The organism is Comamonas sp. FG99 (assembly GCF_057808605.1).
Genome location: NZ_JBMDII010000034.1, coordinates 1 through 56,965, shown reverse-complemented (window position 1 = coordinate 56,965; position 56,965 = coordinate 1). Strand labels below are relative to the sequence as shown.

At 67.5% G+C, this 56,965-nt stretch carries 52 protein-coding genes (1 of these 52 cut by a window edge); 37 read left to right on the top strand and 15 right to left on the bottom strand.

Going from position 1 to position 56,965, the window contains the following annotated elements; all coding sequences use genetic code 11:
- Both rnr and ACODRX_RS20070 read left to right on the top strand, forming a co-directional pair.
- Positions 1–2,226: the 3' portion of a ribonuclease R gene (gene rnr, locus ACODRX_RS20075; RefSeq protein WP_488873304.1), read on the top strand. The gene continues 87 nt to the left of window position 1, outside the view; 2,226 of the gene's 2,313 nt are visible here — the last part of the coding sequence; its start codon lies beyond the left edge, outside the window; the stop codon is at positions 2,224–2,226.
- A 23-nt stretch (positions 2,227–2,249) separates the two neighbouring features.
- A complete protein-coding gene (locus ACODRX_RS20070; protein WP_488873303.1) occupies positions 2,250–3,002 on the top strand; it encodes an SDR family oxidoreductase in 753 nt (250 codons plus the stop codon).
- Positions 3,003–3,021: 19 nt separating this feature from the next.
- Here the strand turns inward: ACODRX_RS20070 and ACODRX_RS20065 are convergent, their stop codons facing one another.
- The 8 genes from ACODRX_RS20065 to ACODRX_RS20030 form a co-directional block, all read right to left on the bottom strand.
- Positions 3,022–4,083: a porin gene (locus tag ACODRX_RS20065; protein WP_488873302.1), complete on the bottom strand. Its 1,062-nt coding sequence runs from the start codon at positions 4,081–4,083 to the stop codon at positions 3,022–3,024.
- 35 nt (positions 4,084–4,118) lie between these two features.
- Positions 4,119–5,090 (bottom strand): Bug family tripartite tricarboxylate transporter substrate binding protein, encoded by a 972-nt coding sequence (locus ACODRX_RS20060; protein ID WP_488873301.1) that lies wholly within the window; start codon positions 5,088–5,090, stop codon positions 4,119–4,121.
- Between the two features lie 38 nt (positions 5,091–5,128).
- On the bottom strand, positions 5,129–6,187 hold the full coding sequence (locus ACODRX_RS20055; RefSeq protein WP_488873300.1) for a CobW family GTP-binding protein: 1,059 nt from the start codon (positions 6,185–6,187) through the stop codon (positions 5,129–5,131).
- Complete coding sequence (locus ACODRX_RS20050) at positions 6,184–7,599, bottom strand: MFS transporter (RefSeq protein WP_488873299.1); 1,416 nt, start codon at positions 7,597–7,599, stop codon at positions 6,184–6,186. The genes ACODRX_RS20055 and ACODRX_RS20050 overlap by 4 nt, the downstream gene beginning before the upstream one ends.
- Positions 7,600–7,709: 110 nt before the next feature.
- A complete protein-coding gene (locus ACODRX_RS20045; RefSeq protein ID WP_488873298.1) occupies positions 7,710–8,087 on the bottom strand; it encodes a hypothetical protein in 378 nt (125 codons plus the stop codon).
- Entirely contained in the window at positions 8,084–9,868 is a 1,785-nt protein-coding gene (locus ACODRX_RS20040; RefSeq protein ID WP_488873297.1) for a hydantoinase B/oxoprolinase family protein, read from the bottom strand. Before ACODRX_RS20040 ends, ACODRX_RS20045 begins: the two co-directional genes overlap by 4 nt.
- A 27-nt stretch (positions 9,869–9,895) precedes the next feature.
- Positions 9,896–11,974 carry a hydantoinase/oxoprolinase family protein gene (locus tag ACODRX_RS20035; RefSeq protein WP_488873296.1) on the bottom strand — a complete coding sequence of 693 codons (2,079 nt, stop codon included), beginning with the start codon at positions 11,972–11,974 and terminating at the stop codon, positions 9,896–9,898.
- 21 nt (positions 11,975–11,995) lie between these two features.
- A complete protein-coding gene (locus ACODRX_RS20030; RefSeq protein WP_488873295.1) occupies positions 11,996–12,859 on the bottom strand; it encodes a fumarylacetoacetate hydrolase family protein in 864 nt (287 codons plus the stop codon).
- Between the two features lie 152 nt (positions 12,860–13,011).
- On the opposite strand from ACODRX_RS20030, the gene ACODRX_RS20025 reads away from it, so the two are divergent.
- The gene (locus ACODRX_RS20025; protein WP_488873294.1) at positions 13,012–13,956 is read left to right on the top strand and encodes a LysR family transcriptional regulator; all 945 of its coding nucleotides are present in this window, start codon (positions 13,012–13,014) and stop codon (positions 13,954–13,956) included.
- A gap of 90 nt (positions 13,957–14,046) precedes the next feature.
- Here ACODRX_RS20025 and ACODRX_RS20020 read toward each other — a convergent pair whose 3' ends face one another.
- Together ACODRX_RS20020 and ACODRX_RS20015 are read right to left on the bottom strand one after the other, a co-directional pair.
- Positions 14,047–15,588 (bottom strand): NAD(P)H-hydrate dehydratase, encoded by a 1,542-nt coding sequence (locus tag ACODRX_RS20020; RefSeq protein ID WP_488873293.1) that lies wholly within the window; start codon positions 15,586–15,588, stop codon positions 14,047–14,049.
- Positions 15,589–15,611: 23 nt separating this feature from the next.
- Positions 15,612–16,868 carry an FAD-dependent oxidoreductase gene (locus ACODRX_RS20015; RefSeq protein ID WP_488873292.1) on the bottom strand — a complete coding sequence of 419 codons (1,257 nt, stop codon included), beginning with the start codon at positions 16,866–16,868 and terminating at the stop codon, positions 15,612–15,614.
- 388 nt (positions 16,869–17,256) lie between these two features.
- On the opposite strand from ACODRX_RS20015, the gene rpsB reads away from it, so the two are divergent.
- The 20 genes from rpsB to ACODRX_RS19915 all read left to right on the top strand — a co-directional run bounded on the left by rpsB (position 17,257) and on the right by ACODRX_RS19915 (position 38,169).
- Positions 17,257–18,006: a 30S ribosomal protein S2 gene (gene rpsB, locus ACODRX_RS20010; protein ID WP_488873291.1), complete on the top strand. Its 750-nt coding sequence runs from the start codon at positions 17,257–17,259 to the stop codon at positions 18,004–18,006.
- Between the two features lie 134 nt (positions 18,007–18,140).
- Positions 18,141–19,034: a translation elongation factor Ts gene (tsf, locus tag ACODRX_RS20005; protein WP_488873290.1), complete on the top strand. Its 894-nt coding sequence runs from the start codon at positions 18,141–18,143 to the stop codon at positions 19,032–19,034.
- Between the two features lie 71 nt (positions 19,035–19,105).
- Positions 19,106–19,825: a UMP kinase gene (gene pyrH / locus ACODRX_RS20000; RefSeq protein WP_488873289.1), complete on the top strand. Its 720-nt coding sequence runs from the start codon at positions 19,106–19,108 to the stop codon at positions 19,823–19,825.
- Positions 19,826–19,852: 27 nt separating this feature from the next.
- The gene (frr, locus tag ACODRX_RS19995; RefSeq protein WP_488873288.1) at positions 19,853–20,413 is read left to right on the top strand and encodes a ribosome recycling factor; all 561 of its coding nucleotides are present in this window, start codon (positions 19,853–19,855) and stop codon (positions 20,411–20,413) included.
- Positions 20,414–20,426: 13 nt separating this feature from the next.
- A complete protein-coding gene (gene uppS, locus ACODRX_RS19990) occupies positions 20,427–21,146 on the top strand; it encodes a polyprenyl diphosphate synthase (RefSeq protein ID WP_488873287.1) in 720 nt (239 codons plus the stop codon).
- Between the two features lie 135 nt (positions 21,147–21,281).
- On the top strand, positions 21,282–22,136 hold the full coding sequence (locus ACODRX_RS19985) for a phosphatidate cytidylyltransferase (RefSeq protein WP_488873286.1): 855 nt from the start codon (positions 21,282–21,284) through the stop codon (positions 22,134–22,136).
- A gap of 22 nt (positions 22,137–22,158) precedes the next feature.
- Positions 22,159–23,337, top strand: a complete 1,179-nt coding sequence (gene dxr, locus ACODRX_RS19980) for a 1-deoxy-D-xylulose-5-phosphate reductoisomerase (RefSeq protein WP_488873285.1) — start codon at positions 22,159–22,161, stop codon at positions 23,335–23,337.
- Positions 23,338–23,365: 28 nt separating this feature from the next.
- Positions 23,366–24,736: an RIP metalloprotease RseP gene (gene rseP, locus ACODRX_RS19975; protein ID WP_488873284.1), complete on the top strand. Its 1,371-nt coding sequence runs from the start codon at positions 23,366–23,368 to the stop codon at positions 24,734–24,736.
- Between the two features lie 47 nt (positions 24,737–24,783).
- Positions 24,784–27,081 carry an outer membrane protein assembly factor BamA gene (bamA, locus tag ACODRX_RS19970; RefSeq protein WP_488873283.1) on the top strand — a complete coding sequence of 766 codons (2,298 nt, stop codon included), beginning with the start codon at positions 24,784–24,786 and terminating at the stop codon, positions 27,079–27,081.
- Positions 27,081–27,617: an OmpH/Skp family outer membrane protein gene (locus ACODRX_RS19965; RefSeq protein WP_488873282.1), complete on the top strand. Its 537-nt coding sequence runs from the start codon at positions 27,081–27,083 to the stop codon at positions 27,615–27,617. The genes bamA and ACODRX_RS19965 overlap by 1 nt, the downstream gene beginning before the upstream one ends.
- Before the next feature lie 18 nt (positions 27,618–27,635).
- Positions 27,636–28,637, top strand: a complete 1,002-nt coding sequence (gene lpxD / locus ACODRX_RS19960; RefSeq protein ID WP_488873281.1) for a UDP-3-O-(3-hydroxymyristoyl)glucosamine N-acyltransferase — start codon at positions 27,636–27,638, stop codon at positions 28,635–28,637.
- The gene (gene fabZ / locus ACODRX_RS19955) at positions 28,634–29,074 is read left to right on the top strand and encodes a 3-hydroxyacyl-ACP dehydratase FabZ (RefSeq protein WP_488873280.1); all 441 of its coding nucleotides are present in this window, start codon (positions 28,634–28,636) and stop codon (positions 29,072–29,074) included. Before lpxD ends, fabZ begins: the two co-directional genes overlap by 4 nt.
- 34 nt (positions 29,075–29,108) lie before the next feature.
- Complete coding sequence (gene lpxA, locus ACODRX_RS19950) at positions 29,109–29,900, top strand: acyl-ACP--UDP-N-acetylglucosamine O-acyltransferase (protein WP_488873279.1); 792 nt, start codon at positions 29,109–29,111, stop codon at positions 29,898–29,900.
- A complete protein-coding gene (gene lpxB / locus ACODRX_RS19945; protein WP_488873278.1) occupies positions 29,884–31,068 on the top strand; it encodes a lipid-A-disaccharide synthase in 1,185 nt (394 codons plus the stop codon). The genes lpxA and lpxB overlap by 17 nt, the downstream gene beginning before the upstream one ends.
- A complete protein-coding gene (rnhB, locus tag ACODRX_RS19940) occupies positions 31,040–31,666 on the top strand; it encodes a ribonuclease HII (RefSeq protein ID WP_488873277.1) in 627 nt (208 codons plus the stop codon). Before lpxB ends, rnhB begins: the two co-directional genes overlap by 29 nt.
- Before the next feature lie 3 nt (positions 31,667–31,669).
- A complete protein-coding gene (locus ACODRX_RS19935) occupies positions 31,670–32,440 on the top strand; it encodes a TrmH family RNA methyltransferase (RefSeq protein WP_488873276.1) in 771 nt (256 codons plus the stop codon).
- Between the two features lie 207 nt (positions 32,441–32,647).
- The gene (gene carA, locus ACODRX_RS19930; RefSeq protein WP_488873275.1) at positions 32,648–33,847 is read left to right on the top strand and encodes a glutamine-hydrolyzing carbamoyl-phosphate synthase small subunit; all 1,200 of its coding nucleotides are present in this window, start codon (positions 32,648–32,650) and stop codon (positions 33,845–33,847) included.
- A 71-nt stretch (positions 33,848–33,918) separates the two neighbouring features.
- Positions 33,919–37,179 (top strand): carbamoyl-phosphate synthase large subunit, encoded by a 3,261-nt coding sequence (carB, locus tag ACODRX_RS19925; protein ID WP_488873274.1) that lies wholly within the window; start codon positions 33,919–33,921, stop codon positions 37,177–37,179.
- Positions 37,180–37,279: 100 nt separating this feature from the next.
- Positions 37,280–37,756: a transcription elongation factor GreA gene (gene greA, locus ACODRX_RS19920; RefSeq protein ID WP_488873273.1), complete on the top strand. Its 477-nt coding sequence runs from the start codon at positions 37,280–37,282 to the stop codon at positions 37,754–37,756.
- 2 nt (positions 37,757–37,758) lie between these two features.
- Positions 37,759–38,169 carry a DUF4149 domain-containing protein gene (locus ACODRX_RS19915; RefSeq protein WP_488873307.1) on the top strand — a complete coding sequence of 137 codons (411 nt, stop codon included), beginning with the start codon at positions 37,759–37,761 and terminating at the stop codon, positions 38,167–38,169.
- Positions 38,170–38,190: 21 nt separating this feature from the next.
- Here ACODRX_RS19915 and ACODRX_RS19910 read toward each other — a convergent pair whose 3' ends face one another.
- Positions 38,191–38,907 carry a glycosyltransferase gene (locus ACODRX_RS19910; protein ID WP_488873306.1) on the bottom strand — a complete coding sequence of 239 codons (717 nt, stop codon included), beginning with the start codon at positions 38,905–38,907 and terminating at the stop codon, positions 38,191–38,193.
- A 29-nt stretch (positions 38,908–38,936) separates the two neighbouring features.
- Entirely contained in the window at positions 38,937–39,404 is a 468-nt protein-coding gene (locus ACODRX_RS19905; RefSeq protein ID WP_488873272.1) for a YhbY family RNA-binding protein, read from the bottom strand.
- A gap of 67 nt (positions 39,405–39,471) precedes the next feature.
- On the opposite strand from ACODRX_RS19905, the gene ACODRX_RS19900 reads away from it, so the two are divergent.
- The 4 genes from ACODRX_RS19900 to glmM all read left to right on the top strand — a co-directional run bounded on the left by ACODRX_RS19900 (position 39,472) and on the right by glmM (position 44,508).
- Positions 39,472–40,128, top strand: coding sequence for an RlmE family RNA methyltransferase (locus tag ACODRX_RS19900; protein ID WP_488873271.1), 657 nt, complete (start codon positions 39,472–39,474; stop codon positions 40,126–40,128).
- Positions 40,129–40,276: 148 nt separating this feature from the next.
- Complete coding sequence (ftsH, locus tag ACODRX_RS19895) at positions 40,277–42,196, top strand: ATP-dependent zinc metalloprotease FtsH (protein WP_488873270.1); 1,920 nt, start codon at positions 40,277–40,279, stop codon at positions 42,194–42,196.
- A 58-nt stretch (positions 42,197–42,254) separates the two neighbouring features.
- Positions 42,255–43,106, top strand: a complete 852-nt coding sequence (folP, locus tag ACODRX_RS19890; RefSeq protein ID WP_488873269.1) for a dihydropteroate synthase — start codon at positions 42,255–42,257, stop codon at positions 43,104–43,106.
- A gap of 64 nt (positions 43,107–43,170) precedes the next feature.
- The gene (gene glmM / locus ACODRX_RS19885; protein ID WP_488873268.1) at positions 43,171–44,508 is read left to right on the top strand and encodes a phosphoglucosamine mutase; all 1,338 of its coding nucleotides are present in this window, start codon (positions 43,171–43,173) and stop codon (positions 44,506–44,508) included.
- A 21-nt stretch (positions 44,509–44,529) separates the two neighbouring features.
- On the opposite strand, the gene ACODRX_RS19880 is transcribed toward glmM, so the two are convergent.
- A complete protein-coding gene (locus tag ACODRX_RS19880) occupies positions 44,530–45,000 on the bottom strand; it encodes a TA system VapC family ribonuclease toxin (protein WP_488873267.1) in 471 nt (156 codons plus the stop codon).
- Positions 44,960–45,211 carry a CopG family transcriptional regulator gene (locus ACODRX_RS19875; protein ID WP_488873266.1) on the bottom strand — a complete coding sequence of 84 codons (252 nt, stop codon included), beginning with the start codon at positions 45,209–45,211 and terminating at the stop codon, positions 44,960–44,962. Before ACODRX_RS19875 ends, ACODRX_RS19880 begins: the two co-directional genes overlap by 41 nt.
- A 191-nt stretch (positions 45,212–45,402) precedes the next feature.
- On the opposite strand from ACODRX_RS19875, the gene ACODRX_RS19870 reads away from it, so the two are divergent.
- Both ACODRX_RS19870 and ACODRX_RS19865 read left to right on the top strand, forming a co-directional pair.
- On the top strand, positions 45,403–46,236 hold the full coding sequence (locus ACODRX_RS19870) for a GNAT family N-acetyltransferase (protein WP_488873265.1): 834 nt from the start codon (positions 45,403–45,405) through the stop codon (positions 46,234–46,236).
- Between the two features lie 116 nt (positions 46,237–46,352).
- Complete coding sequence (locus tag ACODRX_RS19865; protein ID WP_488873264.1) at positions 46,353–47,306, top strand: 2-hydroxyacid dehydrogenase; 954 nt, start codon at positions 46,353–46,355, stop codon at positions 47,304–47,306.
- An 87-nt stretch (positions 47,307–47,393) separates the two neighbouring features.
- Here the strand turns inward: ACODRX_RS19865 and ACODRX_RS19860 are convergent, their stop codons facing one another.
- A complete protein-coding gene (locus tag ACODRX_RS19860) occupies positions 47,394–48,914 on the bottom strand; it encodes a Ppx/GppA phosphatase family protein (protein WP_488873263.1) in 1,521 nt (506 codons plus the stop codon).
- A 248-nt stretch (positions 48,915–49,162) separates the two neighbouring features.
- On the opposite strand from ACODRX_RS19860, the gene pstS reads away from it, so the two are divergent.
- The 8 genes from pstS to ACODRX_RS19820 form a co-directional block, all read left to right on the top strand.
- Entirely contained in the window at positions 49,163–50,200 is a 1,038-nt protein-coding gene (gene pstS, locus ACODRX_RS19855) for a phosphate ABC transporter substrate-binding protein PstS (protein ID WP_488873262.1), read from the top strand.
- Between the two features lie 156 nt (positions 50,201–50,356).
- Entirely contained in the window at positions 50,357–51,295 is a 939-nt protein-coding gene (gene pstC / locus ACODRX_RS19850) for a phosphate ABC transporter permease subunit PstC (RefSeq protein ID WP_488873305.1), read from the top strand.
- A complete protein-coding gene (gene pstA / locus ACODRX_RS19845; RefSeq protein ID WP_488873261.1) occupies positions 51,292–52,179 on the top strand; it encodes a phosphate ABC transporter permease PstA in 888 nt (295 codons plus the stop codon). Before pstC ends, pstA begins: the two co-directional genes overlap by 4 nt.
- 35 nt (positions 52,180–52,214) lie before the next feature.
- Positions 52,215–52,988 (top strand): phosphate ABC transporter ATP-binding protein PstB, encoded by a 774-nt coding sequence (gene pstB, locus ACODRX_RS19840; protein ID WP_488873260.1) that lies wholly within the window; start codon positions 52,215–52,217, stop codon positions 52,986–52,988.
- 33 nt (positions 52,989–53,021) lie between these two features.
- The gene (phoU, locus tag ACODRX_RS19835) at positions 53,022–53,723 is read left to right on the top strand and encodes a phosphate signaling complex protein PhoU (RefSeq protein WP_488873259.1); all 702 of its coding nucleotides are present in this window, start codon (positions 53,022–53,024) and stop codon (positions 53,721–53,723) included.
- 54 nt (positions 53,724–53,777) lie between these two features.
- Positions 53,778–54,485: a phosphate regulon transcriptional regulator PhoB gene (gene phoB, locus ACODRX_RS19830; RefSeq protein ID WP_488873258.1), complete on the top strand. Its 708-nt coding sequence runs from the start codon at positions 53,778–53,780 to the stop codon at positions 54,483–54,485.
- Positions 54,486–54,551: 66 nt separating this feature from the next.
- Positions 54,552–55,886: a phosphate regulon sensor histidine kinase PhoR gene (gene phoR / locus ACODRX_RS19825; protein WP_488873257.1), complete on the top strand. Its 1,335-nt coding sequence runs from the start codon at positions 54,552–54,554 to the stop codon at positions 55,884–55,886.
- A 26-nt stretch (positions 55,887–55,912) separates the two neighbouring features.
- Positions 55,913–56,965 (top strand): glutamate carboxypeptidase (locus ACODRX_RS19820; RefSeq protein ID WP_488873256.1); only part of this gene is annotated, 1,053 nt, incomplete at its 3' end.

Below are 56,965 nucleotides of genomic sequence, written 5' to 3'. Positions count from 1 at the left end.
CATGGCTTTGTAGTGCGGGACGACAACGAAAGCGACATCTACATACCGGCCAACGAGATGAGGGCTGTTCTGCACCGCGACCGGGTGCGCGTGCGCATCGTGCGCACCGACCGCCGCGGGCGGCCCGAGGGCCGCATCGTCGAGATCATCGAGCGGCCCGCGCAGCCGATCATCGGCCGGCTGCTGCAGGAAAGCGGCGTCTGGCTGGTGGCGCCCGAGGACAAGCGCTACGGCCAGGACATCCTGATCCCCAGCAACGCCACCAGCAACGCGCAGACCGGCCAGGTGGTCGTGGTCGAGCTGACCGAGCCGCCGGCGCTGTTCGGCCAGCCGGTGGGCCGCGTGGTCGAGGTGTTGGGCGAGATCGACGACCCGGGCATGGAGATCGAGATCGCGGTGCGCAAATACGGCGTGCCGCACCAGTTCTCCGAGGAATGCCTGGCGCAGTCCAGGAAGCTGCCCGACAAGGTGCGGCAGATGGACCGCAAGGGCCGGGTCGACCTGACCGACGTGGCGCTGGTCACCATCGACGGCGAGGACGCGCGCGACTTCGACGACGCGGTGTACTGCGAGCCCATGAAGATCGGCCGCGCCAAGGGCTGGCGCCTGCTGGTGGCGATTGCCGACGTGAGCCACTATGTGCAGACCGCCAGCGCCATCGATGTCGACGCCTACGACCGCGCCACCAGCGTGTACTTCCCGCGCCGGGTGATACCGATGCTGCCGGAAAAGCTGTCCAACGGCCTGTGCTCGCTCAACCCCGATGTGGACCGGCTGTGCATGGTCTGCGACATGGTGATCGATGCGGCCGGCTCCATCCAGGCCTACCAGTTCTACCCGGCGGTGATGCACAGCCATGCGCGCTTCACCTATACCGAGGTGGCGGCGATCCTGGCGAACACCCGCGGCCTGGAGGCCAGCAAGCGCCAGGAGCGGGTGCAGGACCTGCTGAACCTGCACGACGTGTACAAGGCCCTGCTGTCGCAGCGCGCCAAGCGCGGCGCGGTCGACTTCGAGACCACCGAGACGCAGATCGTCTGCGACGACAGCGGCCGCATCGAGAAGATCGTGCCGCGCACCCGCAACGAGGCCCATCGCCTGATCGAAGAGGCCATGCTGGCGGCCAACGTGTGCAGCGCCGATTTCATCGAGCAGGGCGGCCAGCCCGGCCTGTACCGGGTGCACGAAGGGCCGACGCCCGAGAAGCAGGACATCCTGCGCAGCTACCTCAAGGCCATGGGCGTGGGCATGTCGATCAGCGACGACCCCAAGCCCGGCGAATTCCAGGCCATCGCCCAGGCGACCAAGGACCGGCCCGACGCGCAGCAGATCCACACCATGCTGCTGCGCTCCATGCAGCAGGCCATCTACACGCCGATCAACAGCGGCCACTTCGGCCTGGCCTATGAGGCCTATACGCACTTCACCAGCCCCATCCGGCGCTATCCGGACCTGCTGGTGCACCGGGTGATCAAGTCCATCCTGCTGGGCAAGCGCTACGAGCTGCCGGCGCTGCCCACGCCCGGCGAGGCCGAGGCCAAGCTGGCCAAGCGTCTGGCGGCGCGCGGCAATGGCAAGGGCGGCGCGGCGCCTGGGCGCCAGCTGCCGCAGGCCGGGCGCCTGAGCCGCGACGTGCAGGCCTGGGAGGCCGCCGGCTTGCACTGCAGCGCCAACGAGCGGCGCGCCGACGAGGCCAGCCGCGACGTGGAGGCCTGGCTCAAGTGCAAGTACATGCGCGAGCACCTGGGCGAGGAATACAGCGGCGTGGTCACTGCGGTCACCACCTTCGGCCTGTTCGTCACGCTCGACGAGCTGTATGTCGAGGGCCTGGTGCACATCACCGAGCTGGGCGGCGAGTACTTCCGTTTCGACGAGGTGCGCCAGGAGCTGCGCGGCGAGCGCACTGGCATCCGCTACTCCATCGCCACGCGGGTGCGGGTGCAGGTCAGCCGCGTCGACCTCGACGGGCGCAAGATCGACTTCCGTCTGGTGACCGGCGCCGGCGACGCGCTGCCCGTGCCGGCAAAAACGGCCAAGGCCGCGAAAGCCACCAAGGCCCGCAAGCAGCATGCCAGCGGGCGCGACGAGGCCTACGCCGAGCAGCGTGCCAGCGCCAAGAAATCGGCCCGCGGCGGGCGCGATCAGGCGCCGGCCGCGGGCAAGCGCGCGCACGGCGGGCAGCAAAAGCAGGCAGCGAAAAAGGCGGCGCGCAAAGAGCGGCGCTGACCCATCCGGAGAGCGGGATAGTTATGAGCAAAAGCAAGATTGCAGTGGTGACCGGCGCGGGCACCGGTATCGGCCGCGCGGCCGCGTTGGCGTTGATGAAGGACGGCTGGTCGGTGGTGCTGGCCGGGCGCAGGGAGCAGCCCCTGCAGGAGGTGGCCGCGCACGCCGCCGCGCCCGCCCAGGCGCTGGTGGTGCCCACCGATGTGGCCGATCCGGCGGCGGTGCGCGCGCTGTTCGATGCGGCGCTGCAGCGGTACGGCCGCGTGGACCTGCTGTTCAACAACGCCGGCACCGGCGCGCCGGCCGTGCCCATCGACGAACTGCCGATCGAGACCTGGCGCCAGGTGGTCGACGTGAACCTGAGCGGCATGTTCTACTGCCTGCAGCAGGCCTTCCGCGTGATGCGGGCGCAGTCGCCGCAAGGCGGGCGCATCATCAACAACGGCTCGATCTCGGCGCACACGCCGCGGCCGATGTCGATCGCCTACACCTCGACCAAGCATGCGGTGATGGGCATGACCAAGACCGCCGCGCTCGACGGCCGCAAGTACGACATCGCGGTGGGCCAGATCGATGTGGGCAATGCCGGCACCGAGCTCGCGCAGCGCATGACCCAGGGCGTGATGCAGGCGCATGGCGCGGTGGCCGCCGAGCCGCTGATGGACGTGGACATCGTCGGCCAGTCGGTGCTCTACATGGCCAATCTGCCGCCCGAGGCCAATGTGCTGTTCCACACGGTGATGGCCACCAAGATGCCATTCGTGGGGCGCGGCTGAGCATCGGGCGGTACTCGCCTCAGAAGCTGTGCCTCACGCCGACATCCAGGCCGCTCCAGGCAGCATTCGCAACCCCGGGAACGCCGCCGCCTGTCAATGCGGCGCCGTTGCGGTTCTGCAGGCGCGAATAGGTGGTGTAGACCGCCGTGCGCTTGGAGAGGTTGTGCACATAGCCGAGCGCGATCTGGTTGGCGTTGCGGCCACTGGCGCTGTTGTCCTTCACGCGGGTGTATGAGACGGGAATGTAGCCGGAGCCGAGCGTGATCTGCGCTCCCAGCATCCAGCCGTTGGAGCGGTTGGGGGTGGTGGCCGTGTCTTTCCTGTCGTTGAAGAACTGCGCCATCAGCTTCGCCTGGTTCCACTGGTAGCTGGCGCCGATATTGCTCGTGGTCACGTCGCCGCTGGCCAGCGTGGTGCTGCCATAGGATACGGCGGCATTGAACGGGCCTTGCGCATAGCCCATGCGCACACCGTAGTAGCGGCCGTCGTGGGGCACTCCGCCTGCCTTCTCGTCCAGGGCCAGCATGGCCTGGCCGTAGAAGCCGCCCATCGATGGCAGGAAGTAGCCCATGCTGTTGGAGGCGCGCAAGCCGGTCTGGGTCTTGGACAGCTGGGTCAGCGCGCTCTGCGCCAGATTGGTGACCGCGCCAGCGCCGGCGGTGCCAAAGGGGTCGAAGGTCGTCAAATTCCAATAGGTCGGGACAAAGTCGCGCCCGAGGCGCACCTCGCCCCAGGTGCGCGATATCAGGCTGACGGTGGCTCGGCGATTGAAGTTCAGGCCACCGCTGTTGACCGAGGTTACGTTGTCGGTGCTGGTTGCGGCGCCCGCACCGGTGTCGATGTTCAAGCCCGCATCCAGCACGAAGCCGGCGGACAGGCCATCACCCAGGTCTTCCGTTCCACGCAGGCCGATGCGGCTGAATTGGTTGCCGCCATTGCCGTTGAAGCGGGAGACGGATACGCCGCCCTGGCTGGCATGCTGCCAGGTGGTGTCGACTACGCCGAAGACTGTGACGGAGGATTGCGCGCAGGCCAGGCCGGCGGCGGTATGCAGCGCGGCTGCGATGGCTATCTTTTTCATGGTGTTCTCCTGTTGCTGTTTTTCGAGTGAAACTGTCATTCGGGCTTGAAGCCTGCGGCTTTGAGCACGCTGGCGCTCTGCGCCACATACTGGGCGACGTAGCGCTTGAATTCATCCGGCCCGTTGGCGGGCGCGGCCTCCAGGCCCTGCATGGCCCAGGCTCCTTGCCGTGCCTGCTCTGCCACCGCGGCATTGATGGCGGCGTTGAGCTGCTTGAGCCGATCCGCCGGCAGGCCCTTGGGGGCCCAGATGCCATACCAGGAGGCATAGGTCAGTCCCGGATAGCCGCTTTCCTGCGCGGTGGGTACATCCGGCGCCAGCGGCGTGCGCTTGGCGGACGTCACCATCACAGGCTTGACGCGGTTGGCCTTGGCCAAGGGCAGCAGCGACACCATGGAGTCCAGCAGCATTTGCACATGGCCGCCCGCCACATCGACTGCCGCCGGCTGCGTGCCCTTGTAGGTGACGTAGGTGAAGTGCGTGCCGGCCTGCTGGGCGAGCATCAGCGTGGCCAGGTGGCTGGGAGCGCCTGCCGCCGGGATGGCCGCCGTCCAGCGCTCGCCCTGGCCCTTGGCGTAGGCCAGCACGTCGGAGAGCTTGCTTGGCGGCGTCTGCGGTGCCAGCACCAGCATCAACGGCGCTTCGGCCACCCGCGCCACCGCGGTGAAGTCGGCCTGGGGGGCGTAGGGCGGATGCTTCAGCACCTGCTGTGCCAGCACATGCGTGGCGGCGGAAAACAGCAGGGTGTAGCCGTCGGCCTGCGCCGTCTCTACCGCCTTGCCGCCCAGAACCCCGTTGGCGCCGGCCCGGTTGTCGATGATGACGGCAACGCCCAGCTGCGCCTGCAGCTGGTGGGCCAGCAGGCGCGCCGCGCTGTCCACGCCGCCGCCTGCGGCGAACGGCACCACGATGCGGATGGTGCGCTCCGGGAACTTGGTCTGGGCGCCAGCCGGCGCGGCCAGCGATGCGGCGCTCAGAAGTGCCGCGAGTAGCTGGTTTATTTTCATGTTGTCTCCGATGTCAAGGGATGGGATGCGGGGGGGCTTCAGGGCCGGCGGCGGCGGCGCGCGAGCACGTGCAGCGACTCGTCGAGCGATTCGACGTCAAGGCCGCGCGTGATGAAGACGATGCGGGTGCGCCGGTCCGGGCCGGGCCATGCCGGCAACTGGCCAACCGGCGCAAACAGGTGCTGCACGCCATGGATCACCAGTGGCTGCTCCGGTTGCTCCGCGATGTTCACGATGCCTTTGACGCGCAGCAAGTCCTCGCCGCGCATGGCGATGAGCATGTCCATCCAGGCGGCGAAGCCCTCGCGCGGCAGCGGCTCGTCGCGCACGATGACGAACGAGCGGATGCCGCTGTCGTGCAGCGCGGCGGGGGCGGGCGCATCGGCCTGCGCCGCCAGGCGGTAGGCCGGCGCGGCCTCGGATTGCCGTGCCATCAGCGCTGCCGGGGCCAGGCGCAGCAGCGCGCGCATGGCCTGGGGCTGTTCGGCAGCGTGCCCATGCAGGGCCGCGGCGGGGTTCAGCGCTCTCAGGTGCTGTAGCAGGGCTGGCGGCGGCGGCCCATCCAGCAGATCGGTCTTGGTCAGAAAGATCGCGTCGGCCACCGCCAGCTGGCGCGCGGCCTCGCCATGCCGCTGCAGCGTGGCCAGGCCTTGCACCGCATCCACGGTGCAGGCGATCCCCGACAGCACGAAATGGGGGCGGACCGAGGGCTCCGCCATCAGTGTGCGCACGATGGGGCCGGGGTCGGCCAGGCCGCTGGTCTCGACCAGTACCTGCGCCACCGGCTGGGGGCGCTGCGCCAGCTGTACCAGCGCGGCCACCAGGTCGCCCCGCACCGCGCAGCACAGGCAGCCGTTGGCCAGCAAGATGGTGTCCGGATGCGTGGCGGTCACCAGGTCGTGGTCGATGCCGATCTCGCCGAACTCGTTGACCAGAACGGCCGTGCCGTGCATGCCGGGGTCGCGCAGCAGCCGGTTCAGCAGGCTCGTCTTGCCGCTGCCCAGAAAGCCGGTGAGCACCATGACCGGGATGCGCGCGGCAGGCTCGATCGCGCCGCTGGCCAGCAGCGCGGAGAAGTGGCCTCCTGCGGTGCTCATGGCGAGATCTCCTCCAGCGCGCGGTTGCTGGTCTCCACCATGTGGCGCGAGGCCAGCAGGCCGGCTACGGTGGCTGCCGCGAACATGCCGAACACCGCGGCGATGCCATGCGCCGAGAGCACGACGCCTACGATGGCGGGCGCCGCGGCCGAGGCCGCGCGCAGCCACGAGGTGGCCAGCCCGGTGCCGATGGCGCGCATGCGGGTGGGGTAGATCTCTGGCGTGTACAGGTACAGCAGCACCGTGGTCGTGCCCGTCACCGCATAGGCCGACGAAGCCAGCACCGCGACCGACCAGACGCTGCTGGCGCCCAGCGCCGCCAGTGTGCCGAGCAGTACGCCGACGATCAGGAAGCAGGCCGTGGCCCAGCGGCGGCGGCCCACGCGGTCCACCAGCAGCGCGCACACCAGCACTGCGCAGGCACTCAGCACATTGGTGACCGAGGCCATGCGCAGCGACTCCTGCAGCGGCAGGTGGTAGACGGTCTTGTACAGCGTGGGCAGCCAGTTGTTGATGCCGTTGGCCACGAAGTACGAGGATGCCCACAGCACCCACACCACCAGCGTGCGCGGGCGGTACAGCGGCGAGAACAGCTCTTTCCACGAGCTTTTCCCGCTGCGCTGGACCTGGCCCTGGGCCAGCGCGGCCACGCGCAGATCGATCTCGGCCTGCTCGCGCTGCGGGTCCAGGCTGCGCCGCGGGGTGCTGGCCTCGATGCCGCGGATCACGCGCTCGGCGTCATCGAGCCGGCCCTTGGCGGTGAGCCAGCGCGGCGACTCCGGCAGCCGTGCCATGAAGGCCAGGATCAGCAGGCCGGGAATGCCGCCGATCAGGAACATGGCCTCCCAGCCGTAGCGCGGCACGACGAAGGCGCCGATCTGGGCCGCGGCCATCAGGCCCAGCGGGAAGATGAGCTCATAGAGGATGAAGAAGCGCCCGCGCCCCTTGGCCTGCGAAAGCTCGTTGATGTAGGCGGCGGCAATCGGTACCTCGCCACCCACGCCGATCCCCTGCACGAAGCGCAGCGCGAACAAGGCATGGAAGCTGCCGGCAAAGGCGCAGGCAATGCTCATCACCGACATCAGCCCCACGGTCGCGGTGATGCTGGGCACGCGGCCATGGCGCTCCGCCAGCCAGCCGAACAGCAGTGCGCCGATCACCTGGCCCGCATAGCCCGATGCGATCAGCAGCCCCACCTGCGCCGGGCTCAGCTGCCAAAGCCCCACGAGCACTGGCAGCACGAAGGCCAGCGACAGCGCGTCGAAGGCATCGAAAAAGGTGGCGCTGCCCATGATGACGCGCGCCTTGGTGTGCCAGCGACTGAATGGCACGTTCTCGATGCGAAACAGCAGCCGGGCGGCGCGCAGCGCGGCTGTAGGATCGGATGGCAGAGCGCTCGAATCCGTCTTCATGATGTCTCCTTGGAACGCCTTCTGTGGGCGATCCCTTTGGTTTTTCGAGGTGCGGACAGCCACCACATCGATGGTGGCTGGCGCATCGGGACAACAGTCCCGGTTGGCCGTCAGCCGGCGCCAGGGCCGTGCAGTTCGGCGAAGGAGCGCAAGGTGCGCTCCAGCCTGGGCAGCAGCCAGGCGGCGGCCGGCTCGGGCACCTCGCCCGCAGCCACCGACTCCAGCAGGTCCCGCAATGGCTGCGCTCCCGGCGCCAGGCCCTGGCGGGCCTGGAACCAGGTGGCGACCTCGGCGTCGTCGTGGCGCTCCCCGCCGTCCTGCAGGTAGTCCACGATGTCCAGCTCGAAGTCCTCCAGCCGCAGGCTCACGCCGCCCGCGCCGCAGGCGCAGGCACCGCCCAGGGCCACGTGGCGCAGTGCCAGTGCGCTCCACAGCTCCAGCAGGCGGGCGGCCTGCTCGACGGACGGGTTGGCCACGGCGGTGCTCACTGCCCGGCCCAGGCGAGGTCGGCCGCGCCGTTGCCGCCACCCTTGGCGCTGCGCAAGGCCTGGGTGCCTTCGTGGTCCACCTGGCCGTTGCCGTCCAGCGCGACCTTGTAGACCTCGCGCGCCACCTTGGCGCTCACGTAGCCTTCGCGCACGTCCTCGGCCACCTTGTCCAGATCACGGGCCAGCGGGTCGCCGAAGCCACCGCCGCCGCCCGAGAGCATCTTGTAGGCGTCGCCGCGCTCCAGCCGCACGTTGAAGATCTTGGCGTTGGCATGGTCGCTCTTCCACTCGCCCTTGTGGCGCACGGCCAGGCCGTTGCCCATGGCATCGCCGCCGCCTTCCAGGCCCCAGGGCTTGCAGTGCACGCGGTCTATGCGGGTCGTCACCGTGAAGGGCGACAGCGCCTGCACCACCATCTCGGCACCCAGGCCGCCGCGGTATTCGCCGGCGCCGGCCGAGTCCTGGCGGATCTCGTACTTCTCCACCAGCACCGGGTACTTGGCTTCGAGCTGCTCGGTCGGGCTGTTGTGGGTGTCGCCGTCGTTGATGCAGACGGTGACGGACACGCCGTCTTCCTTGCTCTTGGCGCCCCAGCCGCCGCCCAGCGGGCCGATGCCGACGATGAACAGGCGCCCGTCTTCCGGCGAGATGCCGTGGATGTTGGGGAACACCAGGTCGGCATGGTGGCCGGCGATGGAGCGGTCGGGGATGGCCGGTGCCAGCGCCTTGAAGATGGTGTCGATCACCGTCATCGGGAAGGTCATCCACACGCGCATCGGGTAGGGCCGCTCGGCACTGATCACCGTGCCCATCGGCATGATCACCTTGAGCGGGCGGAACGAACCGTCGTTGACCGGGTAGTCGGTCGGTGTGGTCAGGCACTTGTAGGCTACCTGTGCGCAGGCGATGCCGGTGGTGAAGCCGCTGTTGTAGAAGCCGCGCACCTGCTTGCTGACGTCGGAGAGGTCCACCGTCATCTCGTCGCCCTTGACGCTCACCTTCACCCGGATCGGGATGCGCTTGCCGATCTCCAGGCCGTCATCGTCCATGAAGGATTCGGCCTCGTACACGCCGTCGGGGATCGACAGCGTGTTCTTGCGCGCCACCGCCTCGCTCGAATCCATGATCTGGCGGATCGAGCCGTTCACCGCGTCGGCGCCGTAGCGCTGCAGCAACTCCACATAGCGGCGCTCGCCGGTGGTGATGGCGGTGATCTGCGCGCGCAGGTCGCCCAGGGCGCGCTCGGCCAGGCGCACGTTCATGGCGATGATGTCCAGCAGGTCCTGGTTGACCACACCTTCGCGCTGGTACTTCATGATCGGGATCTGGATCCCTTCGCTGAAGATGTCGGTGGTCACATTGCCCAGCGTGCCGCCCACGTCCAGCCAGTGGGCCATGCAGCAGGTGAAGCCTTCGAGCTTGCCGTCGTGGAACACCGGCATGGTGAACGTGAAGTGGTTCAGGTGGCTGCCGGTGGTGTATGCGTCGTTGGTGACCAGGATGTCGCCGGGCAAGATGTTCTCGTAGCCGAAGTGCCTGATCTTGGCCTTGACGGTCTCGCTCATGCCGCGGATGAACATCGGCAAGCCCAGGCCGATCGAGACCGTGTCGCCTTCCTTGGTGAACAGGCCGACGGTGAAGTCCAGCGCCTCGTAGATGATCAGGTTGTAGGCGGTGCGGGTGAGATTGGTCTTCATCTCCTCTGTCACAGCATACAGGCCGTTGCGGATGATCTCGACGGTGACCGGATCGACGGTCTTCAGTTCAGCGTTGTTGTTCATGAATATCTCCTTTTGGGGGACGCGCGCTCAGGAGCGGTCCGAGCCGATGTCGATCTGCAGGTTGCCGAGCTCATCCACGCGCAGCGTGTCGCCGGGCTGCACGACGGTGGTGGAGGCATGTTCCTCGATCAGCGCGGGGCCGGTGATCTGGTTGCCCGCCAGCAGCAGGTCGCGGATGTAGACCGGCGTGTCGGCCCAGCCGCCATCGCGGAAGTACACCGGCTTGACGGCGCGCATCGCTGCCTTGCCGGGCACGGCCTGGCCCTTCTCCACGCTGTGCTTGGGCGGCTTCTTCATCGTGCCCAGCACCGTGACGCGCAGGCTCACCAGGTCGGCCGGCTCCTTGGGCGCGCTGGTGCCGTAGCGCACCTTGTGCAGCTCGTCGAACTGCTTCTTGATCGCCTCGCGGTCCTTGCCCTCGAAGAAGGCCATCGGCAGGTCCACGGTCACCGCGTGCTCCTGGCCCACGTAGCGCATGTCGGCGGCGCGCTCGATCACCACGCCATCGGCCTTGACGCCGGATGCGGCCAGCGCCGCGCGGCCCTCGTCCTCCATGCTCTTGTAGAGCGATTCGATATCCTCGAAAGACACGTCCGAGAGCTTGCGGAACACCGAACGCACATAGTCGTAGCGCAGGTCGGAGAACAGCATGCCGTAGGCCGAGAAATAGCCCGGCGCATAAGGGATGAGCACCTTGCGGATGCCGATCTCGCGCGCGATCGCCGAGGCGTGCAGCGGGCCGGCGCCGCCGTACACCACCATGGTGAAACTGCCGGCGTCCAGGCCGCGCTCGGTGGTCACGGCTTTCACGGCGTGCGACATCTGTGTCACCGCGATGCGCAGGATGCCGTCGGCCGCCTCGGTCGGATCCAGGCCCAGCGGGGCGGCGATGCGCTCGGCCATCTGGCGCTGGCAGCCTTCCAGGTCGAGCTTGAGCTCGCCGCCCAGGAAGTTGTCCTGGTCCAGCCGGCCCAGCACCAGGTTGGCGTCGGTCACCGTGGGCTCCTTGCCGCCGCGGCCATAGGCCACCGGGCCGGGGATGGAGCCGGCGCTTTGCGGGCCCACGCGCAGCGCGTTGCCGGTCTCCACGCGGGCGATCGAGCCGCCGCCGGTGCCGACTTCGTGGATGTCCATCATCGGGATCTGGATCGGTAGCGCGCGCTCGTAGCCGCCGATCAGCGCCGAGCCGGTGGTCAGCGGCCGGCCTTCGCTGATCACGCCGGCCTTGGCGGTGGTGCCGCCCATGTCGAAGGCGATCGCGTCGCCCATTCCCAGCTGCGCGCAGATGGCCTGCGCGCCGATCACGCCGGCCGCGGGGCCGGATTCGAGCATGCGCACGCAGCCGACCTTGGCATGCTCCACCGGGAACAGGCCGCCGGTCGATTGCACGATGTAGAAGTCGCCCTTGAAGCCCTTGCCGCCCAGGTGCTCCTCCAACTGGCCCAGGTACTCCGATACGCGCGGACCCACATAGGCATTGGCCACTGCGGTGGAGACGCGCTCGAACTCGCGGTATTCCTGCGAGAGCTCGTGCGAGGCGCAGACGAAGGCGCCGGGGATTTCTTCCTGCAGGATCTGCTTGACGCGCTGCTCGTGCCTGGGGTTGCGGTACGAATGCAGCAGCAGCACTGCCACCGCCTCGACGTTCTGGCCCTTCAGCTCCTTGGCCAGTTCGCGCACGGCGGCTTCGTCCAGCGGCTTGTGCGTGCTGCCATCGGCGCGCAGGCGCTCGGCCACTTCGTAGCGCAGCGAGCGGCGCACCAGCGGCTGGTGCTTGTTGAAGAACAGGTTGTAGGCATCGGGCCGGTTCACGCGGCCGATCTCGTAGATGTCGCGAAAGCCCTCGGTGATCAAGAGCGCCGTATTGGCGCCGTTGCGCTCCAGCAGCGTGTTGATGGCGATGGTCGAGCCGTGCAGGAAGAGGTGGCCGTCCTTCCAGTCGATCTTTGCGCTGTCGATGGTGGACTGGATACCCTTGACCAGTTCGCCGTGGGTCGAGAGGGCCTTGCCGAACAGCAGCTTGCCGGTGGCCTCGTCGAACGCGGCCATGTCGGTGAAGGTGCCGCCGATATCGACGGCGATGCGCAGTTGTGCTTGGGTTGCCATGGGTTTGTCTCCGGAAAAGAATCAGTTCGCCAGGTGGTCGATGCCGATGCGGTTTTGCAGCACGCCCAGGCCGGTGATCTCCACCTCTGCCAGGTCGCCTTCCTTCATGTACAGCGGCGGTTCGCGGCGGTCGCCCACGCCGCCGGGTGTGCCGGTGGCGATCACGTCGCCGGGCGCCAGCGGCGTGAAGCGCGAGATGTATTCCACCAGCGTGGGAAGGTCGAAAATCAGGTCGGAGATGCTGGCGTGCTGCATCACTTGGCCGTTCACCCGTGTCTCCAGCGTGAGCCGGGTCACGTCAGGCACTTCATCGCGCGTCACCAGGTAGGGGCCGAACGGCGCGGTGCCGGGAAAGTTCTTGCCCGGAGTGAACTGGTGGGTGTGGCGCTGCCAGTCGCGCACGCTCACGTCGTTGAAGCAGGCATAGCCGGCAATGTGCTCGAAGGCCTGGCTCTTGGGGATGCAGCGGCCGCTCTTGCCGATCACGAAGGCCAGCTCGCCTTCCCAGTCGAAGCGCTCGGAGAAGCTGGGGCGCAGAACCTCGTCGCCGTTGGCGGCCAGGCTGTCATTGAAGCGCAGGAACAGCGAGGGGTAGGCGCTGTCGGCCCGCTTGGTTTCCGCTACGTGGGTCTTGTAGTTGAGGCCCACGCAGATCAGTTTGCCCGGGTTGGGGATGACCGGCAGCTGGCGCACTTCGGAGATGCGCAGGCGCTGGGTGCCAGGCGCTTGCGCCTGGCGCGCCAACTCTGGCAGGGCATCGGCCTGCAGCACGGCCGTCAGGTCGGGAAAGCGGGCAAGGAAATCCGCGGATGCTTGCAGGCAGAAGTCGCCATCGACCACCCCGTAGGTGGCCTGGCCGGCATGCATAAAGCTGATCAGTTTCAAAATGGGTCTCCAGGTGGTTGCTCGCCGTGCTGCGCAGAAACGCCGGTATGAAGCCGCGAGTGGTGCCACTGTAGAATTCGGCCTGATTTCTTCATAGATTGAATTCCAAGAATTCAGATTTGCCATTTTTGGCAAATTAAGGAAAGGCTGCGATGAACCTGGCGACTGTTCGACTGTTCCTGGAGGTTGCCGAGGCCGGCAGCTTCAGCAAGATTGCCGCGAGGCGGCAGACAGCCCAGTCGTATCTGAGCCGGCAGATCACCGACTTCGAGGCCCAGTGCGGCGCAGCGCTGTTCCGGCGCACGGGCCGAGGCGTTGCGCTTACCGAATTGGGCGAGCGGGTGGCGGGGCGCCTGCGCCTGTGGATGCAGGAGACGGATCAGCTGATGGTCGATCTGCGCAGCGCATCCGACCAGGTCCTCGGAGAAGTCCGCCTGGGCATCGTGCCGTCGGCGGCACATCCGCTGATGACGCGGGTATTCGAGCGCGTCAATGCCCAGCATCCGGGCATCCGGCTGAACGTGGTGGAAGCCCAAGGGGCCGAATTGGACGCGATGCTGGACAGCGGCATGGTCGATCTGGCCATCGTGTTCAGGTACCACCGCCCCCACACGCGCGAAGAGGCGCTGCTGTGCGAGGTGCACACCTACCTGATAGCCGCGCCCGGCGATGCGCTCACCGCGCAGGCTGTCGTCCATTTCAAGCAGCTGAACGGCCTGCGGCTGGTGCTACCGCGCCGCCCCAGCCAGTGGCGCAACGCGCTGGACGAAACCGCCCGCAGCCTGGGTTTCAGGCTGCAGGCCGTGGTGGAAGCCGATTCGCTGACCATGCAGAAAGAGCTGGTCGCCCATACCGCCGGCCTGTACTCCGTGCTCGGACCATTCTCCTTCGCGCCCGAGCTGCGCAGCCAACGCCTGCAGGCCAGCAAGCTGGTGCAGCCGGACCTGCGCCGCCATGTCAGCCTGGCCATGCCCCGCCAGGGCAAGCTATCGCCTGCATGCCGCATCGTGGCCGAGGCTGTGCAGGCGCAGGTCCAGGCCTGGGGCCAGCAGCTGATGGAGCCGGAGCCGATGCCTCTCGGTGCGGATTGGGTATGAAAAAATATAGCAGATGGCGCTTGTTATATAAGGTTTTCAGATGGAATACTATCTGAAAATTACATCCATCAAGCGCTAAATGCTCACTTTTCAGGTATTCCGCGCCAGGCTCTGCGCCAGCCGCGATGCGGTCAGCGCCTGCCCGGCGGGCCAGGCGTCTGCCGCATGGCCGTGCTGCCAGACCGCGGCCAGCGTGGCCTGCCAATAGCGCTCGGCATCCGGCTCCAGGCCCGCGCGCGCCCAGTGCGCGCCCAGGCAGCCGGCCAGCACGTCGCCGGTGCCGCCGGTGGCCAGCAGCGCGTTGCCGCTGGCATTGATGGCGTGGCGGCCATCGGGCGCGGCGATCACGCTGCCCGAGCCCTTGAGCACCACCAGGCAGCCGAGCTGCGCCGCCAGCGCCTGCGCGGCCTGGATGCGGTTGGCCTGCACGGCCGCGGTGTCCGATTGCAAGAGGCGCGCCGCCTCCAGCGGATGCGGCGTGACCACGGTCTGCCAGCCCGGCCGGGCGGCCCGCTCGCGCAGCAGCGCCATCAGCTGCGGCGCCTGCGCGGCGGCGTTGAGCGCATCCGCATCCAGCACCAGCCGGGGGGAGCGCCGCAGCACCTCGGGCAGCAGGCCCGCCACCAGCTCGCCGCCGCCGCAGCCGCAGACCACCACGCCCTGGTCCGGCGCAATGGCGCTGCGCGCGCGCAGCATGATCTCGGGCGCGATGCCGGCGGGCCGCGGCGAGCCCTCGCTGCTGCCCAGCAGGTGCAGCAGCACCCGCCCCGCGCCCGCATGCAGCGCGGCCGAGGCGGCCAGCACGGCCGCGCCTTCCATGCCCCTGCCGCGGTGCTGCCAGGCCTCGCCGCCGATCACCAGCACATCGCCGAAGCTGCCCTTGTGGGTGTTGTGGCCGGGGTGGCCGGCGGGCAAGGCGGGCCGCCCGGCCAGCCAGCCGTGGCTGGGCGGCAGGGCGCCGTCATGTAGGCGATCCAGCCAGACCGTGCCGCTCCAGTCGCGCCCGGCACCGGTGAACAGGCCGGGCTTGAGCGTGAGCAGGCTGAGGGTATGGCGCGCCGCGGCCGGCGCGGCCGGGGCCAGCTGCGCCACCGCGCTCAGCAGCTGGCCGGTGTCGGCGTCGAGCCCCGAGGGGGTGTCCAGGCTCAGCACCGGCGCGGCGCTGTGGTAGATGCGCTCCAGGCACCAGCGGGCCTCGGGCGCCAGCGGCCGTGGGTTGTCGGTGGCCAGGCCTATGCCCCAGAGCGCGTCGATCACCAGCTCGGCGTCTTGCGGCATGCTACCGGGCGCATGCAGCGGCACGCCCGCGGCCTGGGCGCGCAGCAGCGCCTGCTGCGCATCGGCGGGCAGCGGCCCCGTGCCCGGCAGCAGGCAGACGCTGACCCGGTGGCGCAGCGCCTGCAGGTGCACCGCGGCTTCCAGCCCGTCGCCGCCGTTGTTGCCGGCGCCGCAGACGATCCATATCCGGCGCGCGTGCGGCGCGAGCGCGTGCGCCAGCTGGGCGGCGGCCAGGCCGGCGCGCTGCATCAGCGTGTGGGGCGCAAGCGCCGCGGCCAGCCGCGCCTCCTGCGCCCGGGTCTGGGCCTTGGTGTGCAATGGGAGCGAGAGCGTGGGGGGGATGCGCAGCAGCATGGCCGCATGGTACTGCGGCGGCCTCAGCCGCGCTGCAGTGCGAATGCCGCCGCCTCGGCGGGCGAGGGCTCGCCGGCGATCTGCAGGCTCAGGTGCCGGGCGCTGCCCATGGCCAGGCTCCAGCCGTAGCCGCCATGCGCGGTGTTGAGCCAGATGCCGGGCAGGCCGCTCGGGCCTATCACCGGCAGGCCGTCGGGCATGCTCAGGCGCGTGCCTTGCCAGTGCTGCAGCGTGGATTCGGCGCGCTGGATGCTGCCGGGAAACAGCTCCAGCAGCTCAGTGATCAGGTAGTGGCCGGCCTGGCCGCTGCGCTCGCCGCCGGCAGCATGGCCGAGCTGCGCGCCGCCGCTGATGCGCAGCCGGTTGCCCAGGCGGGTGAGGACGAAGCCGCGCTCCAGGTCGACGACGGCGCCGCGCGGCGCCAGGGTTTCCTCCGCGATCGGGGCGCTGATGGTGAAGCCCTCGACCGCGGCGGCCGGCAGCCGCAGGCCGTGGGGCTGCAGCAGCGCCTGGGCCTGCGCGCCGGCGCAGATCACCGCGCCATCGAAGCTGGCGCTGGCGCCGCCCTGGCTGTGCAGCTGCACGCCCGCCGCGCCGGGCTGCAGCGCGGCGATCTGCTGCCCGGGGCGAAAGTCCAGCCCGAGCGGCTGCAGCGCCTGCAGCAGGCCCTGGGCAAAGAGGCGGCCATTGCCGGACCAGGCCTGCGGCAGGTGCAGCGCGCCGCTGAGGGCGGCATCCGATGCCAGCCCCGGCTCGCGCTGGCGGGCCTGCGCGGGCGTGAGCTGCTGGTAGTCGATATGCGCGGCCGACAGGCGCCGGGTCAGCTCGTACAGCGCGGCGGCGCTCGGCTCCTTGCGCAGTGGCAGCAGCCACGACTGGGTGAACTGGCCGGGCAGCTCGAAGCGCTCCAGCGCCTGCTGCATGCGCTGCATGCTCAAGGTCTCCAGCGCCTGCAGCGCGGGCAGGGCGTCCTGGGCGCAGCCCAGCCGGGCCTGGCGGCGGTATTTGCGGCCCCAGCGGGCGGCGGCGGAAAGTGGCGAGCCCTTGATGTCCAGCGCCGCGAAGTCGGCTCGCGCCAGGCCGAGCTGCAGCGCGTCGGCGAACGCGGCCGCGCCCCAGGGATTGGCCATGCAGGGCCACAGCAGGCCGGCCTGGGCGAAGCTGGCCTCCTCGGCGACGGTGCGATGCCGCTCGTACAGGGTGACCTGGTGGCCGTGCTCCAGCAGCTCGAAAGCCGTGGCTACGCCGACGATCCCGGCACCGATGACCGCTAATTTCATGAATGCACGCAGCGATGTGGGGGCTGCAGGCCGCCAGGGGCCCGAGCCTGTTGGAGGCTGTGTTGGAGGCCTTGATTGTGCCTGTGTTTCAGGGCCGCCCGGATGAAGGCCGTGGCTTGCCTGCCACGCCGCGCAGGCCGGGGGGAAACGGGGACGGATCGGGCGCGGCCCGATCGGGCTGCCTGGCATATGCTAGAATCCGCGGGTTTTGCCTAGTAGGCCTTTGTTGGCCGCTATGCAAAACACAGGCCAGGACTGGGTTTCACCGGTTCTGGAAATCGCAAACCCGGTCAGCAAGGTGTTGCGTCCATGCTCGCTGCCAGCAAGGCAGGGCGGGCCTGGGCGCGATGGACGGCCGGGATTTTAGACCTAACCTTCGGAGAAGAATATGTCCGTAACTATGCGCGAGATGCTGGAAGCCGGCGTCCACTTTGGCCACCAGACCCGTTTCTGGAACCCCAAGATGGGTCCCTACATCTTCGGCAGCCGCAACAAGATCCACATCATCAACCTGGAAAAGTCGCTGCCGCTGTTCCAGGACGCCCAGAAGTTCGTGAAGCAGCTGGCTGCCAACCGCGGCACCATCCTGATGGTGGGCACCAAGCGCCAGGCGCGCGAGCTGCTGGCCGCCGAGGCGCAGCGCGCCGGCGTGCCCTACGTCGACCAGCGCTGGCTGGGCGGCATGCTGACCAACTTCAAGACCGTCAAGACCTCGATCAAGCGCCTGAAGGACATGAAGGCCCAGCAGGAAGCCGGCCTGGAGTCCATGAGCAAGAAAGAGCAACTGATGTTCTCCCGCGAGCTGGCCAAGCTTGAGAAGGACATCGGCGGCATCCAGGACATGAACGCGCTGCCCGATGCGATCTTCGTGATCGACGTGGGCTACCACAAGATCGCCGTGGCCGAAGCCAAGAAGCTGGGCATTCCGCTGATCGGCGTGGTGGACACCAACCACAACCCCGAGGGCATCGACTACGTGATCCCCGGCAACGACGACTCGGCCAAGGCGGTTGAGCTGTACGCCCGCGGCATCGCCGACGCCATCATCGACGGCCGCGAGAACGCGGTGGCCGAAGTGGTCAAGGCCGTGTCCGAAGGCGGCGACGAGTTCGTCGAAGTGGAAGATTCCGCTGCCTGATTCCGAGGCCTGCCCAACGACTCCATCGCGATTGACAGCGAAACCGATCGCGACGAAAAAGCGGGGCTCCTGGTTAGCCCCCTTTTTTTTACCTACAACCCCATAACCTGATCGACTGAATACGGAGAATCAAAATGGCTGCAATTACCGCAAGCATGGTGGCTGAACTGCGCGCAAAGACCGACGCGCCGATGATGGAATGCAAGAAGGCCCTGACCGAGGCCGAGGGTGATCTGGCCAAGGCCGAAGAGCTGCTGCGCGTCAAGCTCGGCACCAAGGCTGGCAAGGCCGCCTCGCGCGTGACCGCCGAAGGCGTGATCGCCGCCTTCGTCGAAGGCCAGACCGGCGCGATGATCGAAGTCAACAGCGAAACCGACTTCGTGAGCAAGAACGACAGCTTCATCGCCATGGCCAACGCCGCCGCCAAGCTGATCGCCCAGCACAACCCCGCCGACGTCGCGGCCCTGGGTGCGCTGGCCTACGAGCAAGACAGCTTCGGCCCCACGCTGGAAGATGTGCGCAAGGGCCTGATCGGCAAGATCGGCGAGAACATGTCGTTCCGCCGCTTCAAGCGCTTCAGCGGCTCTGACCTGGCCTTGTACCTGCACGGCACCCGCATCGGCGTGGTGGTCGAGTACGCCGGTGACGCCACCGCCGCCAAGGACGTGGCCATGCACGTGGCCGCGATGAAGCCGGTGGCGCTCGCCTCCAGCGACGTGCCCGCCGAGCTGATCGAGAAGGAGCGCAGCGTGGCCCAGGCCAAGGCCGAAGAGTCCGGCAAGCCCGCCGACATCGCCGCCAAGATGGTGGAAGGCTCGGTGCAGAAGTACCTGAAGGAAGTCTCGCTGAACAACCAGGTGTTCGTGAAGGCCGCCGACGGCAAGCAGACCGTGGAGCAGATGCTCAAGGCCGCCAATACCCAGGTCAAGGGCTTCACGCTGTACGTCGTGGGCGAGGGCATCGAGAAGAAGGTGGACGACTTCGCCGCCGAAGTGGCCGCCCAGGTGGCAGCCGCCAAGGGCAACTAAGCATCGGCCCTTTTCCGATCCCGCACCGATTCCACGCCTCGCACCTTTTCATCACCAACCGGAGAACCACCATGTCCACTGCACCAGCCCATAAACGTATTTTGCTCAAGCTGTCGGGCGAGGCGTTGATGGGCGATGATGCCTTCGGCATCAACCGCGCAACCATCGTGCGCATGGTGGAGGAGATCGCCGAGGTCACCCGCCTGGGGGTGGAGATCGCGGTGGTGATCGGTGGCGGCAACATCTTCCGGGGCGTGGCCGGTGGATCGGTGGGCATGGATCGCGCCACGGCCGACTACATGGGCATGCTGGCGACGGTGATGAACGCGCTGGCGCTGGCCGACGCGATGGACAAGCAGGGCCTGACCGCGCGCGTGATGTCGGCCATCGGCATCGAGCAGGTGGTCGAGCCCTATGTGCGCCCCAAGGCCCTGCAATACCTCGAAGAGGGCAAGGTCGTGGTGTTCGCGGCGGGCACGGGCAATCCGTTCTTCACCACCGACACCGCGGCCGCGCTGCGCGGCGCCGAGATCGGCGCGCAGATCGTGCTCAAGGCCACCAAGGTGGACGGCGTGTACACCGCCGACCCGATGAAGGACCCGGCCGCCACGCGCTACAGCAAGCTGAGCTTCGACGAGGCCATGAGCCGCAACCTCGGCATCATGGACGCGACCGCGTTCGCGCTGTGCCGCGACCAGAAGCTGCCTATCCGCGTGTTCTCGATCGTCAAGAGCGGCGCGCTCAAGCGCGTGGTGATGGGCGAGGACGAAGGTACGCTGGTGTATGCCTGACCAGGCATCCGTGACAGGAGTGAAAGAATGACAATCGCCGAAATCAAGAAAACCATCGAAGGCAAGATGGACCAATCGATTGCCGCGTTCAGGAACAATCTGACCAAGATCCGCACCGGGCGCGCCAACCCCGCGCTGCTGGACACCATCCATGTCGAGTACTACGGCTCGATGGTGCCGCTGTCGCAGGTGGCCAACGTGTCGCTGCTCGACAGCCGCACGATCAGCGTGCAGCCCTGGGAAAAGAACATGGGCGCGAAGATCGAGAAGGCCATCCGCGAAAGCGAGCTGGGCCTGAACCCGGCCTCGCTGGGCGATCTGATCCGCGTGCCCATGCCGCCGATGAGCGAAGAGCGCCGCAAGGAGATGACCAAGCTGGTGCGCAACGAAGGCGAGGGCGCCAAGGTGGCCATCCGCAACCTGCGCCGCGACGCCAACGACTCGGTCAAGAAGCTGGTCAAGGACAAGCTCGCCTCCGAGGACGACCAAAAGCGCGCCGAAGCCGACGTGCAGAAGGTGACCGACAAGCACATCGCTCTGATCGACCAGCTGGTGGCCGAGAAAGAGCAAGACATCATGGCGGTCTGAGCCTGGTGGCTGGATGACGAGCAAGCACGCAGCCGACGCGAATCCGCGGCACATCGCCATCGTGATGGACGGCAACGGCCGCTGGGCCAAGCGCCGCTTCCTGCCGCGCCTGGCCGGCCACCGGCAGGGCGTGGAATCGCTGCGCCGCTGCGCCCAGGCCTGCGCCGAGCGCGGCGTGGCCGCGCTGACCGTGTTCGCCTTCTCGTCCGAGAACTGGAATCGCCCGGCCGACGAGGTCAGCGGCCTGATGGAGCTGCTGGCCGGCGCGCTTGCCAAGGAAGTCCCCAAGCTGGCGCGCGATGGCATCCGCCTGTACTTCATCGGCAACCGCGAGTCGCTCTCGGCCAAGGTGCAAAAAGGCCTGGCCGAGGCCGAGGCGGCCACCGCGCAGAACCGGCGCATGGTGCTGAACGTGTGCTTCAACTACGGCGGCCGCTGGGACATCGCCCAGGCCGCGGCCCGGCTGGCCGCCAGCGGCACGCCGATCACCGAGGCAGCGCTGCACGGCGCGATGGCGCTGGCCCATGTGCCCGATCCGGATTTGCTGATCCGCACCGGCGGCGAGATGCGCATCAGCAACTTCCTGCTGTGGCAGGCGGCCTATTGCGAACTGTATTTCAGCGACAAGTGGTGGCCCGACTTCGACGAGGCCGCGCTCGACGAGGCGCTGCAGGCCTATCGCGGCCGCGAGCGGCGCTTCGGCAAGACCTCCGAGCAGGTGCAACAATCCTGATCCAGGCCGGCCGCTGGCAGCCATATGAAAAAGTGAGCTGCTGGCGCTTTGTTGCAAACGATTTCAGATGGTTTTATATCTGAAAATATTATCTAGACTGCGCTAGCAGCTATGTTTTTTGAATAGGAGAACCGCATGCTCAAACAGCGCGTCATCACCGCCTTGGTTCTCCTGGCCGTGCTGATCCCGGCGCTGCTGGCGCCCGCCGCCTGGCCGTTTGCCTTGCTGATGCTGCTGGCCATGGGCGCCGCGGCCTGGGAATGGGCGCGGCTCAACGGCCTGCAGGGCGCCGGTGGCTGGCTGCTGGCCGCGGCCTGCGTGGCGCTGTGCCTTGCCTCGTGGGCGCTGGGCCTGCCCGAGCGGCGCCTGCCCGGCCTGTGGCTCGCGGGCGGCGGCGCCTGGGTGCTGGCCGCGGCCGCGCTGCTGCGCGGCGGCGTGCCGGGCTGGCCCGCCATTGCCCGGCCGCTGCGGCTGGTGGCCGGCGTGCTGGCGCTGTGGCTGGCCTGGCTGGCGGTGACGCAGGCCAGGCTGATCGGCGTCAACTTCCTGCTGTCGGTGTTCGCGCTGGTCTGGACGGCCGACATCGCGGCGTATTTCGCGGGCCGGGCCTTTGGCCTCAAGTTCACCCAGGGCAAGCTCGCGCCCGCCATCAGCCCCGGCAAGAGCTGGGAGGGCGTGTGGGGCGGCGCCTGCGGCGTGCTGCTGCTGGCGGCCGTGTGGATCGCGCTCGATGCGCAGCAGGCCGTGGCCGTGCCCAGCTTCTACACCCGGCTGTTCGCGCACTCGTGGTGGCTGCTGGTGGTGGCGCTGGTGTTCATGACCGCGATGAGCGTGGCCGGCGACCTGGTGGAGTCGCTGGTCAAGCGCAGCGCGGGCATGAAGGACAGCAGCCAGCTGCTGCCCGGCCATGGCGGCGTGCTCGACCGCATCGATGCGCTGCTGCCCACGCTGCCGCTGGCGATGATGATCACGCAGCTGTTGCCCGCGTAAACAGGCTCTAAGGTTTCAAGCTATGACATTGCAAGTCACCGTGCTGGGCTCGACCGGCTCCATCGGCGTCAACACGCTGGACGTGATTGCCCGCCACCCCGGCCGCTACCAGGTGTTCGCGCTCTCCGCCAACAGCCGGGCGGACGACATGCTGGCGCAGTGCCTGCGCTTTGCGCCGCGCTACGCGGTGATGGCCGATCCGGCCCAGGCGCGCCTGCTGGCCGCGCGCCTGAAGGAAGCCGGCGCCGCCACCACGGTGGTGGACACGCCCGATGCGCTCGAATGGATTGCCGCGCACCCCGAGGTCGATGCAGTGATGGCCGCCATTGTCGGCGCCGCCGGCCTGCGCCCCAGCCTGGCCGCGGCGCGCGCCGGCAAGCGCCTGATGCTGGCCAACAAGGAGGCGCTGGTCGTCGGCGGCCAGCTCTTCATGGATGCAGTCAGGCAGGGCGGCGCCACGCTGCTGCCCATCGACAGCGAGCATTCGGCGATCTTCCAGTGCCTGCCCGAAGACCCGGCCAGCTGGCCCGGGCGCGTGGACCATATCGTGCTGACCGCCTCGGGCGGGCCCTTTCGCACGCGCGATCCGGCCACGCTGGCGGCGGTAACGCCGCAGCAGGCCTGCAACCACCCCAATTTCGCGATGGGCCGCAAGATCTCGATCGACTCGGCCACCATGATGAACAAGGCGCTCGAAGTGATCGAGGCGCGCTGGCTGTTCGGCCTGCCGCCCGACAAGATCCGCGTGGTCATCCATCCGCAGCAGATCATCCACTCGATGGTGCAGTTCAACGACGCCTCGATGCTGGCGCAGCTGGGCACGCCCGACATGCGCGTGCCCATCGCCTGCGGCCTGGCCTGGCCCGAGCGCATCGCCAGCGGCGCGCCGGCGCTGGACTTCGCGGCGCTGGCCGCGCTCACCTTCGAGGAGGCCGATGCGCGGCGCTTTCCGGGGCTGCACCTGTCGTGGCAGGCGCTGCGCGCGCCCGAGGGCACGACCACCGTGCTCAACGCGGCCAACGAGATCGCGGTGGCCGGCTTTCTGGACGGCGCGATCCGCTTCGACCAGATCCACCGCGTCAACGACAGCCTGCTCGGCCAGGTGCAACCAAACGGCGTGGATTCGATCGAAGGCCTGCTGGCGCTGGATGGCGAGGTGCGCAGCCGCGCCCGGGCGCTGATCCGCACGCTGGGCGCCTGATACCACCCTCAATTTCCGGGAGGCTTGGATGTTGACCCTGATTGCCTTTGTCGTCGCGCTGGCGATCCTGATCGCGGTGCATGAATACGGCCACTACCGCGTGGCCGTGGCCTGCGGCGTGAAGGTGCTGCGCTTTTCGATCGGCTTCGGCAAGCCGCTGTGGCGCTGGCAAAGGCCGGGCTCGCCCACCGAGTTCGTGGTCAGCGCCATACCGCTGGGCGGCTATGTGCGCATGCTCGACGAGCGCGAGGAGCCGGTCGAGCCCGGTGAGCGCCACCTGGCCTTCAACAACCGGCCGCTGGGCGCGCGCGCGGCCATCGTCGCCGCCGGGCCGGTGGCCAACCTGCTGCTGGCGGTGCTGCTGTTCGCCGGCGTCAACTGGATCGGCGTGCAGGAGCCCACCGCGGTGCTGGGCGCGCCCGCCGAGCAAAGCCTGGCTTACGAGGCCGGGCTGCGCGGTGGCGAGGAGGTGCAGTCGGTCTCCCGCGACGACGGCGAGCCCGGCGAGGCCACGCCGGTGCGCTCGCTCGACGACCTGCGCTGGCTGCTGACCCAGGCCGCGCTCGATGGGCAGGACGTCTACCTCAACATCAAGACCCGGGCCGTAGGCGGCGAAAAGCCCTACCGGCTGCGCCTGTCGGCGCTGCAGCCCGAGGATGCCGATGCCAAGCTCATGGAGCGCATCGGCGTGGCGCTGCCCTGGTCGGCGCCGGTGCTCGGCCAGGTGGAGCCGGGTGAGGCCGCCGCGCAGGCCGGCCTGCAAAAAGGTGATGAAGTGTTGCAGCTGGACGGGCGGCCGGTGCCCGATGCCTTCCAGCTGCGCCAGCGCATCCGCGCCTCGGGCGCGGACGGCGCGCCCAAGATGCAGGCCTGGCAGATCCGGCGCGCCGGGCAGGTGCTGGACATCGCGGTGCAGCCGCGCCCCTTCGTCGACGGCGGCGTGTCGGTTGGGCGCGTCGGCGCCTACATCGGCAGCCCGGTGGCGATGGTGCAGGTGCGCTACGGCCTGTGGGAGGGGCTGGAGAAGGGCGCGATGCGCACCTGGGAGCTGTCCTCGCTCACGCTGCGCATGCTGGGCAAGATGCTGGTGGGGCAGGCATCGCTGCAGAACATCAGCGGCCCGCTGTCGATCGCCGAGTACGCGGGTAAGTCGGCGCAAATAGGTTTTACACAATATCTCGCTTTTCTGGGGCTGCTTAGTGTTAGCCTCGGCGTGCTCAATCTGCTGCCGTTGCCGGTGCTGGATGGCGGACACCTCATGTATTATCTGTGGGAGGCGGTCACCGGAAAGCCTCCGACCGCGCAATGGCTGGAGCGCCTGCAAAAGGGCGGTATCGCCGTGCTGGTGCTGATGATGTGCGTTGCATTCTTCAACGATTTGACCCGGCTCCTCGGCTGACATTCATGGAAGTGCTGCATAATCTGCAGCGCTTGTTGCTATAAGAGATGAAATACCTCACATCGCCATCAGTTTTCCGGAGAGCGACAGCCGCTGCCGCCATGTTGTTGGTTGCCAAGCTGTCATGGGCGCTCAATCCATTCACGATCCAGGACATCCGCGTCGAAGGCCTGCAGCGCGTCGAGCCGGGCACCATCTTCGCCACCATGCCGCTGCATGTCGGCGATGACTACAACGACGAAAAGGGCTCGGCCGCGATCCGCGCGCTGTTCGCCCTGGGCCTGTTCAAGGACGTGCGCCTCGAGGCCAGCGGCAATGTGCTGGTGGTCGTCGTCGAGGAGCGCCCCACGGTGGCCAACGTCGACTTCGCCGGCACCAAGGAGTTCGACAAGGACACCTTGAAGAAGGCCATGCGCGACGTGGGCCTGACCGAGGGCCGCCCCTACGACAAGGCGCTGACCGACCGCGCCGAGCAGGAACTCAAGCGCCAGTACATCAACAAGAGCATGTACGCCGCCGACGTGGTGACCACCGTCACCCCGATCGAGCGCAACCGCGTGAACCTGACCTTCACCGTCAACGAAGGCGATGCGGCCAAGATCAAGGAGATCCACATCTCCGGCAACCACGACTTCTCCGAGTCCACGCTCAAGGACCTGTTCGACCAGGACACCGGCGGCTGGATGAGCTGGTACACCAAGAGCGACCGCTATTCGCGCTCCAAGTTCAACGCCGACCTGGAGACGCTGCGCTCGTTCTACCTGTCGCGCGGCTACCTGGAGTTCCGCATCGAGTCGACCGAGGTCTCGATCTCTCCCGACAAGGAAAGCATCTCGATCAACCTCAAGGTCCACGAGGGGCCGAAGTTCGTGGTCTCGGGCGTCAAGCTCGAAGGCAACTACCTGGACCGCGACGACGAGTTCAAGTCGCTGGTCACGATCAAGCCGGGCGAGCCCTACAACGCCGACCGCGTGACCGAGACCACCAAGGCCTTCACCGACTACTTCGGCCGCTTCGGCTATGCGTTCGCGCGGGTCGAGTCGGTGCCCGAGATCGACCGCGAGAACAACCGCGTCGAGCTGGTGCTCAAGGCCGAGCCTTCGCGCCGCGCCTACGTGCGCCGCATCAACATCGCCGGCAACAACCGCACCCGCGACGAAGTGATCCGCCGCGAAATCCGCCAGTACGAGGCTTCCTGGTACGACTCCAGCAAGATCAAGCTGTCGCGCGACCGCGTGGACCGCCTGGGCTTCTTCACCGACGTCGGCGTCGATACCCAGGAAGTGCCGGGCGCGCCCGACCAGGTCGATCTGCAGATGAACGTGGCGGAAAAGCCCACCGGCTCGCTGCAGATGGGCGTGGGCTTCTCCAGCGCGGACAAGGTGTCGCTGACCTTCGGCATCAAGCAGGAAAACGTCTTCGGCACCGGCAACTACCTCGGCATCGACGTGAACACCAGCAAGTACTACCGTACCCTGGTGGTCAGCACCACCGATCCGTACTTCACCAAGGACGGCATCTCGCGCACCTACGACCTGTACTACCGCACGGCCCGCCCGTACGATGCGCAGGGCGGCACCTACCAGATCGTGACCACCGGCGCCAGCGTGCGCTTCGGCATCCCGTTCAGCGAGGTGGACACGGTGTATTTCGGCGGTGGCCTGGAGCACACGCAGATCAAGCTGGGCACCAACATCCCGGCGGCCTACCTGGACTACTCCACCCGGTACGGCGACACCAGCATGGCCTTCCCGCTCACGATCGGCTGGTCGCGCGACAGCCGCGACAGCGCGCTGGCGCCCAACTCGGGGCGCTACCAGCGCCTGAACTCCGAGTGGTCCACCTTCGGCGACGCGCGCTACGTGCGCGCCAACTACCAGCTGCAGCAATACATCCCGCTGAACAAGCGCTACACCATCGCGCTCAACAGCGAGCTGGGCTGGGGCAAGGGCCTCAACGGCCAGCCCTTCCCGGTGTTCAAGAACTTCTTCTCGGGCGGCCTGGGCTCGGTGCGCGGCTTCGAGCAAGGCTCGCTGGGTCCGCGCGACGTGACCGGCGCCACCCTGGGTGGGCCGAAGAAGGTCACGCTCAACGGCGAATTCATCGGCCCGATGCCCGGCACCGGCAACGACCGCACCTTCCGCTGGTTCGCCTTCGTCGACGTGGGCAATGTCTACGGCGATGGTGACAAGGTGCAGTTCAGCGACATGCGGGCCTCCGCCGGCCTGGGCCTGAGCTGGATATCCCCCCTGGGCCCGCTGCGTCTGGCCTATGCGCAGCCGGTGCGCAAGTTCGCCGGCGATAAAATCCAGAAACTGCAATTCCAAATCGGAACGTCTTTCTAATGAAATCCCTTCGCTCCCCCTTCTCTCGTTCTGTCTCCCTGCTGGTCCTGACCTCGGCCATGGCATTTGGCGCGGCCGCCCAGGCGCAGGAGTTCAAGGTCGGCTTCGTGAACACCGACCGCATCTTCCGCGAGGCCAATGCGGCCAAGGCGGCGCAATCCAAGCTGGAATCCGAATTCTCCAAGCGCGAGAAAGACCTGGTGACCCAGGGCAATGCCCTGAAGACCGCCAGCGACCAGTTCGAGCGCGAGGCCCCGACGCTGTCGGAAAGCCAGCGCGTGGCGCGCCAGCGCCAGCTGGTGGACCAGGACCGCGAGTTCCAGCGCAAGCGCCGCGAATTCCAGGAAGACCTGAGCGCCCGCAAGAACGAAGAGCTGGCCCAGGTGCTGGAGCGCGCCAACCGCGTGGTCAAGCAGGTGGCCGAGTCGGACAAGTACGATGTGGTGCTGCAAGAGGCCGTCTACATCAACCCCAAGTACGACATCACCGAGAAGGTCATCAAGGCGCTGAACGGCAGCGCGGCTTCCGGCAAGTAAGCGGTTGAGAGCATTGCCGTGGGTCTGCTGCTGGGGGACATCGTCGATGCGCTGGGCGGCCGCCTGGAGCAAGGCGAACGCGGTACCGCCATTGAGCGCATAGCCTCGCTGGAGGATGCCGGGCCGGATGCCATCAGTTTTCTGAGCAACGCCAAGCTGGTGCATGCGATGCAGGCCTCGAAGGCGGCCTGCGTGGCGGTGGCGGCGGCGGCAGAGTCGGCGGCCCGGGTCCGCGGCGGCGCCTACCTGGTGGTGCCCGATCCCTACCTGTTCTTCGCCGGGCTCACGCAGCTGTGGCGCAGGCGCCATGCGATGCGGGCGGTGGCGCCGGGCATCCATCCCAGCGCGGTCGTCGAGGCGGGCGCGGTGATCGATCCCAGCGCGTCGGTCGGGCCGCTGTGCCACGTGGGCGCCGGCGCGAAGATCGGGGCCGGCAGCGTCCTTACCTCGCGGGTGACCGTAGGCGCGGACTGCGTGCTGGGCGAGCGCGTGCTGGTGCAGCCGGGCGCGGTGATCGGCGGCGACGGCTTCGGCTTCGCCAACGACCATGGCCGCTGGGTCAAGATCGAGCAGCTGGGGGCGGTGCGCATCGGCGACGATGTGGAGATCGGCGCCAACACCTGCATCGACCGGGGGGCGCTCCAGGATACGGTGATCGCCAATGGCGTGAAGATCGACAACCAGGTGCAGATCGGCCACAACGTGGAGATCGGCGAGCATTCCGCGCTGGCGGGCTGCGTGGGCATTGCGGGCAGCGCCAAAATTGGCCGGCACTGCACGGTGGGGGGGGCGGGAATGATCCTGGGACACCTCGAAATCGCCGACAATGTACACATTTCCGCGGCGACGGTGGTCAGCAGGTCGATGCCCCATGCCGGGCATTACACGGGCTTCTTCCCGGTCGACGAGAACAGTCGCTGGGAAAAGAATGCGGCAACGCTCAAGCAGTTGCATGCCTTGCGCGACCGCGTCAAGGCCCTGGAACAAACTCAGAAGAACGGCGTTGCCGAACCGAAATGATGGACATTCACCAAATTCTCAAGCTTTTGCCGCATCGCTACCCGTTTCTGTTGGTGGACCGGGTCGTGGAGATCGAGCGCGGCAAGCGCATCAAGGCCATCAAGAACGTGTCGGTGAACGAGCCGTTTTTCACCGGCCATTTCCCGGCCCGCCCGGTGATGCCCGGCGTGCTGATGCTGGAGGCGCTGGCGCAGGCCGCGGGCCTGCTGTCCTTCGACATGATGGGCGAGGCCCCGGGCGACGACAAGGTGTTCTACTTCGTCGGCATCGACGGCGCGCGCTTCAAGAAGCCGGTGGAGCCGGGCGACCAGGTGATCCTCGAGGTGGAGCTGGACCGCATCAAGGGCGGCATCTACAAATTCAAGGCCGTGGCCAGCGTGGACGGCAACGTGGCCTGCGAGGCCGAGATCATGTGCACCATGCGCACCGTGGCCTGATCGGCCCGGCCAGCGGTATTTGCGAGGTTCTCCCGTGAGTCTGATCCATCCCACAGCCGTGGTCGAGGCCGGCGCCCGTTTGCACGGGAGCGTCGAGGTCGGGCCCTACGCGGTGGTGGGGGCGCAGGTGGAGATCGGCGCGCGCTGCCGCATCGGTGCGCATTGCGTGCTGTCGGGCCACACCAGCATCGGCGAGGACAACCAGATCTTCTCGCATGCCGCCATCGGCGGCGCGCCGCAGGACAAGAAGTACGCCGGCGAGCCGACCCGCCTGGTCATCGGCCACCGCAACACCATCCGCGAGTTCTGCACCATCAACCTCGGCACGGTGCAGGATGCCGGTGTCACCCGCATCGGCGACGACAACTGGATCATGGCCTATGTGCACATCGCCCACGACTGCGTGGTCGGCAGCCATACCGTGCTGGCCAACAACGCCACGCTGGCCGGCCATGTGCACATCGACGACCACGCGGTGATCGGCGGGCTGACCGGCATGCATCAGTTCACCCGCATCGGCGCGCATGTGATGGCGGGCTTCGGCAGCCACATCAGCCAGGACGTGCCGCCCTTCACCATGGTGGACGGCCATCCGCTGACCGTGCGCGGCCTCAACCTCGAAGGGCTGCGCCGCCGCGGCTTCGGCGCCGAGCGGCTGGCGGTCATCAAGCAGATGTACCGCCTGCTGTACCGCCAGGGCCTGACGCTGCAGGCCTCGGTCGCGGCGCTGGAAGACCTGGCCGCCACCTGCGATGCCGAGGCGCAGGCCGACGTGCAGCGCATGCTCCAATTCCTCAAGCAGTCCAGCCGTGGCATCGTTCGCTGAGGCTTTAGCCCCGAAGCCGCCGTCTGCAAGTCTTTCGCTGGCCATGGTGGCCGGCGAGGCGTCGGGCGACCTGCTGTCCAGCCTGCTGCTGCAGGGCGTGCAGTCGCGCTGGCCGCAGGTGCATGCGGTGGGCATAGGCGGCGCGGCGATGGCCGCCAAGGGCTTCGACGCCTGGTGGCCGAGCGAGCGCCTGGCGGTGCACGGCTACAGCGCCGAGCTGCTCAGGCGGCTGTGGGGCATTTTGCGCATCCGCAAGCAGCTGGTGCAGCGGCTGCAGCAGCAGCGGCCGCAGCTTTTCGTCGGCGTCGATGCACCGGACTTCAACCTCGGTGTGGAAGAACGCCTGCGCGCGGCCGGTATCAAGACCGTGCACTTCGTCTGTCCCTCGATCTGGGCCTGGCGCGCCGAGCGGGTGGAGAAGATCCGCCGCGCGGCCGACCATGTGCTGTGCATCTTCCCGTTCGAGCCCGAGCTGCTGGCGCGGCATGGCATTGCCGCCACCTATGTCGGGCATCCGCTGGCCAGCGTGATACCGCTGGCGCCGGACAAGGCCGCGGCGCGCGCCCGCCTGGGCCTGCCGGAGCAGGGCAAGGTGCTGGCGGTGCTGCCGGGCAGCCGCGCGTCGGAAGTCAACTACATCGCGCGGCCGTTCTTCGAGGCGGTGGCCCTGCTGCTGCGCCAGCGGCCGGGGCTCAAGGTGCTGGTGCCGGCGGTGCCGGCGCAGAAGGCGCGCATCGAACAGCTGGCGCAGGCCTGCGGCGTGCGCGGGCAGGTGCAGCTGCTCGATGGCCAGTCGCACACCGCGCTCGAAGCCTGCGACTGCACGCTGATCGCCAGCGGCACCGCCACGCTGGAGGCCGCGCTGTACAAGCGCCCGATGGTGATCGCCTACCACATGCACCCGATCAGCTGGCGGCTGATGCGCCGCAAGCAGCTGCAGCCCTGGGTGGGGCTGCCCAACATCCTGTGCCGCGATTTCGTGGTGCCCGAGCTGCTGCAGGACGCGGCCACGCCGCAGGCGCTGGCCGCGGCGCTGGCGCAGTGGCTGGATGCGGGTCCGCAGCGCATTGCCCAGGTGGAGCAGCGCTTTCACCAGCTTCATTTGGAACTGCGCCGGGACACCGCGCAACTGGCAGCCGATGCGCTCGAAAAAGTTCTCGCTTCCTAACCAGTCCTCGCTGCAATGGCACCCGCCGGGCCTGCTGGCGGGCGTGGACGAGGCCGGGCGCGGGCCGCTGGCCGGCCCGGTGGTGGCGGCGGCCGTCATCCTCGACGAGCGCAACCCGATCGCCGGCCTGGCCGATTCGAAGAAGCTCACCGCGCTCAGGCGCGAGCGGCTGTTCGATGAGATCCGCGCCAAGGCGCTGTGCTGCTCGATCGCCTCGGCCTCGGTGGCCGAGGTGGACCAGTTCAACATCCTGCAGGCCACCATGCTGGCCATGCAGCGCGCGGTGACGGGGCTGCGCCTGAAGCCGGTGCGCGTGCTGGTCGACGGCAACCGCCTGCCGCGCCTGGACGTGCCGGCCGAGGCCATCGTCAAGGGCGATGCGCTGGTGCCGGCCATCTCGGCCGCGTCCATCCTGGCCAAGGTCTGGCGCGACCGCTGGTGCGTGGACATCGACCGGCTCTATCCCGCCTACGGCTTCGCCGGCCACAAAGGCTATGGCACCGCGGCGCACATGCAGGCGCTGCGCCAGCACGGCCCGTGCCCTGAGCACCGGCGCTCGTTCGCGCCGGTGGCCGAATGCGCCGGCCACGGAGAGTGATCCATGCAGAACCCGGTATTCATCCAGTCGCGTGACAACGCCTTCGTCAAGGACCTGCGCCGCCTGGCCGAGGACGGCAGCGCCTACCGCCGCCAGGGCCGGGTGTGGATCGAGGGCGACCACCTGTGCCGCGCGGCCCTGGCGCGCGGGCGCAAGCCAGCCATCGGCGTCTATGCGGAATCGTTCTGGCCGCAGGCCGAGGCCCTGTATGCGCGGCATGCCGCGAAGAACGTGGTGATTGCCGACGCCATCCTGGCCGGCATCAGCAGCCTGCCTTCGGCGGCGCCGATGGGCTTCGTGCTGGAGCTGCCCGTGGAGGGCGGCGCCATCGAGCCCGGCGTGGCCACCGTGGTGCTCGACCGGGTGCAGGATGCCGGCAACGTCGGCTCCATACTGCGCAGCGCCTCGGCCTTCGGCTTCGGCCAGGTGCTGGCGCTCAAGGGCACGGCGGCGCTGTGGAGCGGCAAGGTGCTGCGCGCCGGCATGGGGGCGCATTTCGGGCTGCGCCTGGTGGAGTCGCTGCAAGAGGAGCAGCTGCAGGCCTTGTCGGTGCCGCTGGTGGTGACCAGCTCGCACCGCGGCGACTGGCTGCACCAGGCGCGGCTGCCCTGGCCCTGCGCCTGGGTCATGGGCAACGAGGGGCAGGGCGTGGCGGCAAGCCTGGAGCAGGCCGCGCAGGCCCATGTGCGCATTGCCCAGCCCGGCGGCGAGGAGTCGCTGAACGTGGCGGCCGCGGCGGCGATCTGCCTGCACACCAGCGCCTGCCAGCGCTGATCGGTATATACGCACTGCGTTTGAAAAACCTGCGCAGAGTGTCTAAATATTGCCCGGCGCTGGTGTGGCCGCGGCCCATCCACGCTACAATGAGCGGCTTTCACGTAAATCACGTCGCCCGGCCGCATCCAAACACCCCATAAAGCACAGCCCCTACGGAATGATGATCCGGGGCTCCGGGCGACCCGACACTTCTCGGAGAACCCAGTGTTTTTGTCGCAACAGGGAGCTTTCCCACCCGCCATCCTGGCGCTCGCAGACGGCACGGTCTTTATCGGCAACTCCATCGGCGCCACCGGCACCACGGTGGGTGAGGTGGTCTTCAACACCGCCATCACCGGCTACCAGGAAATCCTCACCGATCCCAGCTACTGCCAGCAGATCGTCACGCTCACCTATCCGCACATCGGCAACTACGGCATCAATGACGAGGACGTCGAGGCCGACAAAGTGCACGCCGCCGGCCTGATCATCAAGAACCTGCCGCTGCTGGCCAGCAACTTCCGCGCCACGCTCACGCTGCCCGAGTACCTGCGGCGCGAGAACACGGTGGCGATCGCCAATATCGACACCCGCAAGCTCACCCGGCTGCTGCGCAGCAAGGGTGCGCAAAATGGCGCCATCGTGGGCCTGGCGGCCGGCGAGGCGGTCACGCCCGAGGCGATCGAGCGCGCCGTGGCCGCCGCCCAGGCCGCGCCCAGCATGAAGGGGCTGGACCTGGCCAAGGTGGTGTCGGTGCAGGAGCCCTACGAGTGGCTGCAGACCGAATGGCAGCTGGCCCGCGCCGACGGCGACACACCCGGAAAGCCTGGTTACGGCAAGCTGCAGGACCACCAGTTCCATGTGGTGGCCTACGACTACGGCGTGAAGAAGAACATCTTGCGCATGCTGGCCGAGCGCGGCTGCCGCGTGACGGTGGTGCCGGCGCAGACGCCCATCGCCGAGGTCTTCAAGTACCAGCCCGATGGCATCTTCCTGTCCAACGGCCCGGGCGACCCGGAGCCTTGCGACTACGCGGTCGCCGCCGCGCGCGAAGCCATGGACAGCGGCATCCCCACCTTCGGCATCTGCCTGGGCCACCAGATCATGGCCCTGGCCGTGGGCGCCAAGACCTTCAAGATGCAAAACAGCCACCATGGCGCCAACCACCCGGTCAAGGACCTGGACAGCGGCCGTGTCTCCATCACCAGCCAGAACCACGGCTTCGCGGTGGATCTCGAATCGCTGCCCGCGAATGTGCGCGCCACGCACATCAGCCTGTTCGACGGCACGCTGCAGGGTATGGAGCGCACCGACAAGCCGGCCTTCTGCTTCCAGGGCCACCCCGAGGCATCGCCCGGCCCGCACGACGTGAGCTACCTGTTCGACCGCTTCGTGAAGCTGATGCGCAAGCACCAGCAGGCGTAACTGAGTCAAATTGGCTGCTGGTGCCCATCTATCAAGTGCTAGCAGCTATTAAATAAATAGTAGGCAAACCCATGCCAAAGCGTACAGACATCAAGAGCATCCTCATCATCGGCGCCGGCCCGATCATCATCGGCCAGGCCTGCGAGTTCGACTATTCGGGCGTGCAGGCGTGCAAGGCGCTGCGCGAGGAGGGCTACAAGGTCATCCTGATCAACAGCAACCCCGCCACGATCATGACCGACCCGGCCACGGCCGACGTCACCTATATCGAGCCCATCACCTGGCAGACGGTCGAGAAGATCATCGCCAAGGAGCGCCAGCTCAATCCCGGCGGTTTTGCCATCCTGCCCACCATGGGCGGCCAGACCGCGCTGAACTGCGCGCTGGACCTGTGGCACCACGGCGTGCTCGACAAGTACCAGGTCGAGCTGATCGGCGCCACGCCCGAGGCCATCGACAAGGCCGAGGACCGGCTGAAGTTCAAGGACGCGATGACCAAGATCGGCCTGGGCTCGGCGCGCTCGGGCATCGCCCACAGCATGGACGAGGCCTGGGAAGTGCAAAAGCGCGTCGGCTTCCCCACGGTGATCCGCCCCAGCTTCACGCTGGGCGGCACCGGCGGCGGCATCGCCTACAACACCGAAGAGTTCGAGACCATCTGCAAGCGCGGCCTGGAGGCTTCGCCCACCAACGAGCTGCTGATCGAGGAATCGCTGCTCGGCTGGAAAGAGTACGAGATGGAGGTGGTGCGCGACAAGGCGGACAACTGCATCATCGTCTGCTCCATCGAGAACCTCGACCCCATGGGCGTGCACACCGGCGACTCGATCACCGTGGCTCCGGCGCAGACGCTGACCGACAAGGAATACCAGATCATGCGCAATGCCTCGCTGGCGGTGCTGCGCGAGATCGGCGTGGACACCGGCGGCTCCAACGTGCAGTTCTCGGTGAACCCCAAGGACGGCCGCATGATCGTGATCGAGATGAACCCGCGGGTGTCGCGTTCGTCGGCGCTGGCCTCCAAGGCCACGGGCTTCCCGATCGCCAAGATCGCCGCCAAGCTGGCGGTGGGCTACACGCTGGACGAGCTCAAGAACGAGATCACCGGCGGCGCCACGCCCGCGTCGTTCGAGCCGACCATCGACTACGTGGTCACCAAGATCCCGCGCTTCGCGTTTGAGAAGTTTCCGGCCGCCGACAACCGCCTGACCACGCAGATGAAATCGGTGGGCGAGGTGATGGCCATGGGCCGCACCTTCCAGGAGTCGTTCCAGAAGGCGCTGCGCGGCCTGGAAGTCGGCGTGGACGGCATGAACGAGAAGACCCAGGACCGCGAGATCCTGGAGAAGGAACTCGGCGAGCCCGGCCCCGAGCGCATCTGGTACGTGGGCGATGCCTTCGCCGCCGGCTGGACGCTTGACGAGGTGCACGATCTCACCAAGATCGACAAGTGGTTCCTGGTGCAGATCGAGGAAATCGTCAAGATCGAGCTGGCGCTGGACAAGCACACCGAGGCCCATGTCGACAAGGCGCTGGCTGCCCTGGGCGCCGAGGAGCTGCGCACGCTCAAGCAAAAGGGCTTCTCCGACCGCCGCCTGGCCAAGCTGCTGGGCACCACCGACAAGGCGGTGCGCGAGGCGCGCCGCGCGCTGGCCGTGCGCCCGGTGTTCAAGCGCGTGGACACCTGCGCGGCCGAGTTCGCCACCAACACCGCCTACATGTACTCCACCTACGACGAGGAGTGCGAGGCCGAGCCCACCGACAAGAAGAAGATCATGGTGCTCGGCGGCGGTCCCAACCGCATCGGCCAGGGCATCGAGTTCGACTACTGCTGCGTGCATGCCGCGCTGGCCATGCGCGAGGACGGCTACGAGACCATCATGGTCAACTGCAACCCCGAGACCGTCTCGACCGACTACGACACCTCGGACCGCCTGTACTTCGAGCCGCTGACGCTGGAAGACGTGCTGGAGATCGTCGACAAGGAAAAGCCCGAGGGCGTGATCGTGCAGTACGGCGGCCAGACGCCGCTCAAGCTGGCGCTGGCGCTGGAGCGCGAGGGCGTGCCCATCATCGGCACCAGCCCCGACATGATCGACGCGGCCGAAGACCGCGAGCGCTTCCAGAAGCTGCTGCACGAGCTGAACCTGCGCCAGCCGCCCAATGCCACCGCCCGCACCGAAGAGGATGCGCTGGCCAAGGCCGCCGAGATCGGCTACCCGCTGGTGGTGCGCCCCAGCTACGTGCTGGGCGGGCGCGCGATGGAGATCGTGCACGAGCAGCGCGACCTGGAGCGCTACATGCGCGAGGCGGTCAAGGTGAGCAACGACTCGCCGGTGCTGCTGGACCACTTCCTCTCGAACGCCATCGAGTGCGACGTGGACTGCGTGCGCGATGCCTCGGGCCAGGTCTTCATCGGCGGCGTGATGGAGCACATCGAGCAGGCTGGCGTGCACTCGGGCGACTCGGCCTGCTCGCTGCCGCCGTACTACCTGTCCAAGGCCACGGTCGACGAGATCAAGCGCCAGACCGCCGCGATGGCCCAGGCGCTGAACGTGGTGGGCCTGATGAACGTGCAGTTCGCCATCCAGGAGCGCGACGGCAAGGACATCATCTACGTGCTCGAAGTGAATCCGCGTGCCTCGCGCACCGTGCCCTTCGTCAGCAAGGCCACCGGCATCCAGCTGGCCAAGGTGGCGGCGCGCTGCATGGCCGGACAGACCCTGGCCGAGCAGGGCGTGACCAAGGAAGTGACGCCGCCGTACTTCAGCGTCAAGGAAGCGGTGTTCCCCTTCGTCAAGTTCCCGGGCGTGGATACTATCCTCGGCCCCGAGATGAAATCCACCGGCGAGGTGATGGGCGTGGGCAAGACCTTTGGCGAAGCCTTCGTCAAGAGCCAGCTCGGCGCCGGCACCAGGCTGCCGCAAAGCGGCAAGGTGTTCCTGACGGTGAAGAACAGCGACAAGCCGCGCGCGGTCGCCATCGCCAAGGAGCTGGCCGCGATGGGCTTCACGCTGTGCGCCACGCGCGGCACCGCGGCGGCGATCGCCGAGGCCGGCGTGGCGGTGCAGACGGTGAACAAGGTCACCGAGGGCCGCCCGCACGTGGTGGACATGATCAAGAACGGCGAGATCGCCATGGTCATCAACACCGTGGAAGAGCGCCGCAATGCGATCGCCGACTCGCGCGCCATCCGCACCAGCGCGCTGCTGGCCCGCGTGACCACCTTCACCACCATCTTCGGCGCCGAGGCCGCGGTCGAGGGCCTGCGCTCCATGGACCGCCAGGACGTGTACTCGGTGCAGGAGCTGCACGCCAGCCTGGTGGCCTGACGAGCTTGGGAATGCCGGATTAATTCGGCATAATAGAAGCCGTCATCAACCGCCGCGCATTCCGCGCGGCGGTTTGCTTTTTGCTTTTGTGGAGACCGATATGGCCACGATTCCCATCACCAAGCGTGGCGCCGAAAAGCTCAAGGAAGAGCTGCAGCGCCTGAAGACCGTCGACCGCCCGGCCGTGATCGCCGCGATCGCCGAAGCGCGTTCGCATGGCGACCTGAGCGAAAACGCCGAATACGACGCGGCCAAGGACCGCCAGGGCTTCATCGAAGGCCGCATTCAGGAGGTGGAGGGCAAGCTGTCCACCGCGCAGATCATCGATCCCTCGCAGCTCGATGCCGGCGGCAAGGTGGTGTTCGGCGCCACGGTGGAGCTGGAGGACGAGGACTCGGGCGACACCGTCAAGTACCAGATCGTCGGCGAGGACGAGGCCGACCTCAAGCAGGGCCTGATCAATGTGTCCTCGCCCATCGCGCGCGCGCTGATCGGCAAGGAAGAGGGCGACACCGCCGAGGTGCAGGCCCCGGGCGGCGTGCGCCGCTACGAAGTGATTGCGGTCAGCTACCGCTGATGATGCACGGCCGCCTGCCGATTCTGGCATCCGCACTGTGGTGGGGCAGCCTCAGCACCACCGGCTTCCTGGTGGTGCCCATGCTGTTCGCGCACCTGCCCAGCCCCGCCATGGCCGGCTCCATGGCGGCCAAGCTGTTCTCCGCGCAGACCTGGGTGTCGGTGGTCTGCGGCATGCTGCTGCTGGTGTTCAGGCCCCAGCGCACGCAAACCATCGATGGCAAGGCGCAGACCGCCATCTTCCTGGTGGTCAGCGGCTTGCTGCTGGCCCTGCTGGGCGAGTTTGCGGTTGCGCCGCGCATCGTGGCGCGCGAGAACCTCAAGCTCTGGCACAGCGTGGGCAGCGCGATGTACCTGTTGCAATGGCTGTGCGCCGGCATGCTGCTGTGGCGCGCGGCGCGGCGCGAGGCGTGACGGGGCCCCTGCGGGGGCGCTTCAGTCCGCCCAGGCCTGGGCGATCCAGCGGGCCTTCTCGATATGGCGAAAGCGCCGGTTGCGCCGGCCTTCGAGCGCATCGGGCGGGTTGACCTCGCCGTGGAAGATCACGATGCGCGCGCCCGCGGGCGGCACCGGCTCCTTCCAGTAGTTGCCGGGCCAGGCGGGAATGCAGTGGTACTTGAAGCTGGGGCACCAGGCCGCGGGCCAGTACCGCAGCTTGCCCTGCTGGTGCAGGAAGTGCGAGAGGTATTCCTGCTCGTTGCGGTACCTGGCGCGCACCGCCTCGGTGTGCTGGCAAAAATAGTCCAGCACATCGGGGTGCGCGCCCAGCGTGAAGCGGTAGACCGACGAGTTGCCGACGATGCGCTCGCCAAGGCGCCAAAAGCGCGGGTAGTCGTGGATGATGAGGAATTCGCCCGGCTGGGTGAAGAACTCGTCCAGCGGCCCGACGATCACCACATCCAGGTCCAGGAACAGCGCCGTGCCGGCGAGGCCGTGCAAGTCGCGGCCGAAGGTGGCCAGCTTGGTCCAGCCGCGCTCGGGAATGCCGGGCGGCAGCTCGAGCGGCGGTATCGGCAGGCATTGCACCTCGGGCCGGATGCCGCTGGCGTCGTCGGTCAGGCAGACGAAGTTGAACTCGCCCGACAGGTGCCGGCGCACCATGGCGTACAGGCGGTTGACGTAGTGGGGGCCGTACTTGGTGCCCCATTTCATGCACAGGATGTGGCGCTGCGTCACGCGGATCAGCCCTGCTGCTTCTTGATGGATTTCTGCTTGGGCTTGGCGCGCTTGATCTGGCCGCCGGAGGTCAGGCGCTGGTTGCCCAGCACGCGCAGTTGCTTGACCTCGGGCTTGGTGCCGGCGCGGCCGTACTTGAGCACCTTCACGTCGCGCGGGCCGGGCTTGCGGTCTTCGGTGGCGGCCTTGTCCTTTTCGGGGATCGGCCGCCACAGCACCAGCAGTTTGCCGATATGCTGGATGGGGGCGGCGCCCAGCTCGTCGGCGAGCTGGTGGTAGATGGCCTCGCGCTCGGCGCGGTCGTCGCCGAAGACGCGGATCTTGATGAGGCCATGGGCGTTCAGCGCCGCGTCGATTTCCTTTTGCACGGCGGCGGTGAGCCCGCCGGCGCCGATCAGCACGACCGGATCGAGATGGTGGGCCTCGGCGCGGTGTTCGCGGCGCTGCGCGGGAGTCAGTTGAATTTGGGGCATAGGCCCGTATTATCCAGTCAATCGCCGCACGGCACCGCTTGCGCGTGCGGCGCATTCCGAGGTTTTGATGAAATCGTCCAAAAGCAAGAAAGTCAACAAGAATTGGCTGCACATGCATGTCAATGATCCCTATGTGAAAGCCGCGCAGAAAGACGGCTACCGCGCCCGCGCGGCCTACAAGCTCAAGGAGATCGACGAGCAGTTCAAGCTCATCCGCCCCGGCGACGTGGTGGTCGACCTGGGCTCCACCCCGGGCGCCTGGAGCCAGTACGTGCGCCGGCGCCTGTCGCCCGGCGGCGCGGCGGTGGGTTCATTGGACGGCGCCATCATCGCGCTGGACATCCTGCCCATGGAGGCGATCGAGGGCGTGACCTTCATCAACGGCGACTTCCGCGAAGCGCCGGTGCTGGCCCAGCTCGAAGCCGCCATGGCCGGGCGCAAGGCCGATGTAGTGGTGTCCGACATGGCGCCCAACCTGTCCGGCGTGGAATCGGTGGATGCGGTGCGCATCGCCCACCTGATCGAGCTGGCGGTGGATTTCGCGCAGCACCACCTGAAAAAGGACGGTGCCCTGGTGGTCAAGCTGTTCCACGGCAGCGGCTACTCGCAGCTGGTGCAGCTGTTTCGCGACACGTTCGAGGTGGTCAAGCCGGTCAAGCCCAAGGCCTCGCGCGACAAGTCGTCCGAGACCTTCCTGGTGGGCATGCGCCTGAAAAATGCTTGATGTGCGCCAAGCCCGGGCTTTTTGCCCTGGATTCCTGGGTGTGCACAGGGGGCAAGCCACCGCGCGGCGTCTTGAAAGTCCTAGAATGCTCCCAATATGACACAGCACGAGCCTGTGTATTTTTATTTCCCGCACGACTGGAGCCCCCTTGAACAATCAGTGGTTTTCTAAGGCCGCCGTATGGATGGTGATAGCCATGGTGCTGTTTACGGTGTTCAAGCAATTTGACAACCGTACCGGCACCACGCCGCCCCTGGCGTACTCGGACTTCTTGCAAGAGGTGCGCACCGGCCGCATCAAGAGCGCGACGCTGCAGGAAAGCCCCAGCGGCACGGTCATCGTCGCCACGACGAATGACGACCGCAAGGTCCGCACCACCGCGACCTACATGGACCGCGGCCTGGTGGGCGACCTGATCAACAACAACGTCAAGTTCGACGTGAAGGAGCGCGAAGAGGGCTCGGTGCTGCTGTCGGTGCTGATCAACTGGGCGCCGATGCTGCTGCTGATAGGCGTGTGGGTCTACTTCATGCGCCAGATGCAGGGTGGCGGCAAGGGCGGCGCCTTCAGCTTCGGCAAGAGCAAGGCGCGCATGCTCGACGAGAACAACAACACCGTCACCTTCGCCGACGTGGCCGGCTGCGACGAGGCCAAGGAAGAGGTCAAGGAGGTCGTCGACTTCCTGAAGGACCCGCACAAGTTCCAGAAGCTCGGCGGCCGCATTCCGCGCGGCCTGCTGCTGGTCGGCCCGCCGGGCACCGGCAAGACGCTGCTGGCCAAGTCCATCGCCGGCGAGGCCAAGGTGCCGTTCTTCAGCATCTCGGGCTCCGACTTCGTGGAAATGTTCGTCGGCGTGGGCGCGGCCCGCGTGCGCGACATGTTCGAGAACGCCAAGAAGAATGCGCCCTGCATCATCTTCATCGATGAAATCGATGCGGTGGGTCGCCAGCGCGGCGCCGGCCTGGGCGGCGGCAACGACGAGCGCGAGCAGACGCTGAACCAGATGCTGGTCGAGATGGACGGCTTCGAGACCAACCTCGGCGTGATCGTGGTGGCCGCGACCAACCGCCCCGACATCCTCGACGCGGCGCTGCTGCGCCCCGGCCGCTTCGACCGCCAGGTGTATGTGACGCTGCCCGACATCCGCGGCCGCGAGCAGATCCTGAACGTGCACATGCGCAAGATCCCGGTGGGCCAGGACGTGAACCCGGCCATCATCGCGCGCGGCACGCCCGGCATGTCCGGCGCCGACCTGGCCAACCTGTGCAACGAGGCCGCGCTGATGGCCGCGCGCCGCAACGCGCGCACCGTCGAGATGCAGGACTTCGAGAAGGCCAAGGACAAGATCATCATGGGCCCCGAGCGCAAGACCATGGTCATGCCCGAGGAAGAGCGCCGCAACACCGCCTACCACGAGGCCGGCCATGCGCTGATCGGCAAGCTGCTGCCCAAGTGCGATCCGGTGCACAAGGTCACCATCATCCCACGCGGCCGCGCGCTGGGCGTGACCATGAGCCTGCCCGAGAAGGACCGCTACTCCTACGACAAGGAGTACATGCTCAACCAGATCGCCATGCTGTTCGGTGGCCGCATCGCCGAGGAAGTGTTCATGAACCAGATGACCACCGGCGCTTCCAACGACTTCGAGCGGGCCACCAACCTGGCGCGCGACATGGTCATGAAGTACGGCATGAGCGAGGCGCTGGGCCCGATGGTCTATGCCGAGAACGAGGGCGAGGTGTTCCTGGGCCGCTCGGTCACCAAGACCACCAACATGAGTGAGCAGACCATGCAGAAGGTGGACGGCGAGGTGCGCCGCATCATCGACGAGCAGTATGCGCTGGCCCGCCACCTGATCGAGGAGCATGCCGACAAGATGCATGCCATGGCCAAGGCCATGCTCGAATGGGAAACCATCGATGCCGAGCAGCTCGATGACATCATGGCCGGCAAGAACCCGCGCCCGCCCAAGGACTGGACGCCGCGCAACCCGCCGCCTTCGGGCGACGGCGGCTCGGGCGGCGGCACGCCGGTGGTGGCTTCGGACCACGCGCCGACCGCAGCCTGACCGGCCAGCTTTTCCACCCAACCAACTAGGCGCTCCCCGGAGCGCCTTTTTCATAGATATGACTTATTGGCAAACCAGCCGCTTCCAGATCGATCTGCGCCGGCCGCAGATCATGGGCATCGTCAATGTCACGCCCGACTCCTTCTCGGACGGCGGCGCCTGGCCCGATCCGCGCGCCGCGCTGGCGCACGCGGAGCAACTGCTGCAGGAGGGCGCCGATATCCTGGACATCGGCGGCGAGTCCACCCGCCCGGGCAGCCCGGCGGTGCCGCTGCAGGAAGAGCTGCGCCGCGTGCTGCCGGTGCTCAAGGAGGCGGTCAAGCTCCAGGTGCCGGTCTCGGTCGATACCTACAAGCCCGAGGTGATGCAGGCCGCGCTCGATCTGGGCGCGGACATCATCAACGACATCTGGGCCCTGCGCCAGCCGGGCGCGCGGGCCGTGGTGGCGGCGCATCCGCAGTGCGGCATCTGCCTGATGCACATGCATGCCGACCCGCAGACCATGCATGTGTCGCAGATGGCGGGGCATGACGTGGTGGCGCAGGTGCTGCAGTTTCTGGAGGGCGAGGCGCAGCAGCTGCTGGCCCAGGGCGTAGCGCAGCCGCGCATCATGTTCGATGCCGGCACAGGCTTTGGCAAGACGGTGGCGCAGAATTTCGAGCTCTTGCAGCGCCATGCCGAGCTGGGCGGTACCGGCTACCCGCTGCTGGCGGGCTGGTCGCGCAAGAGCTCGCTGGGCAAGGTCACCGGCCGCCAGGTGGACGAGCGCATGCCGGCCAGCATCGCCGCCGCGGTGCTGGCGGCGGAGCGCGGCGCCGCGGTGCTGCGGGTGCACGATGTGCGCGAGACCGCCGATGCGCTGGCGGTGCTGCGCGCGATGCAGCAGCCTCACCATTCGATACCACTGTGACCGCATGCCGCAGAGTGGGACTGACACAATAGCGCCAGCTTAAAAAAAGAAGGGATAAGTTCATATGGCACGCAAATACTTTGGGACCGACGGCATCCGCGGCACCGTGGGCCAGTCGCCCATCACGCCGGACTTCGTGCTGCGCCTGGCGCATGCGGTGGGCCGCGTGCTGCGCCGCAGCGAAGAGCGCCCGACGGTGCTGATCGGCAAGGACACGCGCATCTCGGGCTACATGCTGGAAAGCGCGCTGGAGTCGGGCTTCAACTCGGCGGGCGTGGACGTGGTGCTGCTGGGCCCGCTGCCCACGCCGGGCGTGGCCTATCTCACGCGGGCGCAGCGCGCCAGCCTGGGCGTGGTGATCAGCGCCAGCCACAATCCGTTCGAGGACAACGGCATCAAGTTCTTCAGCGCCGGGGGCACCAAGCTGCCCGATGCCTGGGAGGAGTCGGTCGAGGCGGCGCTCGCCGAAGCTCCGGTGTGGGTGCCGTCCGCGGCGCTGGGCAAGGCGCGCCGGCTCGACGATGCCGCCGGCCGCTACATCGAGTTCTGCAAGAGCACCTTCGATCAGTCGCTGAGCCTGCGCGGGCTGAAGATCGTGGTCGACGCGGCCCATGGCGCGGCCTACCAGATCGCGCCCAAGGTCTTCCACGAGCTGGGCGCCGATGTGATCACCATCGGCTGCAATCCGGACGGCCTGAACATCAACCGCGAGGTGGGCGCCATCCACCCCGAGGCCCTGGTGCGCGCGGTGCGCGCCAACCAGGCCGACCTGGGCGTGGCGCTCGATGGCGATGCCGACCGGCTGCAGCTGGTCGATGCCAGCGGGCGCTTGTTCAACGGCGACGAGCTGCTGTACCTGATGGCCAGCGACCGCCTGCGCCGCGGCGAAGCGGTGCCGGGCGTGGTCGGCACGCTGATGACCAACCTGGCGGTGGAGTCCGCGCTCAAGCGCCTGGGCATACCGCTGGTGCGCGCCAAGGTGGGCGACCGCTATGTGCTCGAAGAGCTGCAGGCCCGCGGCTGGTTGCTGGGCGGCGAGGGCTCGGGCCACCTGCTGGCGCTGGACCGGCACACCACCGGCGATGGCCTGGTGAGCGCGCTGCAGGTGCTGCGCGCCTGCGTGAGCCGCCAGCAGTCGATGGCCGAGCAGCTCCAGGGCGTGGAGCTGTGCCCGCAGGTCATGGTCAACGTGCGCCTACAGCCCGGGCAGGACTGGAGCCGCAACCACCGCCTGGCCGAGCTGAGCCAGCGGATCACCGCCGACTTCAACGGCGAGGGGCGGGTGCTGATCCGCGCCAGCGGCACCGAGCCGCTGCTGCGGGTGATGGTCGAGGCGCACGATGCCGCACAGGCCAGCCGCTGCGCCGAGGCGCTGGCGGAGGCGGCGCGCGTGGGGGCCTGAGCGGGATGGCGCGCGCGCAGGCTACAGCACCACCAGGTGTTCGCTGCGCGCCCGTGGCAGCGCGCTGAGCGGGATGCGCTGGTCGAACGTCACCAGCCGACCTCCATGGTGCACCGCCAGCGCAAGCAGGTACAGATCGGTCAGCTGGCGCGGGCTGTGGATATGGTCGTGGCGAAAGAGCTTGGCGTCGAGCAGGCTGATGTCATCAGGCCAGAATGCATGAAAGCGCGTAGCGGTGGAGCGGCCCAGCATGTGGGCAATGGTGGCGAGTGGCTGCGGCTGGCCGTAGCCGGGTTGCGCCATGATGCGCAGGCAGCCGTTTTGCGTGAGTGGGCAGCTGGCCCAGCCTGGCGCAATGTTTTCCTGCAGCCAGCGCGAGGCGGTGTGGTGGTGTACATGGTCGCTGTCGTGCAGCGCGATCAGCACGTTCACATCAAGCAGCGCGCGCACTTCAAACGCCTTCCTCATCGCGCAGGCGGTCAATGAGTTCATTGCTGACGACGGCACCGCGCGGCGGCAGCGGATGGATGCCATAGGCTGCGAGCGGCTGCGCGGCATGCGGTGGTGCCGCCGGCTGCGCCGACTGCGTAAAGGCCTTGCGTGCCAGCTCGCTGATGACCTGACCCAAAGGTTTTTTTTCGCGGCGGGCCAGCTCTTTGGCGGCAAACAACACGTCATCGGCGATGTCAAGTGTAGTGCGCATGCTGAGCTCCTTTGGAAATACAGATGCTTGATGCTAACGCATCAAGCATCTGTTGGCCAGCATGCCCCGGATGCGGCATGACACGGCATTGACATGGTTTGGACAAAACCTTGTCATGCGGGCCGGGCACAGTGCGGGGCATGGTGCTGCGCCATGCCCTGCGCGGCCGGTTTTTTCCGAGGAGCGAACGAATGAACGAACTGCCCTGCCCAACGCTGCCGCTCAGCCCCAGCCATCTGCCACGGGGGTCACTTCATCGCCGTGGCGACGCGCTGGGCACGGATGTCGCTGCGCCGGCGGCTGCAGGCCTGGAGGTCACCTGGGCGCGGCACCTCGACGAGGTCCGCGAAGCGCAGCGCCTGAGGCATGAGATCTTCGTGCTGGAGATGGGCGCGCGCCTGCAGACGCCGCTGGCCGGCCACGATGTGGACCGCTTCGACGATTTCTGCGAACACCTGCTGGTGCGCGACATCGCCTCGCGCCAGGTGATCGGCACCTACCGCGTGCTCACGCCGGGCCAGGCCCTGCGCGCCGGCGGCACCTACAGCGACACCGAGTTCGAGCTGTCGTGCATCGACGCGCTGCGCCCGCGCATGGTGGAGCTGGGTCGCAGCTGCGTGCATGCCGATTTCCGCCAGGGCGGGGTGATCATGACGCTGTGGGGCGCGCTGGCGTCCTTCATGCAGCGCAACCGGCTCGATGTGATGATGGGCTGCGCCAGCATTCCAATGTGGCACAACGGCATCGTCAGCGGCGATGCGGCGGCCAGCATCTGGCGCCAGCTGCAGGGCAAGCACCAGATCTCGGCGCAGTACCGGGTGACGCCGCGCCTGCCGCTGCCGCTGGAGCAGCTCGACGACAGCCTGGAGGTGGAGCCGCCGGCGCTGATCAAGGGCTATCTGCGCGTGGGCACCGAGGTGATCGGCGCGCCCGCCTGGGACCCGGATTTCAACACCGCCGACCTGCCCATGCTGATGCAGCTCGAACGCCTGTCGCCGCGCTACCGCAAGCACTTTCTGGGGTAGGCGTCGCGGATATTCCGCAGGCGAGCCCTGGCCGCTCGCGAAGTCCTTTATAGTCAAATCGACGGCTGGCGCTTGTATCCCAAGCGCCGGCTGCTATTGAAAATGAAGGATTCCACGTGTCCACTCCCGCGATTGAACTGTTGGTGCTCAACCCCATGTCCGAGGCCCACCTGGCGCAGATCCGCCAGCATTGCGGCGTCACCTACGCGCCCCAGCCGCAGCAGCGCGCCGAGGCGATCGCGCAGCAAGGCGCGCGCTTTGCTGCCGTGCTCACCATCGGCTCCATCGGCCTGAGCGCCGCCGAGGTGGCCCAGCTGCCGGCGCTGCGCCTGGTGTGCTGCCTGGGCGCGGGCTATGAGGGACTGGCGCTTGATGCGCTGCGGGCGCGCGGCGTGGCGGTGGCCAACGGCGCCGGCACCAACGACACCAGCGTGGCCGACCATGCCTTCGGGCTGATCCTGGCGGCGATGCGCGGCTTTCGCGAGCTGGACCGGCTGGCGCGCGCGGGCGTGGACCGGTACACGCTGGCGCATCCGCCCGGCGTGTCGGGCAAGAGGCTGGGCATCCTGGGGCTGGGCCATATCGGCATGAAGATCGCGCACCGCGCCGCGGCCTTCGACATGCCGGTGGGCTACCACAACCGCCGCGAGCGCGCGGATGTGGCGCACCGCTATTTCGCCTCGGTGCCGGAGCTGGCCGCCTGGGCGGACGTGCTGGTGTGCGCCACGCCCGGCGGCGCGGCCAGCCGGCACCTGGTGGATGCGCCGGTGCTGGCCGCACTGGGGCCGCAGGGCTACCTGGTCAACATCGCCCGCGGCTCGGTGGTGGACACCGAGGCGCTGGCGCAGGCGCTGCGCACGGGCGGCATCGCCGGCGCGGGCATCGATGTCTACGAGAGCGAGCCGCAGCGGCCCGAGCCGCTGATCGAGCTGCCGAACATTCTCATCACCCCGCATGTGGCAGGCTGGTCGCCCGAGGCCACGCAGGCCAGCGTGGACCAGTTCATCGCCAACCTGAACGGCGCTTTCCACGGCGCCGGGCCGGTGTCGCCGGTCCTGCTGCAGTCATAAAAGTATAGCTTTCAGCGCTTGGTATAAAACGTTTTCAGATGGTTTTATATCTGAAACATAAGTATGGCAAGCGCTGGAAGCTATCAATTACTTGGCGCTGGCCGTCTCCCACTTGGGCTGGGCGAGCTTGAACTGGAAGACGCGCGCGGTGCGGGCCCATTGCTGTACTTCCTCGTTGAGCAGGTAGGCGGACTGCGGGTGCTGCTCGGCCCATTCGGGGCTGGCGCGCAGCGACCATTTGTCGGGTTTGGCGCGCAGCTGCAGCGAGGCGAAATCGGGCTCGCGCCGCGCATGGCACAGCAGCACCGCGAGCCGCAGGCTCAGCAGCTGCAGCGCGAATTCGTTGTCGGCCAGGTGGGGCTCGATCTTGCGCAGCTTGCCGCGCTGGCCGAGCACCAGCGCGCTCATGTGCATCAGCTCGGACTGGGTGAAGCCCGCGATGTCCGAATGCTGCAGCACATAGGCGCCGTGGTGGTGCGAGTCGTTGTGCGAGATGAGGCAGCCGATCTCGTGCAGCTCGCTGGCCCATTCGAGCAGCGGCGCGCGCAGCTGCAGCGGATCGGTGATGCCCACGTAGCGCTTGGCCTGCTCGTACAGCCGCGCGGCCGTGGCCTGCACGCGCCGGGCCTGCGGCGCATCGGCGGCAAAGCGCTGCATCAGCGCGGCGATGGTCACGCGGCGGGCGTCGTGGTGCTCCTGGTGCTGCACCATGTCGCGCAGCGCGCCCTGGCGCAGCGCGCCGTCGGCAATGCGCATCTCCTGGATCTGCAGCAGCTCGAAGATGGCGCACAGCGCGGCCACGCCGCCGCCCACCACCGCGCGGCGCTCTTCCTTGAGGCCGGGCAGGCGCAGGTTGGCGGCGTTTTGCGCCGCCAGCAGTTGCTCGCGCAGCCAATGCAGGCCGTCGCGGCGGATCAGGCCGGCGGGGTCGCCGTGCGCATGCAGCACTTCGGCAATCGCATTGGCGGTGCCGGAGGTGCCGTAGGCGGTGTCCCAGCTGCTGCGCGGAAAGCTGTTCAGCGCCTCTTCGAGCACCGCCTGGGCCGCGATCTGCGCGGTCTGCAGGCCGGCGCGGCTGAAGGCGCCATCGGGAAAATAGCGCAGCGACCACGAGACGCTGCCCACCGGGAACGAGGCCACCTGCCGGGTGCGGTAGCCCTGGCCCAGGATCAGCTCGGTGGAGCGGCCGCCGATATCGACGACCAGGCGCTTCTCGTCGGACGGCGGCAGCGAATAGGCCGCGCCCTGGTAGATCAGCCGGGCCTCTTCGGGGCCCGAGATCACGCTGATGGGGTAGCCCAGCACCTCGGAGGCGCGCGAGAGGAATTCGTCGCGGTTCACCGCCTCGCGCAGGGTCTGCGTGGCCACGGCGCGCACCTGCTGCGCGGGAAAGCCCTGCAGCCGCTCGCCGAAGCGGGCCAGGCACTCCCAGCCGCGCTGCATGGCCTCGGGCGTCAGGCGCTTTTGCTCGTCCAGCCCCGCGCCCTGGCGCACCATTTCCTTGATGTAGCGCACCCGCTCGATATGGCCCAGCGCGTAGCGCCCGATTTCGAGGCGAAAGCTGTTGGAGCCGAGATCCACGGCTGCGAGGAGGGTTCCGTCTTGCATAGAAAGCTGAAATAAAACCGAAGTCGTCGATACAGGGGGCCAGCATAGCACCGGCACCTGCGCTCGCCCATGGCGCCAGCACGCTAAATTACGACGGAATCGTGAAATCTTGATGACGGTTTGGTGCGATCCCCGAGGCTGGGCGAAAAGCCGCCAGTCTCTGGAAATGCGGCCGTGCATGTCATATGAATGTCATATAGATTCTCTACAGTCGCGGCCATTGTGTTTCATCACCGATAGGAGTTTTCATGAAACTGTCTGCGATTCGTGTTCTGGTGGCTGGCCTGATGGCAGCTGGTGCTGTCACCCACGCCATGGCCGAAGAGGCCACCGGCGCCGGCGCAAGCTTTCCGGCACCGCTGTATGCCAAGTGGGCCGCCGATTACAACAAGGCCAGCGGTGTCAAGATCAACTACCAGTCGGTGGGCTCGGGCGCCGGCATCAAGCAGATCGATGCCAAGACGGTGGACTTCGGTGCCTCCGACATGCCGCTGACCGACGACGACCTGAAGGCCAAGGGCCTGATGCAGTTCCCCACCGTGATCGGCGGCGTGATCCCGGTGGTCAACATCAAGGGTATCAAGCCCGGCGAGCTCAAGCTCAACGGCCAGGTGCTGGGCGACATCTACCTGGGCAAGATCACCAAGTGGAACGACCCCGCGATCAAGGCGCTGAACGGCTCGCTGGAGCTGCCCGATGCGGCCATCGCGCCGGTGCGCCGCGCCGACGGCTCGGGCACCACCTTCCTGTTCACCAACTACCTCAGCAAGGTCAACTCCGACTGGAAGGCCAAGGTCGGCGACGGCACCGCGGTGAACTGGCCGCTGGGCACCGGCGGCAAGGGCAACGAGGGCGTGGCCGCCTACGTGGGCCGCCTGCCCAACTCCATCGGCTATGTGGAGTACGCCTACGTCAAGCAGAACAAGATGACCTATGCGCTGCTGCAAAACGCCGCCGGCACCACCGTGGCGCCCGACGACAAGGCCTTCAAGGCCGCCGCCGCAGATGCCGACTGGAACAAGAGCTTCTACCAGGTGCTGACCAACCCCGCCGGCAAGGACGCCTGGCCGATCAGCGGCGCGACCTTCATCCTGATGCACAAGAGCCAGGACAAGCCCGCGCAGGCCACCACGGTGCTCAAGTTCTTCGATTGGGCCTACAAGAATGGCGACAAGACCGCCGACGACCTGGACTACGTGCCCATGCCCGACGGCGTGAAGGCCAGCATCGCCAAGGCCTGGGGCGAGATCAAGGATGGCTCCGGCAAGCCGGTGGCGCTAAAGTAAGCATTGCCTCTCGCAGGCCACCGGACTCGCCCGTGCGGCGGCCTTTTCCCCAACCGACGGAACACTGCAGTGTCGACCTCCTTGCCCATTCCATCCACCGCCGATCCGGGCTCCGGGCCCATCGCGCAGCAGGGGCAGCCGCCCTCGCGCCAGCCCATGATCTCCAACACCATGGCGGACAAAATCTTCGCGGCACTGGCGCGTGGCGCCGCGCTGCTGACCCTGTTCCTGCTGCTGGCCATCATGGCCTCGCTGTTCGTGGGCGCCTGGCCGGCGATTCGCGAGTACGGGCTGGGCTTTTTCCTGTCCAGCGAATGGGACCCGGTGCAGAACCGCTATGGCGGCCTGGTCATGGTCTACGGCACGCTGGCCACTTCGATCATCGCGCTGCTGATCGCGGTGCCGGTGAGCTTCGGCATCGCGCTGTTCCTGACCGAGCTGTCGCCCGTGTGGCTCAAGCGCCCGCTGGGCACGGCCATTGAACTGCTGGCCGCGGTGCCGTCCATCGTCTACGGCATGTGGGGCCTGATGGTGTTCGGCCCGCTGCTGGCCACCTATGTGCAGCAGCCGCTGCAGGCCGTTTTCGGCAACGTGCCTTTCCTGGGCGCGTTCTTCTCCGGCCCGCCGGTGGGCATCGGCATCTTCTCGGCCGGCCTGATCCTGGCGATCATGATCATCCCGTTCATCTCCTCGGTGATGCGCGATGTGTTCGAGGTCACGCCCCCGATGCTCAAGGAGTCGGCCTACGGCCTGGGTGCGACCACCTGGGAGGTGATGTTCAAGGTGGTGCTGCCCTTCACCAAGACCGGCGTGTTCGGTGGCGTCATGCTGGGCCTGGGCCGCGCCCTGGGCGAGACCATGGCGGTGACCTTCGTGATCGGCAACATGAACCAGCTCAACTCGCTGTCGATCTTCGAGGCCGCCAACAGCATCACCTCGGCGCTGGCCAACGAGTTCGCCGAGGCCGGCGAGGGCCTGCACCAGGCTTCGCTGATCTACCTGGGCCTGGCGTTGTTCTTCATCACCTTCATCGTGCTGGCCTGCTCCAAGCTGATGCTCAGCCGCCTGCAACGCGCGGAAGGAGCCCGTTCATGAATGCCAGCACCTCCGAGTCGCTGATCCAGTCCGCCGAGGCCACCAGGCTGCGCGCGGCCAAGTACAACCACCGCAAGCGCATGAACCAGGTGGCGCTGACGCTGTCGCTCGCCGCCATGGCCTTCGGCGTGTTCTGGCTGGTCTGGATCCTGTGGGAGACGCTGCGCCTGGGCTTGGGCGGCCTGTCGCTGTCGCTGTTCACCGAGATGACGCCCGCGCCCAATGAAGACGGCGGCATCGCCAATGCCATCTGGGGCTCGCTGGTGATGGTGGCGTTGGCCACCTGCATCGGCACTCCGGTCGGCGTGATGGCCGGCGTGTACCTGGCCGAATACGACAAGCGTGGCTGGCTCGCATCGACCACCCGTTTCGTCAATGACATCCTGCTGTCCGCGCCCAGCATCGTGATCGGCCTGTTCGTCTACGGCATGGTGGTGGTGCGCATGCGCAGCTTCTCGGGCCTGGCCGGGGTGGTGGCGCTGGCGCTGATCGTGATTCCGGTGGTGATCCGCACCACCGAGAACATGCTGTCGCTGGTGCCCGCCGGCCTGCGCGAAGCCGCCTATGCGCTGGGCACGCCCAAGTGGAAGGTGATCAGCATGGTGACGCTGCGCGCCGCGCGCGCCGGCGTGATCACCGGCGTGCTCTTGGCCGTGGCCCGCATCGCCGGCGAGACCGCGCCGCTGCTGTTCACCGCGCTGAACAACCAGTTCTGGAATGCCGACCTGTCCAAACCCATGGCCAGCCTGCCGGTGACCATCTTCAAGTTCGCGATGAGCCCCTACGAGAACTGGCAGTCGCTGGCCTGGGCGGGCGTGTTCCTGATCACGCTGGCGGTGCTGGGGCTGAACATCCTGGCGCGGACTTTCGCGCGCCAAAAATAATTGCTACGGATCTGACTATGCTGACGAAAACCCATATGGACAACGCCAACGCGCTGACGTCGAAGATCTCGGTGCGCGAGCTGAACTTCTACTACGGCAAGTTCCATGCGCTGAAGAACATCAACCTGGAGATCCCCGAGAAGAAGGTCACCGCCTTCATCGGCCCCTCGGGCTGCGGCAAGTCCACGCTGCTGCGCACTTTCAACCGCATGTACGAGCTGTATGCCGAGCAGCGCGCCGAGGGCCAGATCATCCTCGACGGCGAGAACCTGCTCACCAGCAAGCAGGATGTGGCGCTGATCCGCGCCAAGGTGGGCATGGTGTTCCAGAAGCCCACGCCGTTCCCGATGTCGATCTACGACAACATCGCCTTCGGCGTGAAACTGTTCGAGGACCTGAGCAAGACCGACATGGAAGAGCGCGTCGAGTGGGCGCTGCGCAAGGCCGCGCTGTGGAACGAAGTCAAGGACAAGCTGCACCAAAGCGGCTCCGGCCTGTCGGGCGGGCAGCAGCAGCGCCTGTGCATCGCGCGCGGCGTGGCCATCAAGCCCGAGGTGCTGCTGCTGGACGAGCCCTGCTCGGCGCTGGACCCGATCTCCACCGCCAAGGTGGAGGAGCTGATCGCCGAGCTCAAGGACGAGTACACCGTGGTGATCGTGACCCACAACATGCAGCAGGCCGCGCGCTGCAGCGACTTCACCGCCTACATGTACCTGGGCAGCCTGATGGAGTTCGGCGCCACCGAGCAGATGTTCTTCAAGCCGCAGCGCAAGGAGACCGAAGATTACATCACCGGCCGCTTTGGCTGATCGCCATTTCCATACCCAAGCACCACAACGCATATGACCGAAAAACATCTTTCTTCGCAGTTCGACAGCGAACTCAACAACGTCTCCACCCGGGTCATGGAGTTGGGCGGGCTGGTGGAGTCGCAGATCCAGCAGGCCATCTATGCGCTGTCGAACTTCAGCCTGGATGCGGTGGAGCGCGTGGCCGAGCTGGAGAAAAGGGTCAACCGCATGGAGGTGGACATCGACTATGAGCTGTCCTCCATCATCGCCCGGCGCCAGCCCACGGCGCGCGACCTGCGCCTGCTGATCGCATTCTCCAAGGCCACGGCCAACCTCGAACGCATGGGCGACGAGGCGCACAAGATGGCGCGCATGGTGGGCGCCATCATCGAAAGCGGCGCGGCGCGCTCGCTGCCGACCACCGACATCCGCGTGGCCGCCGAGATGGCCTCCACGCTGCTGCGCAAGGCGCTTGATGCCTTCGCCCGCCTCGACACCGCTGCGGCCGTGGCCATCCTCAAGGAGGACAACCTGATCGACGATGAGTTCGACGGCTTCGTGCGCAAGCTGGTCACCTACATGATGGAAGACCCGCGCACCATCTCGGCCAGCCTGGACCTGCTGTTCCTGGCCAAGGCGATCGAGCGCATCGGCGACCACTCCAAGAACGTGGCCGAGCTGATCATCTACCTGGTCAAGGGCATCGATGTGCGCCACACCACGATGGACGAGATCGAATCCAGCGTTCTGTAATATTTTTGATCTCCAGCGCCTGCCTGGACGGCGCTGGCAGCCATCATTTTCAAGATGAAGAAACTGCCCCGAATACTGATAGTGGAAGACGAGCCGGCGATCGCGGAGCTGATCGCGGTGAACCTGCGGCACAACGGCTGCCTGCCGATCTGGGCCGAGGACGGCGATGCGGCGCAGCGCGAGCTCCAGGCCATGGTGCCCGACGTGATCCTGCTCGACTGGATGCTGCCCGGGCAAAGCGGCCTGTCGCTGGCCCGCAAATGGCGCGCCGACAGCCGCTTCAAGGGCGTTCCCATCATCATGCTCACCGCGCGCGGCGACGAGCCCGACAAGATCGCCGGCCTGGATGCGGGCGCCGACGACTACATCACCAAGCCTTTCTCCACGCAGGAGCTGCTTGCGCGCATCCGCGCGGTGCTGCGCCGGCGCGTGCCCGAGCAGGCCAGCGACACCATCACCATCGGCGAGCTGGTGCTCGATGCGGCCACCCACCGCGTGAGCTACCAGGGCGCGCAGCTCAAGCTCGGGCCCACCGAGTTCAAGCTGCTGCACTTTCTGATGAAGCACTCGGAGCGGGTGCACACCCGCTCGCAGCTGCTCGACAAGGTCTGGGGCGACCATGTCTTCATCGAGGAGCGCACGGTGGACGTGCATGTCAAGCGCCTGCGCGAGGCGCTGGGCGCGGCCAACGTCATGGTGGAAACCGTGCGCGGCGCCGGCTACCGCGTGACCGCGCAGCCGCAGGCGGTGCAGCGGGCATAAGCCATCGCCAAGGCATTACCATTCATGTGCTGCGCCAGTCGCAGCACTTTCTTTTTGCGAGCCCGCATGCTTTTCCGAATCTCGATTTTTCTGCTGTTCCAGGCCCTGGGTGCCGCCATAGGGTGGTGGCGCGGCGGCATGGCCGGCGTCACCCTGGCGGTGCTGGTGGCGGTGTGGTGCTGGTTTCTGATGGACTTGTGGCGCGGCTCGCGGGCGATCGCCTGGCTCAAGAGCGGCGACCTGCAGGCGGCGCCGCGCATGGTCGGCCTGTGGGGCGAGGCCATCGACCGCGCGCGGCGCCTGCTGCGCCAGCTGAACAAGGGCAAGAAGGATGCGCAGGATCAGCTGCACCAGGTGCTGACCGCGCTGCAGGTATCGCCCAACGGCGTGGTGCTGCTCGATGCGCAAGGGCATATCGAATGGTGCAACCAGGTCGCGGCCGAGCATTTCGGCTTCGACCTGGAGCGCGACCGCATGCAGGCCATAGGCAACCTGGTGCGCGCACCGGAGTTCGCCAACTACCTGGCCGCCAAGGATTTCTCGCATGCCGTGCTGCTGGTGAGCCCGGTGATCCGCGCCACGAGCCCGATGAAGCTGTCGGTGCAGATGTTTCCCTACGAGGCCGGGCGCAAGCTGCTGCTGTCGCGCGACGTGACCGCCATCGAGCTGGCCGATGCGATGCGCCGCGACTTCGTGGCCAATGTGTCGCACGAGATCCGCACGCCGCTGACGGTGATGATGGGCTTCGTCGAGACCATGCAGACGCTGCCGCTGAGCGAAGAGGAGCGGGCCCACTACCTGGGCCTGATGTCCCGGCAGGCCGCGCGCATGCAAAGCCTGGTGGCGGACCTGCTCACGCTGTCGCGGCTCGAGGGCAATCCGCCGCCGCCGCTCACCGAATGGGTGCCGGCGCGCTCCCTGCTGCAGCGCTGCGCCGAGGATGCGCGTGCGCTGTCGCAGGTGCTTGCCAAGCCGGGCGAAAAGCCGCAGCTGCTGCGTTTTCCCGACGAGCCGGCGCTGGCCGCGGCCGGCGAGCTGGCCGGCGCGGGCAACGAGCTGCAAAGCGCGATGACCAACCTGGTGAGCAACGCGGTGCGCTATACGCCGGCGGGCGGCGAGATCGTGGTGAGCTACGAGCGCCTGCCCGACGGCCGCGCCTGCTTCAAGGTGGCCGACAGCGGCCCTGGCATCGCGCCCGAGCACATTCCGCGCCTGACCGAGCGCTTCTACCGCCTGGACCGCAGCCGCTCGCGCGACACCGGCGGCACCGGCCTGGGCTTGGCCATCGTCAAGCATGTGCTGCAGCGCCATGGCGCGGCGCTGCAGATCCGCAGCACGCTGGGGCGGGGCTCGGAGTTTTCCGTATGCTTTCCGGCGGCGCGGGTGCGTGCGCCGGCATGAGGCCGCACGCGCTTAGACTGCGGGCCATGCGTCTTCGAATCCGCTCCTGCTGCGCTGGACTGCTGGCACTGTGCGCCTCGGGGGCCTTTGCCCTGCCGCCCTTGGCCGATCCGGCGCTGCAGGCGTTGTACGGTGCGGCCGAGCGCGAGCTCGATCCCTTTCTGGGCACGCTGCGGCAACTGGTCGAGATCGAATCGGGCAGCCACGACATCGAGGGCCTGCAGCGCATGGCCCGGGTGGCGGCCGAGCGGTTGCGGGCCGAAGGGGGTGAGGTGCAGGTGCTGGAGGCAGACCGCATCGAGCCGCTGGCGGACGCGCCGGCCCGGGTCGGCCCGATGGTGCATGCCGTATTCCACGGCTCTGGCAGCGCCAGGATCATGCTCATCGCGCATATGGATACGGTCTACCAGAAGGGCGATCTGGCGCGCCAGCCCTACCGCATCGAAGGCGACCATGCCTATGGCCTGGGCATTGTCGACGACAAGCAGGGCGTGGCCGTGATCCTGCACCTGGTGCGCCTGCTGCGGCAGCTGGGCCAGCAGAACTTCGGGCAGCTGAGCGTGCTGCTCAATGGCGACGAGGAGATCAGCTCGCCGGGGTCGCGGCAGACGATCACGCGGCTGGCGCGGGAGCAGGATGCGGTGCTGTCCTTCGAGACCGGCGGCCGCGCCGGCACGCTGCGCCTGGGCACCAGCGGCATTGGCGCGGTCTACCTGCATGTGCGGGGCCGCGCGGCCCATGCGGGGGCCGAGCCCGATGCGGGCGTGAATGCGCTGTACGAGCTGAGCCACCAGATCATGGGCATGCGCGCGCTGTCGCAGCCCGAAACCGGCCTGGAGCTGAACTGGACGCTGGCCACCGCCGGCACCCGGCGCAATGTGATACCCGATGCCGCCGAGGCGCAGGCCGACGCGCGCGCGCTGCGGGTGGACGATTTCAACCAGCTGGAGCAGCGCTTGCAGCAGAGCATCCGGAACCAGCTGTTTGCGGACAGCCAGGTAAGCCTGCAGTTCGAGGTGCGCCGCCCGCCCTTGGAGCCCAGGGGGGGGGGGGGGGGGGGGGGGGGGGGGGGGGGGGGG

Excerpts from the sequence above, each read along its gene's own strand:
- pstC (WP_488873305.1), top strand. The coding sequence starts at position 50,357 with ATGATCTCCAACACCATGGCGGACAAAATCTTCGCGGCACTGGCGCGT.
- frr (WP_488873288.1), top strand. The coding sequence starts at position 19,853 with ATGACAATCGCCGAAATCAAGAAAACCATCGAAGGCAAGATGGACCAA.
- ACODRX_RS20055 (WP_488873300.1), bottom strand. The coding sequence starts at position 6,187 with ATGAGCACCGCAGGAGGCCACTTCTCCGCGCTGCTGGCCAGCGGCGCG.
- ACODRX_RS19965 (WP_488873282.1), top strand. The coding sequence starts at position 27,081 with ATGAAATCCCTTCGCTCCCCCTTCTCTCGTTCTGTCTCCCTGCTGGTC.
- bamA (WP_488873283.1), top strand. The coding sequence starts at position 24,784 with ATGAAATACCTCACATCGCCATCAGTTTTCCGGAGAGCGACAGCCGCT.
- fabZ (WP_488873280.1), top strand. The coding sequence starts at position 28,634 with ATGATGGACATTCACCAAATTCTCAAGCTTTTGCCGCATCGCTACCCG.
- ACODRX_RS19875 (WP_488873266.1), bottom strand. The coding sequence starts at position 45,211 with ATGCGCACTACACTTGACATCGCCGATGACGTGTTGTTTGCCGCCAAA.
- ACODRX_RS19870 (WP_488873265.1), top strand. The coding sequence starts at position 45,403 with ATGAACGAACTGCCCTGCCCAACGCTGCCGCTCAGCCCCAGCCATCTG.
- dxr (WP_488873285.1), top strand. The coding sequence starts at position 22,159 with ATGACATTGCAAGTCACCGTGCTGGGCTCGACCGGCTCCATCGGCGTC.
- ACODRX_RS19915 (WP_488873307.1), top strand. The coding sequence starts at position 37,759 with ATGCACGGCCGCCTGCCGATTCTGGCATCCGCACTGTGGTGGGGCAGC.
- ACODRX_RS19900 (WP_488873271.1), top strand. The coding sequence starts at position 39,472 with ATGAAATCGTCCAAAAGCAAGAAAGTCAACAAGAATTGGCTGCACATG.
- ACODRX_RS20015 (WP_488873292.1), bottom strand. The coding sequence starts at position 16,868 with ATGAAATTAGCGGTCATCGGTGCCGGGATCGTCGGCGTAGCCACGGCT.
- ACODRX_RS20025 (WP_488873294.1), top strand. The coding sequence starts at position 13,012 with ATGAACCTGGCGACTGTTCGACTGTTCCTGGAGGTTGCCGAGGCCGGC.
- ACODRX_RS19910 (WP_488873306.1), bottom strand. The coding sequence starts at position 38,907 with ATGAAATGGGGCACCAAGTACGGCCCCCACTACGTCAACCGCCTGTAC.
- ACODRX_RS20070 (WP_488873303.1), top strand. The coding sequence starts at position 2,250 with ATGAGCAAAAGCAAGATTGCAGTGGTGACCGGCGCGGGCACCGGTATC.
- pyrH (WP_488873289.1), top strand. The coding sequence starts at position 19,106 with ATGTCCACTGCACCAGCCCATAAACGTATTTTGCTCAAGCTGTCGGGC.
- ACODRX_RS20040 (WP_488873297.1), bottom strand. The coding sequence starts at position 9,868 with ATGAACAACAACGCTGAACTGAAGACCGTCGATCCGGTCACCGTCGAG.
- phoR (WP_488873257.1), top strand. The coding sequence starts at position 54,552 with ATGCTTTTCCGAATCTCGATTTTTCTGCTGTTCCAGGCCCTGGGTGCC.
- ACODRX_RS20060 (WP_488873301.1), bottom strand. The coding sequence starts at position 5,090 with ATGAAAATAAACCAGCTACTCGCGGCACTTCTGAGCGCCGCATCGCTG.
- rseP (WP_488873284.1), top strand. The coding sequence starts at position 23,366 with ATGTTGACCCTGATTGCCTTTGTCGTCGCGCTGGCGATCCTGATCGCG.
- tsf (WP_488873290.1), top strand. The coding sequence starts at position 18,141 with ATGGCTGCAATTACCGCAAGCATGGTGGCTGAACTGCGCGCAAAGACC.
- ACODRX_RS19905 (WP_488873272.1), bottom strand. The coding sequence starts at position 39,404 with ATGCCCCAAATTCAACTGACTCCCGCGCAGCGCCGCGAACACCGCGCC.
- pstA (WP_488873261.1), top strand. The coding sequence starts at position 51,292 with ATGAATGCCAGCACCTCCGAGTCGCTGATCCAGTCCGCCGAGGCCACC.
- uppS (WP_488873287.1), top strand. The coding sequence starts at position 20,427 with ATGACGAGCAAGCACGCAGCCGACGCGAATCCGCGGCACATCGCCATC.
- greA (WP_488873273.1), top strand. The coding sequence starts at position 37,280 with ATGGCCACGATTCCCATCACCAAGCGTGGCGCCGAAAAGCTCAAGGAA.
- ACODRX_RS19935 (WP_488873276.1), top strand. The coding sequence starts at position 31,670 with ATGCAGAACCCGGTATTCATCCAGTCGCGTGACAACGCCTTCGTCAAG.
- folP (WP_488873269.1), top strand. The coding sequence starts at position 42,255 with ATGACTTATTGGCAAACCAGCCGCTTCCAGATCGATCTGCGCCGGCCG.
- ACODRX_RS20035 (WP_488873296.1), bottom strand. The coding sequence starts at position 11,974 with ATGGCAACCCAAGCACAACTGCGCATCGCCGTCGATATCGGCGGCACC.
- ACODRX_RS19880 (WP_488873267.1), bottom strand. The coding sequence starts at position 45,000 with ATGAACTCATTGACCGCCTGCGCGATGAGGAAGGCGTTTGAAGTGCGC.
- rpsB (WP_488873291.1), top strand. The coding sequence starts at position 17,257 with ATGTCCGTAACTATGCGCGAGATGCTGGAAGCCGGCGTCCACTTTGGC.
- ACODRX_RS20050 (WP_488873299.1), bottom strand. The coding sequence starts at position 7,599 with ATGAAGACGGATTCGAGCGCTCTGCCATCCGATCCTACAGCCGCGCTG.
- glmM (WP_488873268.1), top strand. The coding sequence starts at position 43,171 with ATGGCACGCAAATACTTTGGGACCGACGGCATCCGCGGCACCGTGGGC.
- ACODRX_RS20065 (WP_488873302.1), bottom strand. The coding sequence starts at position 4,083 with ATGAAAAAGATAGCCATCGCAGCCGCGCTGCATACCGCCGCCGGCCTG.
- carB (WP_488873274.1), top strand. The coding sequence starts at position 33,919 with ATGCCAAAGCGTACAGACATCAAGAGCATCCTCATCATCGGCGCCGGC.
- pstB (WP_488873260.1), top strand. The coding sequence starts at position 52,215 with ATGGACAACGCCAACGCGCTGACGTCGAAGATCTCGGTGCGCGAGCTG.
- ACODRX_RS19985 (WP_488873286.1), top strand. The coding sequence starts at position 21,282 with ATGCTCAAACAGCGCGTCATCACCGCCTTGGTTCTCCTGGCCGTGCTG.
- phoB (WP_488873258.1), top strand. The coding sequence starts at position 53,778 with ATGAAGAAACTGCCCCGAATACTGATAGTGGAAGACGAGCCGGCGATC.
- rnhB (WP_488873277.1), top strand. The coding sequence starts at position 31,040 with ATGCGCTCGAAAAAGTTCTCGCTTCCTAACCAGTCCTCGCTGCAATGG.
- pstS (WP_488873262.1), top strand. The coding sequence starts at position 49,163 with ATGAAACTGTCTGCGATTCGTGTTCTGGTGGCTGGCCTGATGGCAGCT.
- phoU (WP_488873259.1), top strand. The coding sequence starts at position 53,022 with ATGACCGAAAAACATCTTTCTTCGCAGTTCGACAGCGAACTCAACAAC.
- ACODRX_RS19860 (WP_488873263.1), bottom strand. The coding sequence starts at position 48,914 with ATGCAAGACGGAACCCTCCTCGCAGCCGTGGATCTCGGCTCCAACAGC.
- ACODRX_RS20020 (WP_488873293.1), bottom strand. The coding sequence starts at position 15,588 with ATGCTGCTGCGCATCCCCCCCACGCTCTCGCTCCCATTGCACACCAAG.